The organism is Pseudomonas sp. B16120, assembly GCF_044218845.1.
In the GTDB taxonomy this organism is placed as follows: Bacteria; Pseudomonadota; Gammaproteobacteria; order Pseudomonadales; family Pseudomonadaceae; genus Aquipseudomonas; species Aquipseudomonas paracarnis.
On sequence record NZ_CP162588.1, the window covers coordinates 1,252,572 to 1,310,021 of the forward strand.

Annotated in this window: 49 protein-coding genes and 4 pseudogenes (2 of these 53 running past the window's edge); 31 read left to right on the forward strand and 22 right to left on the reverse strand. The window is 59.5% G+C overall.

Annotation, left to right across the window (positions count from 1 at the left end; genetic code table 11):
* A protein-coding gene (locus tag AB4P90_RS06050) for a Glu/Leu/Phe/Val dehydrogenase dimerization domain-containing protein (protein WP_395605741.1) crosses the window boundary here: on the forward strand, positions 1–492 show its 3' portion. 528 nt of this gene lie to the left of the window's left edge; 492 of the gene's 1,020 nt are visible here — the last part of the coding sequence; the start codon falls outside the window, past its left edge; the stop codon is at positions 490–492.
* Between the two features lie 55 nt (positions 493–547).
* On the opposite strand, the gene AB4P90_RS06055 is transcribed toward AB4P90_RS06050, so the two are convergent.
* Entirely contained in the window at positions 548–808 is a 261-nt protein-coding gene (locus AB4P90_RS06055) for a YebG family protein (RefSeq protein WP_003188807.1), read from the reverse strand.
* 420 nt (positions 809–1,228) lie between these two features.
* Between AB4P90_RS06055 and AB4P90_RS06060 the strand changes: the two genes are divergently transcribed.
* The 4 genes from AB4P90_RS06060 to AB4P90_RS06075 all read left to right on the forward strand — a co-directional run bounded on the left by AB4P90_RS06060 (position 1,229) and on the right by AB4P90_RS06075 (position 2,731).
* Positions 1,229–1,474 carry a DUF6124 family protein gene (locus tag AB4P90_RS06060; RefSeq protein WP_014717049.1) on the forward strand — a complete coding sequence of 82 codons (246 nt, stop codon included), beginning with the start codon at positions 1,229–1,231 and terminating at the stop codon, positions 1,472–1,474.
* Between the two features lie 151 nt (positions 1,475–1,625).
* The gene (locus AB4P90_RS06065) at positions 1,626–1,814 is read left to right on the forward strand and encodes a hypothetical protein (RefSeq protein ID WP_014717050.1); all 189 of its coding nucleotides are present in this window, start codon (positions 1,626–1,628) and stop codon (positions 1,812–1,814) included.
* Positions 1,804–2,073, forward strand: a complete 270-nt coding sequence (locus tag AB4P90_RS06070; protein ID WP_014717051.1) for a type II toxin-antitoxin system RelE/ParE family toxin — start codon at positions 1,804–1,806, stop codon at positions 2,071–2,073. Before AB4P90_RS06065 ends, AB4P90_RS06070 begins: the two co-directional genes overlap by 11 nt.
* A gap of 169 nt (positions 2,074–2,242) precedes the next feature.
* Complete coding sequence (locus tag AB4P90_RS06075; protein WP_014717052.1) at positions 2,243–2,731, forward strand: phosphate-starvation-inducible protein PsiE; 489 nt, start codon at positions 2,243–2,245, stop codon at positions 2,729–2,731.
* Here the strand turns inward: AB4P90_RS06075 and AB4P90_RS06080 are convergent.
* From AB4P90_RS06080 to AB4P90_RS06090, 3 genes are all read right to left on the reverse strand, one after another.
* The gene (locus AB4P90_RS06080; protein ID WP_019817647.1) at positions 2,728–3,045 is read right to left on the reverse strand and encodes a DUF3509 domain-containing protein; all 318 of its coding nucleotides are present in this window, start codon (positions 3,043–3,045) and stop codon (positions 2,728–2,730) included. The genes AB4P90_RS06075 and AB4P90_RS06080 overlap by 4 nt on opposite strands.
* A gap of 265 nt (positions 3,046–3,310) precedes the next feature.
* Complete coding sequence (locus tag AB4P90_RS06085; protein ID WP_014717054.1) at positions 3,311–4,600, reverse strand: serine/threonine transporter; 1,290 nt, start codon at positions 4,598–4,600, stop codon at positions 3,311–3,313.
* Between the two features lie 61 nt (positions 4,601–4,661).
* Positions 4,662–6,038 carry an L-serine ammonia-lyase gene (locus AB4P90_RS06090; protein WP_019817648.1) on the reverse strand — a complete coding sequence of 459 codons (1,377 nt, stop codon included), beginning with the start codon at positions 6,036–6,038 and terminating at the stop codon, positions 4,662–4,664.
* Between the two features lie 137 nt (positions 6,039–6,175).
* Here AB4P90_RS06090 and AB4P90_RS06095 point away from each other — a divergent pair, with 137 nt between their 5' ends.
* Together AB4P90_RS06095 and AB4P90_RS06100 are read left to right on the forward strand one after the other, a co-directional pair.
* Positions 6,176–7,123 (forward strand): LysR substrate-binding domain-containing protein, encoded by a 948-nt coding sequence (locus tag AB4P90_RS06095; protein ID WP_014717056.1) that lies wholly within the window; start codon positions 6,176–6,178, stop codon positions 7,121–7,123.
* A gap of 213 nt (positions 7,124–7,336) precedes the next feature.
* Positions 7,337–7,747: an HPF/RaiA family ribosome-associated protein gene (locus tag AB4P90_RS06100; RefSeq protein ID WP_003188815.1), complete on the forward strand. Its 411-nt coding sequence runs from the start codon at positions 7,337–7,339 to the stop codon at positions 7,745–7,747.
* A gap of 56 nt (positions 7,748–7,803) precedes the next feature.
* Here AB4P90_RS06100 and AB4P90_RS06105 read toward each other — a convergent pair whose 3' ends face one another.
* Positions 7,804–9,315 (reverse strand): MFS transporter, encoded by a 1,512-nt coding sequence (locus AB4P90_RS06105; protein WP_014717057.1) that lies wholly within the window; start codon positions 9,313–9,315, stop codon positions 7,804–7,806.
* A 104-nt stretch (positions 9,316–9,419) separates the two neighbouring features.
* On the opposite strand from AB4P90_RS06105, the gene AB4P90_RS06110 reads away from it, so the two are divergent.
* Positions 9,420–10,292: a LysR family transcriptional regulator gene (locus AB4P90_RS06110; protein ID WP_130174670.1), complete on the forward strand. Its 873-nt coding sequence runs from the start codon at positions 9,420–9,422 to the stop codon at positions 10,290–10,292.
* 64 nt (positions 10,293–10,356) lie between these two features.
* Here the strand turns inward: AB4P90_RS06110 and fecA are convergent, their stop codons facing one another.
* The 3 genes from fecA to AB4P90_RS06125 form a co-directional block, all read right to left on the reverse strand.
* Positions 10,357–12,693 carry a TonB-dependent Fe(3+) dicitrate receptor FecA gene (gene fecA, locus AB4P90_RS06115; RefSeq protein WP_395605742.1) on the reverse strand — a complete coding sequence of 779 codons (2,337 nt, stop codon included), beginning with the start codon at positions 12,691–12,693 and terminating at the stop codon, positions 10,357–10,359.
* A gap of 91 nt (positions 12,694–12,784) precedes the next feature.
* Positions 12,785–13,726, reverse strand: coding sequence for a FecR domain-containing protein (locus AB4P90_RS06120; RefSeq protein WP_032903318.1), 942 nt, complete (start codon positions 13,724–13,726; stop codon positions 12,785–12,787).
* Positions 13,723–14,211 carry a sigma-70 family RNA polymerase sigma factor gene (locus AB4P90_RS06125; protein WP_014717061.1) on the reverse strand — a complete coding sequence of 163 codons (489 nt, stop codon included), beginning with the start codon at positions 14,209–14,211 and terminating at the stop codon, positions 13,723–13,725. Before AB4P90_RS06125 ends, AB4P90_RS06120 begins: the two co-directional genes overlap by 4 nt.
* A gap of 171 nt (positions 14,212–14,382) precedes the next feature.
* Here AB4P90_RS06125 and AB4P90_RS06130 point away from each other — a divergent pair, with 171 nt between their 5' ends.
* From AB4P90_RS06130 to AB4P90_RS06155, 6 genes are all read left to right on the forward strand, one after another.
* Positions 14,383–14,685 (forward strand): DUF3649 domain-containing protein, encoded by a 303-nt coding sequence (locus AB4P90_RS06130; protein WP_395605743.1) that lies wholly within the window; start codon positions 14,383–14,385, stop codon positions 14,683–14,685.
* A complete protein-coding gene (locus AB4P90_RS06135; protein WP_395605744.1) occupies positions 14,682–16,256 on the forward strand; it encodes a PepSY-associated TM helix domain-containing protein in 1,575 nt (524 codons plus the stop codon). The genes AB4P90_RS06130 and AB4P90_RS06135 overlap by 4 nt, the downstream gene beginning before the upstream one ends.
* Positions 16,256–16,582 (forward strand): DUF3325 domain-containing protein, encoded by a 327-nt coding sequence (locus AB4P90_RS06140; RefSeq protein WP_019817655.1) that lies wholly within the window; start codon positions 16,256–16,258, stop codon positions 16,580–16,582. Before AB4P90_RS06135 ends, AB4P90_RS06140 begins: the two co-directional genes overlap by 1 nt.
* 7 nt (positions 16,583–16,589) lie before the next feature.
* Positions 16,590–17,168, forward strand: coding sequence for an RNA polymerase sigma factor (locus tag AB4P90_RS06145; protein WP_014717065.1), 579 nt, complete (start codon positions 16,590–16,592; stop codon positions 17,166–17,168).
* A complete protein-coding gene (locus AB4P90_RS06150; protein ID WP_395605745.1) occupies positions 17,165–18,142 on the forward strand; it encodes a FecR family protein in 978 nt (325 codons plus the stop codon). The genes AB4P90_RS06145 and AB4P90_RS06150 overlap by 4 nt, the downstream gene beginning before the upstream one ends.
* Positions 18,143–18,297: 155 nt before the next feature.
* The gene (locus AB4P90_RS06155) at positions 18,298–20,538 is read left to right on the forward strand and encodes a TonB-dependent receptor (RefSeq protein ID WP_003188833.1); all 2,241 of its coding nucleotides are present in this window, start codon (positions 18,298–18,300) and stop codon (positions 20,536–20,538) included.
* A 136-nt stretch (positions 20,539–20,674) separates the two neighbouring features.
* On the opposite strand, the gene AB4P90_RS06160 is transcribed toward AB4P90_RS06155, so the two are convergent.
* The 4 genes and pseudogenes from AB4P90_RS06160 to AB4P90_RS06175 all read right to left on the reverse strand — a co-directional run.
* Positions 20,675–21,025: a glutaredoxin family protein gene (locus AB4P90_RS06160; protein WP_014717068.1), complete on the reverse strand. Its 351-nt coding sequence runs from the start codon at positions 21,023–21,025 to the stop codon at positions 20,675–20,677.
* Positions 21,025–21,750: pseudogene (yejK, locus tag AB4P90_RS06165) on the reverse strand (nucleoid-associated protein YejK); the annotation flags it as partial. The pseudogene yejK (AB4P90_RS06165) and the gene AB4P90_RS06160, both read right to left, overlap by 1 nt.
* Positions 21,751–21,916: 166 nt before the next feature.
* Positions 21,917–22,858 (reverse strand): IS110 family transposase, encoded by a 942-nt coding sequence (locus AB4P90_RS06170; RefSeq protein ID WP_200645812.1) that lies wholly within the window; start codon positions 22,856–22,858, stop codon positions 21,917–21,919.
* 132 nt (positions 22,859–22,990) lie between these two features.
* A pseudogene (locus AB4P90_RS06175) lies at positions 22,991–23,355 on the reverse strand (IS21 family transposase); the annotation flags it as partial.
* Positions 23,356–23,840: 485 nt separating this feature from the next.
* Here AB4P90_RS06175 and AB4P90_RS06180 point away from each other — a divergent pair.
* The 13 genes and pseudogenes from AB4P90_RS06180 (at position 23,841) to yejK (AB4P90_RS06240) (ending at position 41,530) form a co-directional block, all read left to right on the forward strand.
* Complete coding sequence (locus AB4P90_RS06180) at positions 23,841–25,655, forward strand: ABC transporter ATP-binding protein (RefSeq protein WP_200645813.1); 1,815 nt, start codon at positions 23,841–23,843, stop codon at positions 25,653–25,655.
* 124 nt (positions 25,656–25,779) lie between these two features.
* Positions 25,780–27,213, forward strand: a complete 1,434-nt coding sequence (locus AB4P90_RS06185) for a TldD/PmbA family protein (protein WP_395605746.1) — start codon at positions 25,780–25,782, stop codon at positions 27,211–27,213.
* A complete protein-coding gene (locus AB4P90_RS06190) occupies positions 27,213–28,550 on the forward strand; it encodes a TldD/PmbA family protein (RefSeq protein ID WP_200645814.1) in 1,338 nt (445 codons plus the stop codon). Before AB4P90_RS06185 ends, AB4P90_RS06190 begins: the two co-directional genes overlap by 1 nt.
* A 479-nt stretch (positions 28,551–29,029) precedes the next feature.
* Positions 29,030–29,857: an energy transducer TonB gene (locus tag AB4P90_RS06195; RefSeq protein WP_169885354.1), complete on the forward strand. Its 828-nt coding sequence runs from the start codon at positions 29,030–29,032 to the stop codon at positions 29,855–29,857.
* Positions 29,858–29,918: 61 nt separating this feature from the next.
* Positions 29,919–30,623, forward strand: coding sequence for a MotA/TolQ/ExbB proton channel family protein (locus AB4P90_RS06200; RefSeq protein ID WP_169885356.1), 705 nt, complete (start codon positions 29,919–29,921; stop codon positions 30,621–30,623).
* The gene (locus AB4P90_RS06205; protein ID WP_058412753.1) at positions 30,623–31,024 is read left to right on the forward strand and encodes a biopolymer transporter ExbD; all 402 of its coding nucleotides are present in this window, start codon (positions 30,623–30,625) and stop codon (positions 31,022–31,024) included. Before AB4P90_RS06200 ends, AB4P90_RS06205 begins: the two co-directional genes overlap by 1 nt.
* A 212-nt stretch (positions 31,025–31,236) precedes the next feature.
* On the forward strand, positions 31,237–33,966 hold the full coding sequence (locus AB4P90_RS06210; RefSeq protein ID WP_169885358.1) for a TonB-dependent receptor: 2,730 nt from the start codon (positions 31,237–31,239) through the stop codon (positions 33,964–33,966).
* 139 nt (positions 33,967–34,105) lie between these two features.
* The gene (locus AB4P90_RS06215; RefSeq protein WP_200645816.1) at positions 34,106–35,980 is read left to right on the forward strand and encodes an extracellular solute-binding protein; all 1,875 of its coding nucleotides are present in this window, start codon (positions 34,106–34,108) and stop codon (positions 35,978–35,980) included.
* Between the two features lies 1 nt (position 35,981).
* Complete coding sequence (locus tag AB4P90_RS06220) at positions 35,982–37,052, forward strand: microcin C ABC transporter permease YejB (protein ID WP_169885362.1); 1,071 nt, start codon at positions 35,982–35,984, stop codon at positions 37,050–37,052.
* Positions 37,052–38,074: an ABC transporter permease gene (locus tag AB4P90_RS06225; RefSeq protein WP_200645817.1), complete on the forward strand. Its 1,023-nt coding sequence runs from the start codon at positions 37,052–37,054 to the stop codon at positions 38,072–38,074. Before AB4P90_RS06220 ends, AB4P90_RS06225 begins: the two co-directional genes overlap by 1 nt.
* Before the next feature lies 1 nt (position 38,075).
* The gene (locus tag AB4P90_RS06230; protein WP_200645818.1) at positions 38,076–39,668 is read left to right on the forward strand and encodes an ABC transporter ATP-binding protein; all 1,593 of its coding nucleotides are present in this window, start codon (positions 38,076–38,078) and stop codon (positions 39,666–39,668) included.
* A gap of 76 nt (positions 39,669–39,744) precedes the next feature.
* A pseudogene (locus tag AB4P90_RS06235) lies at positions 39,745–40,395 on the forward strand (IS5 family transposase); the annotation flags it as partial.
* A 133-nt stretch (positions 40,396–40,528) separates the two neighbouring features.
* On the forward strand, positions 40,529–41,530 hold the full coding sequence (gene yejK / locus AB4P90_RS06240) for a nucleoid-associated protein YejK (protein WP_169885369.1): 1,002 nt from the start codon (positions 40,529–40,531) through the stop codon (positions 41,528–41,530).
* 17 nt (positions 41,531–41,547) lie between these two features.
* Here yejK (AB4P90_RS06240) and AB4P90_RS06245 read toward each other — a convergent pair whose 3' ends face one another.
* The 5 genes and pseudogenes from AB4P90_RS06245 to AB4P90_RS06265 all read right to left on the reverse strand — a co-directional run.
* The gene (locus AB4P90_RS06245; protein ID WP_169885370.1) at positions 41,548–41,970 is read right to left on the reverse strand and encodes a TetR family transcriptional regulator; all 423 of its coding nucleotides are present in this window, start codon (positions 41,968–41,970) and stop codon (positions 41,548–41,550) included.
* Positions 41,967–43,847, reverse strand: a complete 1,881-nt coding sequence (locus tag AB4P90_RS06250; RefSeq protein ID WP_169885372.1) for an integrase — start codon at positions 43,845–43,847, stop codon at positions 41,967–41,969. The genes AB4P90_RS06245 and AB4P90_RS06250 overlap by 4 nt, the downstream gene beginning before the upstream one ends.
* On the reverse strand, positions 43,844–45,523 hold the full coding sequence (locus AB4P90_RS06255; RefSeq protein ID WP_169885374.1) for a hypothetical protein: 1,680 nt from the start codon (positions 45,521–45,523) through the stop codon (positions 43,844–43,846). The genes AB4P90_RS06250 and AB4P90_RS06255 overlap by 4 nt, the downstream gene beginning before the upstream one ends.
* On the reverse strand, positions 45,523–46,671 hold the full coding sequence (locus AB4P90_RS06260; protein ID WP_169885376.1) for a site-specific integrase: 1,149 nt from the start codon (positions 46,669–46,671) through the stop codon (positions 45,523–45,525). Before AB4P90_RS06260 ends, AB4P90_RS06255 begins: the two co-directional genes overlap by 1 nt.
* A gap of 130 nt (positions 46,672–46,801) precedes the next feature.
* A pseudogene (locus tag AB4P90_RS06265) lies at positions 46,802–47,086 on the reverse strand (nucleoid-associated protein); the annotation flags it as partial.
* A 397-nt stretch (positions 47,087–47,483) separates the two neighbouring features.
* On the opposite strand from AB4P90_RS06265, the gene AB4P90_RS06270 reads away from it, so the two are divergent.
* A complete protein-coding gene (locus AB4P90_RS06270; RefSeq protein ID WP_003188840.1) occupies positions 47,484–47,765 on the forward strand; it encodes an HU family DNA-binding protein in 282 nt (93 codons plus the stop codon).
* Between the two features lie 77 nt (positions 47,766–47,842).
* On the opposite strand, the gene rlmF is transcribed toward AB4P90_RS06270, so the two are convergent.
* From rlmF to AB4P90_RS06295, 5 genes are all read right to left on the reverse strand, one after another.
* Positions 47,843–48,859, reverse strand: a complete 1,017-nt coding sequence (gene rlmF / locus AB4P90_RS06275) for a 23S rRNA (adenine(1618)-N(6))-methyltransferase RlmF (RefSeq protein ID WP_395605747.1) — start codon at positions 48,857–48,859, stop codon at positions 47,843–47,845.
* 239 nt (positions 48,860–49,098) lie between these two features.
* A complete protein-coding gene (locus tag AB4P90_RS06280; protein WP_395605748.1) occupies positions 49,099–51,945 on the reverse strand; it encodes a valine--tRNA ligase in 2,847 nt (948 codons plus the stop codon).
* Between the two features lie 209 nt (positions 51,946–52,154).
* Positions 52,155–52,529 (reverse strand): hypothetical protein, encoded by a 375-nt coding sequence (locus AB4P90_RS06285; protein ID WP_003188844.1) that lies wholly within the window; start codon positions 52,527–52,529, stop codon positions 52,155–52,157.
* Positions 52,530–52,536: 7 nt separating this feature from the next.
* Positions 52,537–52,965, reverse strand: a complete 429-nt coding sequence (locus AB4P90_RS06290) for a DNA polymerase III subunit chi (protein ID WP_014717072.1) — start codon at positions 52,963–52,965, stop codon at positions 52,537–52,539.
* 74 nt (positions 52,966–53,039) lie between these two features.
* A complete protein-coding gene (locus AB4P90_RS06295) occupies positions 53,040–54,530 on the reverse strand; it encodes a leucyl aminopeptidase (protein ID WP_014717073.1) in 1,491 nt (496 codons plus the stop codon).
* Positions 54,531–54,814: 284 nt separating this feature from the next.
* Between AB4P90_RS06295 and lptF the strand changes: the two genes are divergently transcribed.
* The 3 genes from lptF to lepA all read left to right on the forward strand — a co-directional run.
* On the forward strand, positions 54,815–55,933 hold the full coding sequence (lptF, locus tag AB4P90_RS06300) for an LPS export ABC transporter permease LptF (RefSeq protein ID WP_003188848.1): 1,119 nt from the start codon (positions 54,815–54,817) through the stop codon (positions 55,931–55,933).
* A complete protein-coding gene (gene lptG / locus AB4P90_RS06305) occupies positions 55,926–57,005 on the forward strand; it encodes an LPS export ABC transporter permease LptG (RefSeq protein ID WP_003188851.1) in 1,080 nt (359 codons plus the stop codon). The genes lptF and lptG overlap by 8 nt, the downstream gene beginning before the upstream one ends.
* A gap of 222 nt (positions 57,006–57,227) precedes the next feature.
* Positions 57,228–57,450: the beginning of a translation elongation factor 4 gene (gene lepA / locus AB4P90_RS06310; RefSeq protein WP_003188853.1), read on the forward strand. It continues 1,577 nt past the right edge of the window; the window shows 223 of its 1,800 coding nt (coding positions 1–223); it begins with the start codon at positions 57,228–57,230; its stop codon lies beyond the right edge, outside the window.

Here is a 57,450-nt window from a genome sequence, read left to right on the forward strand (position 1 = left end):
AATGTCGGTTATGCCCTGGCCGAACAATTGCACGCCGCCGGTGCCGAACTGCTGGTCAGCGATATCGACCACGGCAAGGTGCAACTGGCCATGGAGCAACTGGGCGCCCACCCGATTGCCAACGACGCCTTGCTCAGCACCCCCTGCGATATCCTCGCACCGTGCGGCGTCGGCGCCGTGTTCAACCGTAACAGCGTCGGCCAGTTGCGTTGCGCCGCCGTGGCGGGTGCGGCCAGCGCACAACTGACCAACCTGGACATCGCCGACCAATTGGAAGGCCGCGGCATCCTCTACGCGCCAGACTACGTGATCAACTCTGGCGGGCTGATCTACGTCGCCCTCAAACACGCCGGCACCGACCTGCCTGGCATCACCGCACACCTGTCGAACATCGGCAGCCGCCTGACCGAAATCTTTGCCCACGCCCAAGCCGAAAAACGCTCCCCCGCGCGGGTGGCCGATGAACTGGCCGAACGCTTGCTGTACAAATAGGCCAGGCATTAAAAAGGCCCTGAATCCATGATTCAGGGCCTGTTCAATTCGGGCTTTACTCTGCTGCCGGGTTCAGCAACTCGGACAGCGCGTCCGGTTGGCTCTTGAACGCCTTGGCAAATACATCACGGTTCTTCGCCATGTAAATCCCGGCTTCCTCCACCTGCTGCTCGCTCAACGACGGCACGGCTTTTTGCAACACCTCTGCCAGCAACTCAGCGAGTTCAAGCATCTTGTCATGACGGTCAGCTTCGGCTTTATCCATGAACAAACGCTCCAGATCTCGGCTGCTGCGGTATACCACTTCGACGGCCATTCACCACCTCACATGCCTTCACGATAGTTGTCTTTTGCGACTACTGTATTTATATACAGCGAAAAGGATAAGCCAAACGCTGGGGTTTGGGTAGTAGGTTTTTAATGTAGTTGGGAAATTGGGGTTTGCTACACCGGAAATTTCTGACAACTTGCCGGGGTTGCGCTGGAATTGTCCGGTGGCTTACCTTCTTCGGGCGCTGCATTTGCAGCGAGCGGGCTTGGCGGCCCACCAAGGAAGCGCAACGACCCCCTATGAGATTGCTGGGTTTTTACACGGCACTCTTGTTTTTATGGCGGGTTGCGCATGGACCCTTCGGGGTGCCGGGTTGTTCCTTACCGGTCCGCCAACCTTGTGCAATCCGTCACCCAATCTGCTTGGCGGCAGACGGTGATGGTTTCTTAACTAAGGAACTAGTCGATGAAGAAACACACACCCACCCCCCCGTCTACCGAGTCAGTGCTTTTCAGTGTCACTCCTGAAGCTGATACAGAAACCTTGCTGGCAAACGCCAGCGAAACCTTGAACAGCGCCCGTGAGATGGCCAGTACCCTGGCATTCGACCTTGATGGTCCACAGCGAAGCTTGGTCCTGGCGATTCATCAACTGATTGAAATGGGCGGTCTGCTAGTCGATCGAGCGCTGGAGCAAATTGCACCAGCTTGATGCCATGATCTGATCGTTCCCACGCCTGTGGGGACGGTCTAAAAAGTGATTGGTGAACACGGATTTTTTCTGTTACTCACTTCATCGCCGGGAGCACGACAGCGAAAACGCTAGCGACTAGACTCCTTTTACATCAACAACGGAGGCTTTTATGGACACTTCCTTTTCCTCAGGTATCCAAGCAGATATCGAAGAGCAGGCTGACAGCTACGACCGCTGGTTTCGCGCGAGAGTGCAGGCCGCTCTTGATGACCCAAGCCCTGGCATTCCTCACGACGAGGTGATGGCCGAGATGCAAGCGCTGATCGAATCTAAACTCAAGAAAGGCGATGCTGATTGAATGGCTGCCCGCAGCGCGGGTAGAACTCCGGCAAATTATTGAGTACCTCAGTCATCGTAATCCTGTAGCAGCGCTTGAGCTTAAGCGATCAATCGAAGCTTCAGTGCTTGCCCTCTCGCGCAGACCCCATCTTTACCGCCCCGGCAGAATCGGCGGAACACGAGAGATGGTGGTACATCCGAATTATCTGGTTGTATACAAAGTGACAGACAATATTCGGATTCTCTCGGTTTTACACGCACGCCAGCGATATCCTTGAAGTTTTCGTTTTTCGGATGAGCAAAAGATCTACTCTGCTCATCCTCCTGCGTGCCTCATGCTAGCCAGTCATCATCTCATGCCTGCCCTCTGGCCTTGTTTCTGCATACAGAACAACCGTCACGTCCAACCGGCATTATCCGGTCGAATCGACCTAAGGAAGCATCATCGTGAAAATCAACTGGGCCGAAAGGCTGCGCCAGCAAGTGCACGGGCTAGCCGAGTCCCTGGGCAATCTGTTTGTCGAGTCGTTCCATTACCTGGCGCTGTTCGCCATTGGTGCGGTGACCGCATGGGCGGCGGTGATGGAGTTCTTGGGGATGCTGGAGAATGGGCACATCAAGATCGATGACATCTTGCTGCTGTTCATCTACCTGGAATTGGGTGCCATGGTCGGGATTTACTTCAAGACCAACCACATGCCGGTGCGCTTCCTGATCTACGTGGCGATTACCGCGCTCACGCGTTTGCTGATCTCCAACGTGTCTCATCACAACCCGCCGGATCTGGGCATCATCTACCTGTGCGGCGGGATTCTGCTGTTGGCGTTTGCGATCCTGGTGGTGCGCTACGCGTCGTCGGCCTTCCCTTCGGTGAAGGTCGAAAGCCCGCGTCGCAAGGGCGAAGCGAGCCTTGAGACCGAGAAAGGCGAGCTTTAAAGCCCCACGCTGAAGGGCATGGTGCGGGCGGGCGGTCGCTGCAGGAGTTTGTGGCTGTCGCCGTCCGTCATCAGCTCCAGGATTTCTACAGCGCTATGGCCTTGTTCGATGGCGATGCCGAACTGGATGCTTTGCACCAGGCGCTTGAGGCGTTGCGGGTCGTTGCGTTGTTCGGCGCTGATCATGCGCTTGGCCACTACGCCGGTCTCGTTCGAGAGGGTGAGCATGATGCTGCCGTCCAGCCGTTGAATGCTCAGGTTGACGCGGTATTGGGGGCTGAACGTGTCGGTGATGATCTGAAAAGGATTGTCCATGGTGCGTTACCGCCTGATAAGAACATGCAGTCATTGACGGCCGGTGTCGGGATTAGTTCGCATTGCCTGACCACTGGCCAAATTCCGTTTTCCTCAAAAGCTCTACAGCAAAGGCCGTGCCGTACAGCGATTTACCCGGCACAGAAATCCAAATGTGGGAGCGGGCTTGCCTGCGATTGCGGTGTATCAGCCAATCAATAGTTGGCTGAATGATCGCTATCGCGGGCAAGCCCGCTCCCACATTGGATGTATGTCGTGAGCTAATTCAGGGCATTACGGAAAAAACGATCGCAGACAGCGCAATCAGGCCGATGACCACCACAAACACATTCGATACCTGACCTGAATACTGGCGCAAAGATGGCACGCGGCGAATCGCGTACATCGGCATCAGGAACAGCAGGCACGCGATGATCGGTCCGCCCATGGTTTCGATCATGCCCAGGATGCTCGGGTTGAAGGTGGCCACGGCCCAGCACGTCAGCACCATGAACAACGCGGTGCAGCGTTCCAGCCATTTCGCCGACATCGAACGGTTGCGCCCGCGCAGGGATTTGACGATCAAGCCTTGGAAGCCTTCGCTGGCACCAATGTAGTGGCCCAGGAAGGATTTGGTGATCGCCACCAGCGCGATCAACGGTGCGGCGTAGGCAATCACCGGCGTCTGGAAGTGGTTGGCCAGGTACGACAGGATCGAGATGTTCTGCGCCTTGGCAGCGGCCAGGTCAGCCGGTGACAGCGCCAGCACGCAGCTGAAGCAGAAGAACATCACGGTCAGCACCATCATGCCGTGGGCGGTGGCCAGGATGCCGCTGCTTTTGCGCTCGGCCTGGGCGCCGTAGACGCGCTTCTGGTCCACGGCAAAGGCGGAGATGATCGGCGAATGGTTGAACGAGAACACCATTACCGGGATCGCCAGCCACAACGTCTTGAAGAACAGCGGCAACGGCATGCCTTCGCTGGCCGAGGCGAAGAACGCGCCGTTCCAGTTGGGAATCAGGCTGAACGCCAGCAGCAGCAAGGCGGCCACGAAGGGGTACACCAGCACGCTCATGGCCTTGACGATCACGCCCTGGCCGCAACGCACGATGGCCATCAGGCCGAGGATCAGCACCAGCGACAGAATCGCCCGGGGCGGGGGCGCCATGTGCAATTGGTGCTCCATGAAACTGCCGAGGGTGTTGGTCAGCGCCACGCTGTACACCAGCAGGATCGGGAAGATCGCAAAGAAATACAGCAGGGTGATCAGCTTGCCGGCGCCGACACCAAAGTGTTCCTCGACCACTTCGGTGATGTCGCCGGATTTGCCCGACAGCACAAAGCGCGTCAGCCCACGGTGGGCGAAGAAGGTCATCGGAAATGCCAGCAATGCCAGCACGATCAGCGGCCAGAAGCCGCCGACGCCGGCATTGATTGGCAGGAACAGGGTGCCCGCGCCGATGGCGGTGCCATAGAGGCCGAGCATCCAGGTGGTATCGTGTTTGGTCCAGCCGGTGGTTACTGTGCTTTCTCTGACATCGGGATTTTCGGCAGCAGGTGTACGTACATCAGTCATCGGTATTGCCTCGTTATTATTTTTGCGCGGGCTCACGTTGGGGCGGGTAGCAGTGCTCCGATCAGCACTCCACCCAGCTGACCGCCAGGCCGCCCCGTGAAGTTTCTTTGTATTTGTCATGCATATCGGCGCCGGTATCGCGCATGGTGCGGATGACCCGGTCGAGGGAGATGAAGTGTTTGCCGTCGCCGCGCAGGGCCATCTGCGTGGCGTTGATCGCCTTGACCGCCGCAATGGCATTGCGCTCGATGCAGGGCACCTGTACCAGGCCACCGACCGGGTCGCAGGTCAGGCCGAGGTTGTGTTCCAGGCCGATTTCGGCGGCGTTTTCCAGTTGCTCCGGGGTGGCACCGAGGATATCGGCCAGGCCGGCAGCCGCCATGGCACAGGCCGAACCCACTTCGCCCTGGCAGCCGACTTCGGCGCCGGAGATGGAAGCGTTTTTCTTGCAGAGGATGCCGACGGCAGCGGCGGCCAGGAAGAAATTGACCACGTCGTCGTCAGACGCGTCGGCGTTGAATTTCATGTAGTAATGCAGCACTGCCGGGATAATTCCGGCCGCGCCGTTGGTCGGGGCGGTGACCATGCGTCCGCCGGCGGCGTTTTCTTCGTTGACGGCGAGGGCGAACAGGTTGACCCATTCCATCGCCGACAAGGTCGAGGTGATCACGTTGGGCTTGCCGATTTCCAACAGGCTGCGGTGCAGCTTCGCGGCGCGACGGGGTACATCCAGGCCACCGGGCAGGATGCCTTCATCGCGCAGGCCCTGTTCCACGCACTCGCGCATCACCGACCAGATATGCAGCAGGCCGCTGCGGATTTCTTCGTCGCTGCGCCACGCCCGTTCGTTGGCCATCATCAGTTCGGATACCCGCAGGCCGTGCTTGTTGCACAAGGCCAGCAGTTCCACCGCACTGGAAAAATCATAGGGCAATTGCACATCGCTGGTGGGCGCAATGCCTGATGCAGCTTCGGCGGCTTCGATGATGAAACCACCGCCCACCGAGTAATAGGTTTGTTCGCTCAGCAGGCCGCTGTCGCCATAGGCGTGCAAGGACATGGCGTTGGGGTGGTACGGCAGGCTTTCGTCCAGCAGCAGCAAGTCGGTGTGCCAGTTGAAAGCAATTGCCTGAGAGCCCGCCAGCAGCAATTGGCCGGACTCGCGCAGTTGCTGGATACGCGCATTGATCGAGGTGGGGTCGACGCGGTCTGGCCATTCACCCATCAAGCCCATGACACAGGCGCGGTCGGTGGCATGGCCGACACCGGTAGCGGACAGCGAGCCATACAGGCGCACTTCGACGCGACGGGTTTGGCTGAGCACATGCTGGTCGGTCAGGGCTTGGGCGAACGTCGCGGCAGCGCGCATCGGGCCGACGGTGTGGGAACTGGATGGGCCGATGCCCACCTTGAATAGATCGAAAACACTGATAGCCATGCTAAAGCCTTACAAGCAATGGAGTAGAAATCGCTGCCATGTTTTGTAGAGCAGGCGGAATTGGCGCGATACTGAGCCTCTGGCTCGGCACTGACCAACGAATTATCCTAAGACACCCTTTAGCAGGACTAAACACTATGACTCGCCCCCTCCACGGCCAGACCTATGTCTGGTTGCATGTGTTTTCCTGCGCCGCACGGCATCTGTCGTTCACCCGCTGCGCCGAAGAACTGCACATCACGCCCGGAGCGGTGAGCCAGCAAATTCGCCAACTGGAGGAGCGCCTGGGCTTTCGACTGTTTCATCGGCGTGCGCGAGGCGTTGAACTCAGCGCCGAGGGGCAGCGCCTGGCGGCCGTGGTGGGGGAGGCTTATGGCAGCATTGATGCCGAACTGCAGCGCCTGGACGCCGGGATGATCAGCGGCACCTTGCGCCTGCGTTCGATCCCCTCGTTTCTGGGCAAGTGGCTGACCCCGCGTCTGCCACGTTTTCAGCAGCGTTTTCCGGACATTCAACTGCGCATGGTCGCCGAAGACAGCAGCATCGCCCTGCATGAAGGCGACTTCGACCTGGCCATCGACCTGAACGACGGCAGCTACCCTGGCTTGTTATCCACAGCCCTGTTGGATGAACAGATATTCCCGGTGTGCGCCCCCAGCCTGTTGCGTGGCCGCCCGCCCTTGCATGGCCCGGCGGATCTGGCGCATTTCCCGCTGCTGCACGACATCACGGCCTGGCGTGGGAGTTATGAATATGCCGAGTGGGAGTTTTACCTCAATGCCATCGGCTACCACGGTGCCGACGTACGGCGCGGGCACACCTTCAACCGCAACCACCTGACCATCGAAGCCGCCATTGCCGGCATGGGCGTAGCGATTGCGCGGCGCACCTTGCTGAACGATGAGCTGGAGCGCGGCACCCTGATCGTGCCGTTCGGCCTGGCGGTGCCCAACCATAAACGCTATGTACTGCTGTATGCGCCGGGCGCGTTGAACCATCCGGGCGTGCGTGCGGTGCATGATTGGCTGGTGGAGGAAGCGGGGATTTTTCGCAGCTTGCACCCGTTGGGAGAGGAGCAATTGTGAGGAAAACAGGACGTAAGAAGTTGTAACTAACTCCCCACCCTACCAGCGTTTTTGCTCGTCGTCAGGGTTAATTTGTAATGTAGGATTTATCTTTGCAAAGGGGTTGAAATGTTTCAGCAGGTGCTCAATTGTGTAATCAAGAGGTCATGGTTTCACCACCCCGGTGTTGCAGTTTGTGACCTCTGGCGAGCTAGCTGAAATAAGGGAAGAACTATGCAAATCCAAGTCAATAGCGATAACCATATTGAAAGCAGCATCCGACTGGAGGAGTGGGTACGTACTACCATTGAGAGCACGCTCGAACGCTACGAAGAAGACCTGACCCGTGTAGAGGTCTACCTGCGAGACGAGAACGGCGACAAGCCCGGCCCTCACGATTTGAGTTGCCGTCTGGAAGCACGGCCAAAGGGCCATCAACCAGTTTCCGTGTGCCATAAAGCCGATACGCTGGAGCAAGCGATCGATGGCGCCGCAGTCAAGCTCGACCACGCACTGGAACATCTGTTTGGCAAACTGCAAGGCAAGCCGCGCGCTGCCGGTAAAAACCAGCCAATCAACAAAGTGAACGAAGACGCTTTGGAAGAGGAATTCCTGGAAAACGAAAACGCTGCTATTAACGGCTGATTGTTTTTTTATTCCCCCACTGAAAACGGGCCTGCACATGCAGGCCCGTTTTTCGTTCAGCGCTCACGCCGGAAGAAATGCCGGCTCAGCATCGCCAGCCCGCAGGCGCCCAACCCCGCAAACAACATGGCCCAGCCGGCGCCGCTGCGCAGCGCTGTTTGCGCATCCTGAACGGTCAGCCCCGGCGCATCCAGCTTGCCGGCGGCAATATGCTGGCTGAGTCTTGTCCACTCCAGTGTTGTGCTGTCAGGCAGCACGTGGGCCAGGTTGTGGCTGATCCCCAACAACAGCACCAGGCCCATCAGCGCGATATTGAGCGCGAGGGTGATCAGCCGTGCGCTGAAGTCGATGCCCGAGGCCATGCCTGCGCGGTCATTCGAGACGGAGCCGGTGGTGGTGTTGGTGGTCGGCGAATTGGTCAACGCCAGCCCGATACCGGCGATCACGCAACTGAGCAGCACCAGCGCGGTGCTGGGTTGTCCGGCGTAATTAACGGCGGCCATCCCCATGAACCCTGCGCCCATTGTCCCCAGGCCCAAGGGAATGATGCGTTCGGCGCCAAAGCGCAGGGCCAGGCGTTCGGCCAGCGGCGGCACCAGCAAAGTGGGCAAGGTGTAGGCGAGCAAGGCGGCGCCGGTGGTCAGCGTGTCGTAACCCAGGCCTGCCTGGAAGTACAACGGCAGGTAAATCATGAACGGCCAGAAGCTGAAGTTCATGCCGATCGAGCCCATCAACGCGCCATTGAAGCGTTGGATGCGGAACACCGAGAAGTCGAACATCGGATGGGCGCTGCGCCGCTCAATCAAGATAAACAGCAGCAGCCCGAAGACCGCCAGGCCGGCCCAGCCGAGCATCGCCGGCGCGCCAAAGCCGATTTCGCTGCCCTGGGTGATGAAATAAACCAGCGCAAACACCGTGAGTGTCATGGTCAGCATGCCGGCGATGTCGAGGCGATGGTTGGCCGGGTCGCGGGATTCCTGCACGCTGATGTGCAACAACGCCAAGGTGAACAGGGTCAGCGGTACATGCACCAGGAACACCCAGCGCCAGTCCGCCACGGCCAGGATCAAGGCTCCCACCATCGGTCCGAAACCCAGGCCCACGCCAGCGATCACGCCCCATATCGCAAAGGCCCGCGCACGCGTTGCCGGTTCGCGGAACTGATGGGACAAGATCGCGAACTGGCAAATCATCATGGCCCCGGCCCCAATGCCCTGGACGAACCGCGCCGCGATCAGTGTCGGCGCATCGTTGGCCAAGCCACAGGCCAGTGAGGCCAGGGCGAATACCCACAGACACACCACCAGCACACGCCGACGACCGAAGCGATCCGCCAGGGTCCCCGCCGCCATCAGCACGCTGGTGCAGGCCAGGGTGTAGGCATTCATGATCCATTGGGCGTCTTGAAAGCCCGTGCCCAGTTCCTGTTCCAGCGTCGGCAGGATGACCGGCACGCTGGAGATTTCCAGGCCGAACATCAGGGCCACCAGGCAGACGGCGGTGAGGGCCAGGCCGTTCCTGGCGGTGCGCGGGGGAGTGAGGGCCGAGAGTGCGGCGGCGCGGGACATACGACATTCCTTTCGAAAGCGGGAGGGGCTATTCTCTCGGGAATCAGGTTCTTTATTGGCGATAACTTTTCCTTGGACAAGGGAATACAAGGCGACAATTAAGCATGGCTACCCCACGTTTTGATGGTGTCGAACTCTTTCTGCAGATTGTTGAAAGCGGCAACCTCACCGAAGCCGCCGAGCGCCTGAACCTCACGCGTTCAGCGGTGGGCAAGGGCCTGGCGCGTCTGGAAGCGCGTTTGGGTACTTGCCTGTTACAGCGTTCCACCCGGCGCCAGCGGTTGACTGAGGATGGCCAGGCGTACTACGAGCATTGCTTGCGCGCATTGGCGGAGCTGGAAGCGGCAGAGTCCGTGCTGGAAAGCGGCCGTCAGCAACCCCGCGGGCGTTTGCGAGTGAGCGTGCCCCTGGCGTTTGGTCATCACTATGCCGCGCCGGCGTTATGGGCTTTGCTGGATCGTTATCCGGAACTGGAAATCGACATTTGTTTTTCCGACCGCATGATCGACTTGGTGCAGGAAGGCTTCGATATGGCCGTGCGCATCGGCCCGTTGCCGGACACCGACCGCCTGAGTGCCCGCCGCTTGGGTCAGCAGGCCATGGGGCTGGCGGCGTCACCGGGGTATTTGCAGCGCAAGGGTGCTATTGGCAGTATCGAAGACCTGGCCGCTCATCGTGGCATTGCCTACCGCAGCAACACCGCGCAGCGCTCGCGCCTGGCTTCGCCCTTGATCGTGGACGACCTCCAGGCGGTAGCCGATGCCGCTATCGCGGGCGTAGGTCTGGCCTGGTTGCCGAGTTGGTTGATTGCCCACTATGCGCTGCGCGGGCAGTTGCAGGCCGTGCTGCCCAGCTACCGTGAGCAACCTGCGCCGATCCATGTGATCTGGCCGACGGCGGCGCATATGCCGGCCAAGACGCGGTGTGCCATTGACGCGTTGGTGGCCGCCACCCCGAGTTGCCTGGCGGGTAGCTAGCCCCATTCAATCCTAAACACACCGACAATCAACTGTGGGAGGTGTTGCAGTCTGCAGGTTGCAGTCAGAACGCGATAGAGGTTTGCACATACACCGTGCGCGGCTCACCCACGTACTTGCCCTTGTTGTTGTCGTCGAACGAGCGGGTGTAGTACTGCTTGTTGAAGATGTTCTTCACCCCCACCGCCACATTCAGATCCGACAACTGCGGGCCGAAGTCATAGGCTGCGCGGCTGCTGAACAGCATGTAGCCGGGGATGCGGCCATTGGCACCGTCGGCGCTTTCGGCCTGGGTGTTGGCGTTGTCGGCGAACTGGCTGCTCTGGTAGCTGCTGTCCACATTCAGCTTCCACGGGCCTTCGGTGTAACCCACGCCCAGGGTGCCTTTGTGCTTGGACGAGAAGGGCACGCGGTTGCCTTTGTTCGGGCCGTCTTCGCGGATGGTCGCGTCCACATAGGCGTAAGTGGCGTACACATCGAAACCGGCCAGCGCCGGGCTAAGGCCGTCGAGCGCATAGTTGAAGCTCGACTCGATGCCCTGGTGACGGGTTTCACCGCGGGCGATCACCGTGTCGTTGGTCTGGTTGCTGTCGTACTGGTTGTCGAAGTTAATCAGGAACGCGCCGATTTCTGCACGCAGATTGCCGTTGTCATAGCGCGTGCCGAGTTCCCACGTGCGGGCTTTTTCCGGTTTCACTTCGCCGCTGTTCACGCGGTTGGGCATCTGGCTGTACTGCACGCTGCCGAACGAGCCTTCGGTGTTGGCGTAGAGATTCCAGTCATCGGTGAGGTGATAGAGCACGTTCAGCGCCGGCAGTGCGGTGTTGTAGTCGCCCTTGTATTTGACGTTGCTCAGGTTGTTGGTCTGCTGGGACTCGATCATCTCGTAGCGTACGCCCGGAGTGATGGTCCACTTGCCGATATCAATGCGGTCGTCGATAAAGAACGCGTTGGCCTCGGTGCCGCCACGGGTGTCGCGGTCGTTGCGACTGTTGGTGGTGGGGATTTGCTGGTTGGCGGCAATCGGCGTGCGGTAGCGCAACTCGTGACCGGCTTCATTGATGTAGCGGTAGCCGACGCCCACTTCGTGGCTGGTGGGGCCAAGGTCGAAGCTTTGGGCGAAACGGGTTTCCAGGCCGCGTACCCAGTATTCGCGTGGCGACAGCGACAGGAAACTGCCCTGGTCCAGGTAACCGCTGCGCAGGGTCTTGGTGAAGAAACTGTTGACCGTGAATTCGCGGCGGTCCTGCTCGTAGCGGTAGCCGACGTTGAACATCGTGCGGCGGCCCCAGAACTTGTCGTAGGGCCGAGTGGACTGATACGGGTCGGCCTTGTAGTCCTTGACGTTCAAACCACCGGGCATGTCGGCCTGGCCTTCGTAGTACTGTGCCATGGCGTTGAAGCTGTTGGCGTCGTCCAGTTGGTATTTGCCCTTGAGGATCAGGTCATCGATGCGCGTGTTGCTGTTTTCGCGCCAGTCGCCGCCGCGGGTGCCGGAGTACAGCAGCGCACCCCCCAAGCCATTGTCGGCAGTGCCGCCGGCCAGCAAGTTGCCGGTGGTCTTGAAGCCGTCGTGGCTGGAGGAGGGGCTGGTCTCGGTCTGCAAGCCGCCCTTGACCGTGGGCGCATCCGGGATGGCACGGGTGACGAAGTTGACGATGCCACCGACGTTTTGCGGGCCATAGCGCACCGCACCGCCGCCGCGTACCACGTCCACCGCGTCCATATTGCCCATGCTGATCGGCGCAAAGGAGAGTTGCGGCTGGCCGTAAGGCGCGAAGGGCACCGGGATGCCATCCATCAGCACGGTGGAGCGCGACGCCAGGCGCGGGTTGAGCCCGCGAATGCCGAAGTTCAGCGCCATGTCGTGGCTACCGGTGCCGTTGTTGTCCGGGGCGTTGACGCCAGGGATACGGTTGAGCACATCGCGAGCCTGAGTGGCGCCCTGGCGTTCGAATTCTTCGCGGCGGATCACATCACGGGCGCCGGGGTGCTCGAACACATTGGTTTGCGCCGCGTCACCGAGCCAGTCGCCGACCACGTTGGAGGTCTGCAGCTCAAGGGTCGCAGGGGCGCCAGCCGGTTGCAGGCTGTAAGCGTTGTCACCCTCGGCGCGGGCTTGCAGGCCGGTGCCTTCCAGTAGTTTTTGCAAGCCCTCGGCAGCGCTGTAGCTGCCCGACAACCCAGGGCTTTGCATCCCGGCCGTCACGGCGGAACCGAAGGACACCAACACGCCGGCTTCGCGACCGAATTGATTCAGGGCCGCTTCCAGGGTAGTAGGTGCGATGTGGTACGCCTTGGCGTCGGCTGCCATCACCGCCGGCAGTGTGGTCAGGCTGAGGCTGGCACCGAGCAGGAGTTGGCGCAGTGTACGGGCGAGAAGCGTCGGGTGCTGGGGCATGAAGGGCGGTCCTGAGAAGGAAGGATCAAGGTGGCTTTCCTTCTCTGTCACGCCAGGTGCGGAAAACGGCTCACACAAAAGTAAAATAAATTCAGACCCGTGCCTGCACGGTCACCCAATAACGCGTAAAGCGCCGCACTTTCACCGGCAGGCTGATTTCCAGTAGGTCGAGGATGCGTTCGCTGTCGTCCAGCGGGTAGCTGCCGGACAGCAGCAGGTTGGCGACGTGTGGATCGCACTGGAGCTGGCCGCGACGGTAGCGTCCCAGTTCATTGAGGAAGTCTTCGAGGCGCATGTGTGCGGCCACCAGCATGCCGTCGGCCCAGGCGCCGCTGTTGGCGTCGGTGGGGCGTGGGGTGTCCCAGCCTTTGCGGGTGAAATTGACCTGGTGCGCGGCATCGACCCTCAGCGCCAAGCCGTTGTAGCGGTTGGGCATCACCTCGACCTGGCCGGCCAGTACCGCCAGTTGGGTGTGGTCGTTGAACTGGCGCACAGTCAAGCGCGCAGCCTGGCTGCTGAGCAGGCCCTGGCCGGTCAGCACGTGCAACGGCGTCTGGCCTGCACGGGCGGTGAGCAGGATTTCACCTTCAAGCAAGCGCACCAGGCGCTGTTGGCCGTCGAAATGCACATCCACCGCGCTGCCGGTGTTGAGCTGCAACTGGCTGCCGTCGGCCAGTTGTACTGTGCGGCGCTGGCCCACCGGGCTGCGATAGTCAGCCGTCAGCGGCGGCAGGATATGTTGCTGGCGCAGGCTCCAGGCGGCGGCCGAACCGGCACCCACAATCAACAGTAATTTAAGCGCCTGACGCCGGCTGCGGGAGGTAGGCGCGTTCAACGCCGCGTGGGCCAGGGGGGAGGGCACGCCGCGCAGGCGTTGGTTGACGCTCTGGATCTGCTCCCACGCGCGTTGGTGTTCGCTGTGGGCATTCAACCATTGCTGCCAGGCCGCCTGCTGGCGTGGGTTGAGCGTGCCTTGCTGCATTTCCAGCAACCAGTGCACGGCTTGTTCGGCGACTTGGCTGGAGACGTTCATAGGGCGAAGTAGCAGCGCATGGCCGCTTTGGTCAGGTGGCGTTTGACGGTGGCGATGGAGATGCCCAGTTGCGCGCCGATTTGCGCGTAGGTCAGGCCGTCGAGTTGGGCCAGCAGGAAAGCGCGTTTGACCTGCTTGGGCAAGCCGTCGAGCAGTTGGTCCAGTTCCAGCAGGGTTTGCAGGATGATTGCGCGGTCTTCTTCCGACGGTGCCACGTGTTCGGGCATCTGCGCCAAGGCCTCGAGGTAGGCGCGCTCCAGGTCCTGGCGGCGGTAGAAGTTGAACAGCACGCGCTTGGCCACGGTGGTGAGGAAGGCGCGCGGCTCGATCAGCGTTGGCGCTTCCCGGGCACTGAGCACGCGGATAAAGGTGTCCTGAGCCAGGTCGGCGGCGTTTTCCGGGCAGCCGAGCTTGCGTCGCAACCAGCCGGTGAGCCAGTGGTGATGGTCGTTGTACAACACTTCGACGGGGTTGGACGGCTGCAACGCGATCACTCCGCAAGCATTCGACATGCTTTAGAGAACAAGAATTGTTCGCATTGTAGGGGGCGTGACAAGGTTCGGCAATCGGCCAAGGCAGGTGATTCATCCGTTCTCTTTTGCTTATGAGAATATTTATCATTAATATTGCGCGCTGATGAACCAGGCGCCTGCCGCATGAAAAGCAAAACCTCATTGCCCGTTTCCTACCGCCTCGCCGTCACCTCGCGCGTGCTGGCGGCGGTGATTGGCGGTTATCTGATGGCCTCCCTGGCCGCCATCTGCCTGGCGCTCTGGCTGCCCACCTCCCGTGCCGATGCGGTGGTCACCGGCATGATGAGTTCCTTTGTGTTCTACCTGCTGGCGGTGCTCTGGTGTTTTGCCTGCCGCACGGCATGGCGCGCCTGGGCAGGGGTGATGGTGCCGAGCGCACTCTTGGCCTCCCTGGCCGGCATCGGTTTCTGGATGGCTCGCACATGAAAGAGGGCTTTCGCCAGGCCATGGCCTGGCTGCACACCTGGGCAGGCTTGATCTTCGGCTGGCTGCTGTTCGCGATTTTCCTGACCGGCACCCTGGCCTATTTCAAAGATGAAATAACCCACTGGATGCAGCCCGAAGTGCAGGCCCATCCCCTGGACGATGGGCGCAGCCTCGCCGTCGCACAAAACTACCTGCAACAGCAGGCGCCTACCGCCGCACGCTGGTTCATTACCTTGCCGAACCGCCGCGACCCCGGTTTGTCGGTGATGTGGCAAGACAAGCTCGAACCCGGCAAGCGCGGTACCTTCATCCAGAAAGTCCTCGACCCCGTCACCGGCCAACCGGTGCAGGTCCGCGACAGCAAGGACGGCGAGTTCTTCTATCGTTTCCACTTCCAACTGCAAATGCCTTACCCGTGGGGCCGCTGGCTGTCGACCATCGCCGCCATGGTGATGTTCGTCGCGCTGATCACCGGCATCATCACCCACAAGAAAATCTTCAAGGACTTCTTCACCTTCCGCCCGCGCAAAGGCCAGCGCTCCTGGCTGGACGGGCACAACGCGGTGGGTGTGTTGGTGCTGCCGTTTCACCTGATGATCACCTACAGCAGCCTGGTGATTTTCATGAGCATGGTCATGCCTGCGCCCATCGTGGCGTCCTACGGCGACGACAGCCGGGCGTTTTTCAGTGAGCTGTTCCCCGCTACCGACAATGCGCCGGCCCTCGGCCAGCCGGGCAAACTGCTGCCGTTGATGCCGATGTACCAGCAGGCGCGGGAACAGTGGGCGGGCGGGCATGTGGGGCGTGTGGCGGTCAACAACCCCGGCGATGTCAACGCGTCGGTCAACGTGTCGCGCGCTGGCTCCGACAGCGTGGTGCATGCCTCCGGCAGTACGTTGTCGTTCAACGGCACCACCGGCGAGCTGTTGCGAGGCAGTGCCGAGCCGTCATTGGCGACGGCCATCGGTGGCAGTTTCTACGGTTTGCACATGGGCCATTTCGCCGGCCCGGTGCTGCGCTGGCTGTACTTTATCTGCGGCTTGGCGGGCACGGCGATGATCGGCACAGGCTTGGTGATCTGGCTGGGCAAGCGCCAGCTCAAGCATGCCAAGGCCTCGGTGATGCCCTTTGAACTGCGGTTGGTAGAAGTGCTGAATATTGCCAGCATGTCTGGCTTGATGATCGCCATCGCGGCGTTTTTCTGGGCTAACCGCCTGCTGCCGGTGAGCTTCACCGCGCGTTCCGACTGGGAAGTGCAGGCGTTCTTTATCGCCTGGGCCCTGAGCCTGTTGCACGCCTTGCTGCGGCGCGGTCGCCAGGGCTGGGTCGAGCAACTGAGCTTCGGCGCGCTGTTGTTTGCCGCCATTCCATTGCTCAACGCCATCACCACCTCGCATCACTTGGGTGTCTCTGTGCCAAGCGGCGACTGGGCGATGGCCGGCTTCGACCTCACCTGCCTGGCCAGTGGCGCGTTCCTCGCCTGGGCAGCCTGGAAGATGCACCACCGCAGCGCGCCGCTACCCAAGGCTGAGCGTGCCCGCGGGTTAACACTCAAGCAGCAGGCCAACTGATGCTTCTAGCGCTATTGATGTGCTACGCCGGGTTCATGGCACTGTGCTTGTCCACCGACCGTCACCACGGCGAATTGCTGCACAGCAAACCCACAGCCATTCGGCGCCTGGGGTTGCGGGTGGGCGGTTGGTTGTTGCTGGGCGTGTCGATCTGGCCCTCGGTGCTGGGCGCCGGTTGGAGTCAGGGCCTGGTGGAGTGGTGCGCGGTGTTGATGCTCAGCGCCTTGCTGCTGGTGTTGCTGTTGCCGTATCGGCCAAGGCTGGCCTTGATCCTGGCGGGGCTCGCCCTGTTGGCCAGCCCTGTTGCGGCGTTCGCTCTCTCTTGAGCCGGCCATGAGGAGCCATCGACCGCAATCTCCTCAGGACACTCCGCACGCGGATGCAGCGGGGGGACGCGCGCATTTCCTGCAGGTGTTTTTGTCCCAGCGCTCGCAAATGGAGGCGTTGGTCAGCCGCCGTGTGGGTTGCCGCGCCACGGCAGCCGACCTGGTGCAGGATTTGTTCCTGCGCTTCTGGCGTCGCCCGCTGGTGCAGGTCGAAGAATTGAGCACCTACCTGCTGCGCTGCGCCGGCAACATCGCCATCGACCACCTGCGCAGCGAAGGCGCGCGAGCACGCAGCAGCGAAGGCTGGCTGCCGGAACAATCTGACCACCAAGGCTGCGAACCCCAGGCAGCGTTGGAGGCGGGCAATGATCTGCGCCATGTGGAAGCCGCCTTGCGCAGCTTGCCCGAGCGCACCCGCCAGATTTTCCTGCTTAACCGCATCCACGGCCGCAAGTACGCCGAAATCGCCAAGGCCATGGGCCTGTCCCAAAGCGCCGTGGAAAAACATATGATGCGCGCCCTCGAAGCCTGCAAGGCCAGCCTTCGCGAACCACCGCCTCCACGCATGCCAGGGAAAGCCCCGTGAACCTCACGCCCACGCCCGCCCAGGAACAGGCCGCACTCGATTGGTTGTGCCTGCTGCATGACCAGCCCAGCAGCGGCGACCAGGCCACGTTCAGCCGCTGGTTACGTGCAGATCCCGCACACGTCGAGGCCTACTCCCAAGCCCAGGTGCTCTGGGAATTAAGCGAAGTACCGGCGCGCCAACTGGCCGATGAGGACGCGCTCGCCTTGCAGCGCTACCTCAATACGATCAACGCCTCCAAACGCTCCCGGGTAGCGCGTTGGTCTGGTGCCTTGGCCGTCGCCGCCTGCCTGCTGCTGATGGTGTCGATGGGCGCCGGTTGGCAGCCGTCACGCTGGGTCGATGAGTGGGGCGCCGATTATGTGACGGCGCCGGGTGAGGTAAAGACCTTCACCCTGGCCGATCAATCCAAGGTCACCCTCGACGCCGACAGCGCCATCTCTGTAGATTTCAGCCAGGGCGAACGGCACATCCAATTGCGCCGTGGTGCAGGTTTTTTCAGTGTGACCCACACCGGCCAACCCTTCGTGGTGGAGGCGAACGGCGGTGAAACGCGAGTACTGGGAACGCAGTTTGAAGTGCGCCTGCAACCTGACGGCGCCGAGGTCACCGTGCTGTCCGGCCGTGTGGGTGTGACGCCCTCGAAACAGGGCCAGCAACAGGTGCTGACAGCGGGCCAGCAAGTGGCCTATGCCGATGGTATTGCCGACCCTTTGCATGGGGTCGACAGCGCCTCACGCCTGGCTTGGCGCGAAGGTTGGCTCAACTACTACAGGGCACCCCTGGCCGATGTGGTCCAGGACCTGAGGCGTTATTACCCCGGCCGAATTCTTCTGCTTAACGAAAACATGGCCGCCAAACGCGTCAGCGGCAGCTTTCCGAGCCAGGACCCCGTAGCGGTCTTGAACGCCTTGCAAGCGGTGTTGGGCTTTGAACAGCACACCTTGTTGGGCCGAATGATTGTGGTGCGCTAGGCCCGCAGCGCCTTCATCGAACCTTCATCGCAATCGCCACAACCTGTCACCAAACGGTTACACGTGCCGTGGATCATCCCTGGGTTCCTGAACAAGTGGTCAGGAAGCTCGCATCTGCCCCATACAACACAACAATGTCAGTAAGGGATCTACACGTGAACCACAACACTCTTTATGCCCTGCTCCTCGCATCGGGCCTGGGCGGCTTTGCGCCGCTGGTTTTGGCCAATGATGCCCAGGATGTAGGCTCGGTGAACATCGCCGGCAAGCAAACCCTTGGCAGCGGTCACATGATTCTCGAAGAAAGTGCCAAGGCACGCTCGACGGTGACCAAGCAAGCCATGGACGAAATGTCGGCCACCGCCAACGCCATCGACAAGCTCAAGTACACGCCGGGCATCAACGTTTCCAGTGATGACGCCAGCGGCACCAGTGGCACCAGTTTTACCATGCGGGGCATGAGTTCCGACCAGGTCGGCGTCTCGGTGGACGGCGTGCCGATCAACGATTCGGGCAACTACAGTGTGTACTCCAACCAGTTGGGCGACCCGGAAAACCTGGCCGAAGTGTTCGCCACCCAAGGTTCCTCCGAGGCGGACGGCCCGCACATCGGCTCCAGCGGCGGCAACATTGGCATGATCACCATTCGCCCGACCAAGGACGCCGGGGTTTTCGCCAAACAGATCGTCGGTGCCAACGCCCTGCGCAAGACCTTCGTGCGAGCGAACACCGGGGATGTGGGGGGCCTGAAAACCTGGGTGTCGGCATCCCACCTGGAAGGTGACAAATGGCGCGGCAAGGGCACTCTGCGCAGCGACAAGATCGAGTGGAGCAGCCTGTTCGAAGGGGATAACGGCAACTCCACATTGGCCACGATCAAGTACAACAAGCAGGAAAACTACAACTACAACAGCCTTAGCAAGGCGCAGTTCGACACCGAAGGACGGCGTAAGGATTACGCGCAAAGCCCGGTGTACAAGGCTGGTTTGCTGTCGGCGTCCTACAAGCTAAACCGCAACCCGTTCGAAAGCGTCAACGCCACGCTGACCCAGCGCTGGCAACTGCAGGACAATTTGTCGCTGACGCTCACGCCGTATTACTACTGGGCCAACGGTGGCAGCTTCAGCGGCCAGACGGCTTCCAACCTGGGGCCAAAGTCCGACAAGGCCGGCAACTACGACCTGAGTAACCTGCAATCGGCCAACTATTACCGCCCTTCGTGGACCGAAACCTGGCGCCCTGGCTTCACGGCGAAAATGAAGTGGGACATCAACGAAGAACACAGCCTGGACTATGGCTACTGGTACGAACGCGCACGCCAGCGCCAGACCCAGCCCTTTATCGGCATTAACAACGAAGGTGCCCCCGACGATGTGTGGGGCGACTACAACAGCGGCGGCCAGGTGGTCGACAAAAACGGCGCTACGGTCCAGGGCCGCCACTACTACACCGTCACTCCCGCGCAGAAGCTCTGGGTACAGGACAACTGGCAAGCCACACCGGACCTGAGTTTTGTTGGCGGCGTGGCCTACCAATATGTCGAGCGTGACGGCAACAACCTCGGCAGCCTGTACGACACACCGGAGAAGCGTAACACCCGCTACCACCAGTTCCTGCCCAACTTCAGCGCCAAGTACCAGGTCGATGAAAGCAACCAGGCGTTCTACAACGTCACCCGCAATATGCGCACGCCGCCCAACTACGTGCTGTACAACAAGGGCGACTCCGTCAGCCTCAAGTCCGAGTTGAGCTGGAACCAGGAACTGGGCTGGCGCTACACCGAAGACGATATGGCCTTGAGTGCGACCCTGTTCTACATCAGCTTCAAGGATCGCCAGGTCTCGACCACCGACGCCAGCGGTGACTACATGGTGCTCAACGTCGGCACTGTCGATAACAAAGGCCTGGAGCTGGAATGGAGCGGCCTGTTGCCGCACAACTTCAATTACTACGCGTCCTATACCTACACCCAGTCTGAGCAGAAGGACGATCTGCTCAGCAAGAACGTGCTGCTACCAACCTCGGGCAAGCAATTGGCCAACGTGCCGGAAAACATGTTCAACCTGGTGTTCGGGTATGACGATTCGCGGTTCTACGGCAACATTGCAGGCAAATATGTCGGCAGTTTCTATGGCGATTTGACCAACAAGGAGAAGATCGAAGGCCGTACGGTGTTTGACCTGAATGCGGGTATTTATTTGCCGGTGGATAAGAAGGTCATCAAGTCGGCGGCACTGCGGTTTTCGATGCTCAACGTGTTCGACAAGGAGTACTTGAGCTCGGCGCGTACGGTGGCGTTCAACTCGGCGCCGGTGAACGGGTTGGGGGCGAGCACGGCGTATTACAACGTGGGTGAGGAGCGCACGGCGATGGTGTCGCTGGAAGCCAACTTCTAAACCCACCCGCAAGCCCAATGTGCAGAGCTGACTTGTGTGGGAGCTGGCTTGCCTGCGATAGCGGTGTGTCAGTCACAGGTATTGAACCTGTTACACCGCCATCGCAGGCAAGCCAGCTCCCACATTTGATTGGGTGTTACTTCAGGGCGGCCATGATCGCTTCAGGGTTGTAGTCGCGAATCAAGGTCCCATTTACGTCCACAAACGGAATCCCGCCACCGCCCAGCGCCTCATACGCCTTGCGCGCCTGGGCGTCCTGCTCGATATCGACGGCCCGGTACGGGATACCCTTCTGGTCGAGAAAACGCCGGATCTGCTTGCAGTACCCACACCACTCGGTGGCATAGAGCACCACCCGCGCCGAGGCGCGTACGTGCTCGGGCGCCACCTGGGACGGGTTGAACAGCCGCTCCACCTTGCCCCAGTTCTGGATCGCAACCACCACCAGCAGCACCAGCAGGACTTTCTTGAGTACCCCGCCCAGCATCAGTTACGGCGCTTGAGCTGGTCGGTCAGTTGGGTCGGCAGGCCCTTGATGATCAAGGTGCCGGCGGCTTCGTCGTACTCGATCTTGTCGCCCAGCAGGTGCGCTTCAAAGCTGATGGACAGGCCCTCGGCGCGCCCGGTGAAGCGGCGGAACTGGTTGAGGGTGCGTTTGTCGGCCGGAATTTCCGGCGACAGGCCGTAATCCTTGTTGCGGATGTGGTCGTAGAAGGCTTTTGGCCGGTCTTCATCGATCAGGCCCGAGAGCTCTTCCAGGCCCATGGGTTCGCCGAGCTTCGCCTGGCTGCTGGCGTAGTCCACCAGGGTTTTGGTTTTCTCGCGGGCGGACTCGTCGGGCAAGTCTTCGCTTTCGACGAAGTCACTGAACGCCTTGAGCAGGGTGCGGGTTTCGCCCGGGCCATCCACGCCTTCCTGGCAGCCGATAAAGTCGCGGAAGTACTCCGAGACCTTCTTGCCGTTCTTGCCTTTGATGAACGAGATGTACTGCTTGGACTGCTTGTTGTTCTGCCACTCAGAGACGTTGATACGCGCCGCCAGGTGCAACTGGCCCAGGTCCAGGTGGCGCGAGGGCGTCACGTCCAGCTCATCGGTCACCGCCACGCCTTCGCTGTGGTGCAGCAGGGCGATGGCCAGGTAGTCGGTCATGCCTTGCTGGTAATGGGCAAACAGCACATGGCCGCCGGTGGAGAGGTTGGATTCCTCCATCAGATCTGGAGCTTTGATAACTGTTATATGTGTTTTATCGTCCATAAATCAGATGCTTACCTAATTTAATTTTTTTTCCTATTTTTATATGCGAAACAACTGAGTAGCTGCCCTCACGAAGAGCCAACCTCGTATCGCCTTGTCCATTAGTGAGCAACCGTGTCGAAATTCAAGCCATTTCAGCGAAATGCTTTTGATCGCGCACCATCGCATTCAGGATCGTCAGCAACTTTCTCATGCATGCCACCAGCGCTACTTTCTTCGTCTTCCCTGCAGCAAGTAGATGGTTGTAAAACCTCTCGATCACCGGGTTATGGCTCTTCGAGGACAAGACAGCCATGTAAAGGACACTTCGCACCTCAGCTCGACCACCCCATATCCGTCTACGTCCTTTGTAGAGGCCGCTATCGCAGTTAAAAGGGGCCACACCAACCAATGCAGCCACTTGTTTGCGATTAACCTTGCCCAGCTCCGGAACCATTGCCAGCAGCGAAAGTGCGAGCACATTGCCAACGCCCGATACCTCGCGCAGCAAATCATAATTGGCCTTCCAAGCCGGCGAAGCTTTGATCGCTTCGTGCAAGTCATCGTCTGTGCTTTTAAGGCGCTTTTGAAGCCAGACGATATGTGCCTTGATGTCCCGTCGAAGTGCCTTGAATACCGCCTGTTTCAGTCGAGACTCTTCCGCCACGATCATATCGATGAGCTGGCGGCGTCGAGTCAGTAGATCCGCCAGTTCACGAGCGTGTTCATCTGGCATCTCCCGAATCTCGGGTTTGACCGCCTGGGCAAACTCCGCAATTACCTGGGCATCCAGAGCGTCGGTTTTCGCCAACCTACCGGTCGCCTTGGCGAAATCACGAACCTGACGGGGATTGACAACAACAACTGGTAATCCAGCAGCACAAAGCTCGGCAGCGGCAAGCCGCTCATATCCACCAGTCGCTTCCAGCACCACCAAAACCGGCTCCTGAGCCTTGAGATGTTTAGCTAAACGCTGGATATCTTCTTGAGTATTGGAAAACTGTTCGACTTGGCCAGTAGTGCTGACGAATGAGTCGAGCTTGTTTTTGGAAACATCAATTCCGACGAACGCAGAGTCATGGTCCATAGCGTTTTCCTCACGTCCAACCTTGCAGAATCGGGCTTTGCGCCCAGGCAACCGTTCGGACTAGTTTAGGAAGAAACCCGCTCCGACCCATGCTCACTCACGATCTCGAAATCAGAGGGCACTACGGTCTGAAGCAGGTGAAAACAATCTTACAAGGGGCGTTCTTGCGGATGACAAGTCCAGACTTCCCGATTCAAGTACCAGCTCCACCGCCACCAGCACCGGTTCGAGACCGGGAATGGGCACAGCAGCCAGTACCTGCATCATGATTCGATCACCGTGGGTGTGACGCATCAGTCCGCGCTTGAGAAGCCGTAGCGGTTTTGGCAGATCGGCACATGACGCGCCATTGCGCAGTGCACCAGTCTTGCGTTCGATAAGCGGAATAAATGCTACCACTCAAAGCTGGCCTGATCTCTATCAAAGAGGCGCTCGTGACTTGCGATCACCATTTCGTCGGCGATGACCACGATCCGCGAAGGATACAGACGCCCTGCTGGGTCAGTTTTCGGTCAGAGACAACGCCGCGAATCGTCGGCCTTTATACGTTTCTTTGTCGGCGCCGACACAACTTGGCACACATTTTTCATATAAATCCGAGCGAGCAGTTCTTTTGCTGGAATTAAGCCTTCCAGAGTGCGCAACCCGCACCAATTGCAAGCAAAGACGTAAACGCCGTCCACCTTCAGTGCAAAGACTGACCAAAAGTCACGTCAATGATTGGCTGTTTTAAAGGAATTAGAACGATGTCTGATGTACGCATGCGCTTAATGAACCTCTGCCTCTTGCCCCTCGCGCTCGGCCTGTATTTGCCCTCCTGCGCTGTGCCTTCCCCCTCAGGCACCGACACATAGCCTCAGCTGCGTCGCCGCGCCCTGTAGGGGGGTCGGACAGACGCATCCGTCCTTTTTGAGTGCCCTCACTCGGCCGCGGCTTCTCGCGCAGCCGACGCGGATAGCTTTGCTTTGAAAAAAGGTCTGTCATGTCAAAATTTGACGCTATCACCGTTCCTCCCAAACGGCCGTGGGCCTTTGTGTGGCATTACATACGGCTGTATCCGCGCTGGCACTGGGCAATCGTGGTGTTGCAAGTGGGCGCGGCCCTGTTCGCAACGCTGATGCCCTATGCGATTGGCCGCATCACTGGCGCGGTCAGCGCTGGGGCGTGGGAGCATGGCGATCTATTCGCCGCCAGCCTGCCCTCGCTGGCTTTATTATGCGGGCTTGCGGTGGCCCAAATGCTCTGCGCACGCGGCGCCACGCTGTGCATGATAATGGTTCGGCCGGATCAGAAAATCCGCATCGTGCGTGACTTGTTCGCCTACTTGCAGTGCCATTCAGCGCGCTATTTCGGCGAGCACTTTGCCGGCAGCCTGGCGCATCGCATCGGTGAAGGCAGTATTGGCCTGCTGGAAATTACCTGGTCGCTGGCAATCGAGATGCTGCCGATTTTAGTCGTGTTGCTCACCAGCCTGGCGCTGCTGACACAGGCGTCACCCTGGCTGGGCCTGGGCCTGGTGGTATGGATAGTGGCCTACACGCTGTTGGCGTTTGTGCTTTCACGCAAGGCTCAGGTGTTGGCGGCCACGCATGCTCAGGCACGCAGTATCACCACCGGCAAGATCGTCGACGCGGTGAGCAACTTGAGCAGCATCCGCCTGTTCGTCCGCCAGGACTTTGAGCTCGGCTACCTGAGCCGTTACCAGATCCGTGAAAAACAGGCGGCGCAACGCTCGTTTTTCTACCAGGAAAAAATCCGCTTGTTGCAGGACAGTCTGTCGGTTGTGCTGCGCGTCGGCCTGGTCGCCTTGGCGCTGTACTTGTGGCATGTGGGCAAAATCGATGTAGGGCAGTTCGTGATGGTGGCGACGCTGGGCTTGATGATCGTGGCCCAATGCAGCTTCCTGAGCATGCAGTTCATGCACTTCTTCGAGTGCACCGGCAATATCGAAAACAGCCTCGATACCTTGTTGCAACCGCACGAAATGCCGGATCAGGCGAGCGCCCTGCCGACCACTGTGCAAAAAGGCTCGATTCAGTTTCGCGACGTTAACTTCGCCTACGGCCCTGGCAAACCGATATTCAAACACTTCAACCTGCATATTCGCCCCGGCCAGCGGGTAGGCCTGGTTGGCCTTTCCGGTTCAGGCAAGTCGACACTGCTCAACCTGCTGCTGCGTTCGTACGACCCGCAAGCCGGCACCGTCGAAATCGACGGCACCAATATTCAGCAGATGACCCAGCAATCGCTGCACAGCCAAATTGGCTTGATTCCACAGGAACCCGGCCTGTTCCACCGCACCCTGCGCGAAAACATTGGCTACGGCGACGTACTCGCCAGCGAAGCGCAAATCGTGCAGGCAGCCCGGCGTGCGCATGCACATGAGTTCATCTTGAATATGCAGGACGGCTACGACGCCTTGATCGGCGAGCGCGGCGTGAAACTCTCGGGCGGCCAACGCCAACGCATTGCGATTGCACGTGCGTTGCTCAAGAACGCGCCGATTCTGGTACTCGATGAAGCCACCGCCAGCCTCGACTCAGAAACCGAGAGCCTGATTCAAAGCAGCCTGGACGACATCATGGCCGGCAAAACTGTGGTGGTCGTAGCGCACCGACTGTCAACTATCGCTCACTTGGACCGCATTATTGTGCTGGACAACGGTTTGATTGTGGAAGACGGCAGCCATCATCAACTACTTGAACTTCGCGGTTTGTATTACCGGCTATGGCAGCATCAAGCGGACGGTTTGTTGAGCCAAACCGATGCGCCAAAACATGACGTGTTAGTCACCTGATAAACACCCTGCAGTCCGGCAGTTCGCGCAGCACCCTTTATAACTTTATGTGAATAGATGTTAACTAACTGATAAGACCCTGGACTAAGTTCAAGGTCTTACGCTGAAGAAGGACCGTCAATTGATGAGTACCGCCCAGTCTGCACTCAGGCGATTTATGCAACAGTGTGAGCATGTGCCTGGCTTTATTTCCCTGCGCCTGGTTGAACAACAATCGCAGTCTTTGGTTGTGATCCGAAATATTATTGAGCCACCCGCCCAACGCAATGAATGTGGGGTAATGGTGTGTGTGCACGTTGACGGTCAACAGGCTTTTGCCGCCACCAGTGACATCAGCCAATCCGGATTGCGCTACGCACTCGATCGCGCCACCCAAACGGCCCAGGCACTGCGCGGTCGCGGCCTGTTGAAATACACCACGGCGTACGTGCAAGGCGTGCACGCCCATTACCGCTCCCCCGAACTGGACACGCCGCTCCCCGACACTGCCGAGTGGCTGGCGCTGTTAATGCAAACCTCGCAGCAAGTGCCGAAGGATGCGCGACTGGTGCAGTGGTCCTGCAGCGTTCGCGTGGTGCGCGAACAACAGCTGTACCTGGATAACCAGGGCAACGACATTCAGCGCACACAACAGCAACTGTTTCCGGCCTTGGCCGTCACTGCATTTGAGGGCCACCAGAGCCAGCACCGCTCGTACCAGTTGGCGCAGCAAGGCAGTGCGCGCCTGGTGACCGAGTCAGGTTTTACGGATCAAGCGCCGCGCGTGGCGGACCAGGCCTTGCAACTGCTGATGGCCCCCAACACCCCGAACGGCGTGCGGGACACGCTGTTGATGCCGGACCAAATGATCCTGCAGATCCACGAATCCATCGGTCACCCGCTGGAGCTGGATCGTATTTTGGGGGATGAGCGCAACTACGCCGGCACCAGCTTTGTCACGCCGCAAATGTTCGGCCATTACCGCTATGGCTCCGATCTGCTGAATGTCAGCTTCGACCCGAATGTGACGGGCGAACTGGTCAGTTACAGCCATGACGACGAGGGCCTTAAGGCCGAAAAACACCTGTTGATCGAGCAGGGAATTTTGCAACGGCCAATGGGCGGCGCGCTGTCGCAGGCCCGCAGTGACTTGCCGGGCGTTGCCAACAGCCGCGCGTGCAATTGGAACCGCGCACCGATTGACCGCATGGCCAACCTCAACATAGAGCCTGGCGATCAAAGCATGCAGCAACTGATTGGCGGTATCGAACACGGCATTCTGATGGCCACCAACCGGTCGTGGTCGATTGACGACGCGCGCAACAAGTTTCAGTTCGGCTGCGAATGGGGCCAGTTGATCGAAAACGGTGAGTTGGGAGCGGTCGTAAAAAACCCCAATTATCGCGGCGTGTCATCACAGTTCTGGCGCAATTTACGCGCCGTGGGCGATGCATCGACCCTTCGGGTAATGGGTACGGCCAACTGCGGCAAGGGCGAACCCAACCAGGCAGTGACCGTAGGCCATGCGTCGCCGGCCTGCGTATTCAGCGCAATTGATGTGTTCGGAGGCCAGGCGTGATGAATAACGATTGCCCATTCGCCGTTGAGTTCAAGGCACTGCAACAATGGCTCACGCGCCAGTTGCGCGCCGATGAACATTTCACCCTGCGGTACGAGGCTGAAGACAGCAAGTTCGTGCGCTTCAACCACGGCAAAGTGCGCCAGGCCTACCCTGTGCTGCAAATCGAATTGACGCTTCGCGTGATCCGCAACGAACGACACAGCAGCACACAAATAAACCTCAGCGGCGCGTTCGAACACGATGTGGCGCAGTTGGGCGAAACCCTGCAGCAGTTGCGCGATGTACTCGACGTGCTGCCCGCCGACCCTTATTTATTGCTCAACACTCAGGACTGGCAATCCGAGCGCCATGTGCCGGGTTGTGTGCCGCCGATGCAACAGGTGATCGACACGATTTACCGGCTCAGCCAAGGCCTCGACATGGTCGGCATTTACGCTGCGGGCACGTTGTACCGCGGGTTCGCCAGCAGTTGGGGCGCGTACGGCTGGCATCAATGCGCCAACGCGTTGTTTGACTGGAGCCTGTTCAATGCCAGCGGTGAAGCGGTCAAAACCACCTACGGTTCGGCGCAGTGGGATACCCAGGCATTAACCGATTTGTTTGGGCACGCTCGCGAGCAGCTGGAACACCTGAACAAGCCGCGAATCAAGCTCCAACCCGGTCAATACCGTGCCTACCTCGCCCCGGCGGCAGTCGATGAAGTACTCGGCATGCTCAGTTACGGCGCGTTTTCGGCCAAGGCGCTCGCCACCCGACAAAGCCCATTGCAACAGTTACAGTTGGGCGCTCAACAGCTCTCGCCACGGGTCAGCCTGCGCCAACAGTCTTCCACCGGCTTTGAACCGGGTTTCAGCCACGACGGCGTACTGGCCGAAGACGTCAATTTGATTGAGGCAGGGAAACTGGTGGGTCAATTGGCCAACTCGCGTTCGGCTGCCGAATATGACCTGCACGGCAACGGTGCGGGCGAAGAAGAAATGCCGCACTCATTGGTGATGGCGCCCGGCGAGCTGGCGACTGCGCAGGTGTTGCGCGAGCTGGGCACCGGCTTGTACATCAGCAATCTGTGGTATTTGAACTACTCGGACAGCGGGGCCGCGAGGCTCACCGGGATGACGCGCTTCGCCACCTTTTGGGTGGAGAACGGGCAAATCGCCGGCCCGGTTGAAACCATGCGGTTTGATGACACGGTGTACAACCTGCTGGGGGCTAATTTATTGGCGCTGACCCGCGAACAGGCCTTGTGCATCGACGCCGCAACTTACGCGCGCAGGCAACTCGGCAGCCGCGTTGTTCCGGGGGCTCTTTTAGAGCACTTGACACTGACTTTATAAGTAACGCGCCGCGCACCGCACTACTAAATGGCAGTGCGTTGTAAGTATGGTGCACTGCCTTGAGCGTTTCCGAGAACATGAGCGGATTGTAGGACAGTCACGTGTTTAATGGCCCTGCCAAGACTGTCAAACATACAATTTCGTTAACCCTGAAACTTGTAATCAGCGCTTGCCTGAAAAAACCACTGGCCGTTTATATAGAAGCACTTACAAAAAACCTGAATCGGAATTTTTGGCATAGCTGTTGCTATAAACAATGTAACAAGCGTAATCCACCCACTATTACTGGATCCAATTCACAACAAGACAGGAGCTGTAATGACTACTCTCTCGCCATAGTGGCCAATGCATTGCACCGGTGAGTTATCACTTGTACAGGCGCCCATTTTTATAACTGTTGAATGAAATGATTAGTTCTCGTCCCTGCGTGCAAGGGCGAACGGAGCCTTATTGCCCTTCTTTTAGTCGAGGGACTCTTAATGAGTGACGAGGTAAAACACAAAGAGCGGCCTGAGCCACTCATCGGCGCCGAGCGGATGCAGCAGTGGATGCGTATCAGGCATGTGCCTAACGCGTCGCAACCGGGCGGGCTGAGCAAGCCGTACTTGTTGCTGTTGATCGCCGTGGTTGCGCTGTTGCACGGCGGTGCCTGGTGGTTTTTTCAGGAGGCCAAGGCAGCCCCATTGGTGACGCCGCCCGAGATCCCGGAGATGACGGTCGAACTCACCAGCCCGGCGCCCCCGGCACCGCCTGTAGAAGAGCCGCCACCCCCTCCACCTCCACCACCGCCGCCCGAACCGGAGACGCCGCAGGAAGATGAAGATGCGGTAAAGGAACCTCCGCCAAAACCGGTGGAGAAACCCAAGCCCATCGAGAAACCCAAGCCTGTGGTCAAGCCGAAGCCGCTGCCAAAACCGCAGCCGGTCAAGCCCGCGCCACCGGCACCAGCCGCTCCGGCAGCGCCCGCAGCTGCGCCGACACCGGCGCCTGCAGCACCGGCGGCAGCGCCCGGGCCGGTCAAGGAAACCGCCGCGGTGTCCGGGTTGGCCAGCCTCGGCAACCCGCCACCGGAATACCCGTCCCTGGCATTACGGCGCAACTGGGAAGGGTCGGTGGGGCTACGCATCAAAGTGCTGCCCAACGGCCGCGCAGGTTCTGTGGAGGTGATCAAGTCCAGCGGCAAACAAGCCCTGGATGACGCCGCCGTTGAGGCTGTACGCAATTGGAAGTTTGTGCCGGCCAAACGCGGGGATACCCCGATAGAAGGGTTTGCGACGCAGACAATCGCTTTCAAGTTACCGGAATAACCCAGTCGAGTGCCGACATTCATTTAAGCCGCGTTATTAAACCGCAGTGCGAGGTATAGCCATGAACGAGTCTCTGTCTTCCATGATTGTCCCGGGGGTACTTTGGGCATTGGTGCTGTTTTCGGTGATCAGTTGGGCGCTGTTGCTCATCAAGTCATCGCAATACTTGCGTCAGAAATCCCAGAACAACCAGTTCACCAAGGTCTTCTGGGCCGCGCCGGATCTGTTGACTGCCGCTGAACACGCCAGCCAATACCCGGGTTCCTTGGCGCGCATCGCCAACAGCGGTTTTGAAGCGATGATTGTCGATGACACGCCGCGCAATACACAGCAGTTGGCCCACACCATCAACCGCGCCGACCGGCTGGAACGCAACCTGCGACAGCAGATTCAGAAAGAACGACGCTCCCTGGAAAGTGGCCAGGCTATTCTCGCCAGTATCGGCAGCACCGCGCCGTTCATCGGGCTGTTCGGCACGGTGTGGGGCATCATGGAAGCCCTGCAAAGCATCGGCGTCAGCGGCTCTGCCAGCCTTGAAACAGTCGCAGGCCCGATCGGTCACGCGCTGATCGCTACGGGCGTGGGCATTGCCGTCGCGGTGCCTGCGGTGCTGATTTACAACTTCTTCCTGCGTCGCCTGAAACTCGCATCGGCCAACATGGACGATTTCGCGCATGACTTTGACGCCCTCGCTCAACGCAGCGACTTTGCCATCGACCGCCAGGCCATCTCGGCCAAACGTTCGCCCGTACGGGAGGCAAGCTGATGTCGTTCTCAACCCAAGACAGCGATGAAGTGCTCAGCGAAATGAACGTCACGCCGTTGGTCGACGTGATGCTGGTGTTGCTGGTGGTGTTCATCGTGACCACGCCGATGATGACCAACGCCATCAAGATCAACTTGCCCAAGACCGATGCGGTCGCCACCGAGAAAAAGAAAGACCCTGTGGTGGTCAGCGTCGACCAGGACGGCAAGTTTTTCCTGGCCAAAAACGAAGTGGCCCCCGAACTGCTGGAAAAAAGCCTGCAGGACGTGAAGGCCCAGGACCCGGAAGTGCGGGTTCAGTTGCAGGCCGACGCTTCGGTCAATTACGGCCAGGTCGCCAAGGCGATGGCCTCGATTGAGCGCTCCGGCATCACCAAGATTTCGGTGATGACCGCAAGGTAACGCTCAACTTCACGCCCCGGCAGGAGCGCGCACGTGCGCTCCCGCAGGAACTGCGTAGCCCGCTGTAACAAGCCATGCAAGGGCACTTTTGCCCCGGCAGGGGAACGGCTTGCTTTAAGAAAGTGTTTTGCGCCGGGTCGACAAAGCCCAAACGGAATCATGAAGGTCCACGAGACCATTCCAACAAACATCCAATAAAGTCGGAATCAACCATGCAGATGAAGAGTTCAGGTTTCACCCTCAAACCGCTCGTTGCAAGTGTTCGGCGGCATCGCTTTGTGCCCTTGTACCTGGTTGCCCTGGGGATGACCGCAGGCCAGTTGCAGGCCGCAGAAGCCACCGCTTCGCAAGACTCGGCGAGTACCGTCAGCGCAGCCGCAGTGAGCACCGATACTGCGCCGCCCGCCCCCACCACCACGCAACTTGATCGCGTGGAAGTGACCGGTTCGGCGATTCGCCGGGTCGATGCTGAAACCGCGGTGCCTATCACGATTCTGCGCACCGAACAGTTACGCAGTGAGGGCGTGACCACCACCGCTGAAATCATGCAGCGGGTCACGGGCAACCAGTCGCTGCGCAACTCGGCCAGCTCCGTGGGCTTGTCCACCGGTGGCTCCAGCTTCGCCGATATGCGCGGCATCGGTTCCAACAAAACCCTGGTACTGCTCAATGGTCGCCGCTTGGGCAACAACGCCATCGACGGCGCTTCGGTTGACCTGAACACCATCCCTTTCGCCGCCATTGACCGTGTTGAAGTGTTGCGCGACGGCGCATCGGCTTTGTACGGCACTGACGCGATTGGCGGCGTGATCAACTTCATCACCAAAAAATCCATGACCGACGGCACGCTTTCGCTGGGCGGCGAAGGCGCCGATGCCAGCGGTGGCGGCAACAGTCACGACTTGAGTGGGAGTTGGGGTTTTGGTGACCTGGAGCAAGACCGTTTCAACCTGATGGCGGTGATGAACTACAACAAGCAGGACAGCCTCAGGGCCAAGGACCGTACTTTTGCCACCTCGTACGCACCGGGCCGTGGCCTGGACCAGACGTCGGGCACCTCTTTTCCCGCCAACTACAGCCAGGGCGGTGTGACCACTAACCCGCTGTCCAGCGGCAACTGCAACGGGCCTAACCTGGTGTCACGCCAGGGTGTGTGCCGCTTCAACACCACCGACTATCTGGATTTGTTGCCCGAGACCGAAAAAACTTCCTTCTTCGGCAAGGCCACCGGCAAGATCACCGATGAAGACAGTGTCAGCCTCGAATACTTCTGGGCGCGCAACAACAACGCGGTAGGCATAGCCCCCGCACCTTTGACCGGCCTGAGTATGGACCCGACCTCGCCGTACTTTCCCGGCAACGGCATCACCCCTGCGTCGACCAACGCCTCGTTCGACGCAACCCAACCGGTCGACCTCAACTGGCGCGAAACCGCAGCCGGCGGGCGCCAATCCAAAGACCAGAACACCAGCCAGCGTCTGGTCCTGAGCTTTGACGGTGTGGCCAAGGGCTGGGATTACAACGTTGGCGCCTCGTACAACCAGAACCAAGTGCTTTCCAGCGTCACCGGCGGGTATGTCAGTGACGCGGCGATGATCAATGGCATCGCGGACGGCATCATCAACCCGTTTGGTCCGCAAAGCGCTGCCGGGCAGGCGCTGATTGACGCCAACCAATACCATGGCCAGTACTCATCCTCTGTGGGCCGCGTGACCGGGCTGGATGGCCGGATGAGCCGTGAAGTGGGTGACTGGTTTGGTGCTGGGCCTGCCGGCCTGGCGATTGGTGGCGAGTTCCGCCAGGAAAAATTCCATCAAAGTTACGAGGCCTTCGCTGCGGACATTTCCAGCTTGGGCGTCGACCCCAACGGCAGCGTCGAGGGCGACCGTACCGTCAAGGCGGTGTACACCGAGCTGAACGTGCCGGTATTCGACAGCCTGGAATTATCGGCCGCCGTGCGTCACGACAAATACAGCGACTTCGGCAGCACCACCAACCCGAAATACTCGTTCCGCTACCAGCCTTTCAAAGAAGTGGTGGTGCGTGGCGCGTACAGCGAAGGCTTCCGCGCCCCGTCGCTGTATGAGCTGTACAACCCGCAATACACCACCTTTACTCAGGGTTATTACAACGACCCGAACCTGTGCACCGGCGGTGTGGTGCAAGCGGGCGGTAACGCCGGTCGCGATTGTGGTCAGCAGTTCCATAATCGCACGGGTGGCAACACCAATCTGTCACCTGAAAAAGCCCGTAACGTGACGGTGGGGTTCGTCTATCAACCGGTACGTAACTTGTCGATGGGCCTGGATTTCTGGTGGATTCACATCGCCAACCAGATCGCCGAGTTCCCTGAATCCACCGTGTTTGACGACCCGAACGCTTACGCCGATCGTTTCATCCGCAACGCCGATGGCACGCTCAACTACGTGCAAACCGGGCTGGCTAACCTGGGTGCAGTCAAAACCAGCGGCGTCGATGTGTCGCTGGACTACAAGTTCCCGAACACTCCCTACGGCCAGTTCGGCCTGGGCCTGCAAGGCACCTACGTGTCGCGTTATGACTACCAGACCACGATTGGAGGCGCCTACACCGACAGCGTCGGCGCGTTTGAAGGTGACGGCATGATCGCGCGCTGGAAACACGTACTGAGCGGCACCTGGAACTTGGGCGCTTACCGCGCCTCGCTGGTCAACCGCTTCACTAGCGGTTACGACGACGCAGACCCTGAAACCCATTCGCGTGTGGCGTCTTACACGCTGTGGGACCTGTCCGGTGGCTACACCTTCAACAAAACAGTGGACCTGGATGTAGGGGTTAAAAACATGTTTGACCGCAACCCGCCGTTCTCCAACCAGGCTTATAACTTCCAGAGCGGCTACGACCCACGTTACAGCGACCCGATGGGCCGTACTTTCTTTGCCCGAGCGACTTACCACTTCTGAGTGAACACCGGTGCGGGTCCACTCCTGCCCGTACCGGTGCAATTGCGAGCTCGCAACCCCCAGCGCTTTTCGACACGCAGCGCTGGGGATTTTTGCCACGCACTCAACGGTTCAACACGCGGTACAAGGAAATTCCATCATGTGTTCGTTCATCCTGCCCCTGCTTCGTTTTTTGCTGGTGCCTGCGTTGTCTTGCGTGTGCATGAGCGTGAATGCGACGCCCAGCCAAGCCATGACGGTGTATGGCGAAGCGCCAAAATACTCGGACAATTTTCAACACTTCGATTACGTCAATCTCAGCGCGCCCAAGGGCGGTTCGTTGAGTCGCGCGTCAATGGAAATTGGCCAGTTCAACTACATCGTCCCGTATATCGACCAAGGCACCGGTGTCGCGCAGGTCGACCAATGGGTGTACTCGCCCTTGGCGTTTCGCTCACTCGACGAGCCCTACACGGTCTATGGCTTGATCGCGCAGAAGATGGAACGCGACCCTGACGGCCTGTGGGTACGTTTCTACCTGAACCCCAAAGCCCGTTTCGCCGACGACACCCCGATCACGGCAAACGATGTAGCGTTCACCTACACCACATTGATGACCAAAGGCAGCCTGAGTTTTCGCATGCTGTATGGCGAGGTCAAAGACATGGTGGTGGAAAACCCGCTGCAAATTCGCTTTGACTTCAAGAATAACCAGAACCGCACGCTGGCCCTGGACCTGGCGAGCATGCGCATCCTGCCGGAACACGACTGGAAGTCGCGCGATTTCGGTACCGGCGGCGGCTTTGAACCGCCGCTGGGCAGTGGCCCGTATTCGGTCAGCCAGGTCGACCCCGGGCGCAGCATCAGTTTTGAGCGCAACAAAAACTGGTGGGCCAAAGACTTACCCGTCAGCAAAGGCCTGTACAACTTCGACCGCTTGACCGTGAATTTCTATGCCGACACCGACATTGCCCGGCAATTGCTCAAGGCCGGTGCGTTTGACTACAACCGCGAGTTTTCGGCCACCGGATTCAGCATCGGCTACGAATGCCCGGCGCTGGCCGACGGGCGCCTGCAACGCGGCGTGTTTGCGAAAGAAAAACCCGGCACGGCCCAAGGCTTTGCGTTCAATTTGCTCAACCCGTTTTTCCAGGACCGCAGGGTGCGCCAGGCGATCAGCCTCTTGTGGGACTTTGAGTGGACCAATAAACAGATGATGCGCAATTTTTATGTGCGCCAGCAAAGTTACTTCCCCAAAAGCGAAATGGCCGCCACCGAGCTGCCCGACGCCCGCGAGCTGGAGATTCTCGAACCGTTGCGCGGCAAGGTGCCGGACGAAGTGTTCAACCAGGTTTACCAGGCACCCAAAACCGATGGCAGCGGTTATATCCGCGACAAACAATTGCAGGCACTGGCGCTGCTCAAGGCCGCCGGCTGGCAGCCCAAAGGCAATAAGCTGGTGAATGACCAGGGCCAACAGTTGAGCTTTACCTTTCTGGACGGTCAAGGCGGTTTTGACCGCATGATCCTGCCGTTCAAACGTACGCTGGCACAGATCGGCATCAACATGGACATCCGCAAGATCGACTCGGCGCAGTACATCAACCGGGTCAACGCCCGCGACTACGACATGATCGTGGTGCAGTTCCCGCGCGGCGGCCAACCCATCGTTTCGCCGGGCCGCGAAATGTATGACATGTACGGCTCAGGCAGCGCCACCCAAGTGGGTGCCTCCAACGCCTTTGTACTGCGCGACCCCGCCGTCGACACGCTGATTGACGGCTTGGTGCAGGCGAATAATCGCGACGACATGGTGCATTACGCCCGCGCACTCGACCGAGTGTTGCAATGGGGCTACTACATGATTCCCAACTACTACTCGGTCGGCACGCCCACCGTGTACCTCAACCGTTTCGGTCGGCCTGCGCGTGAGCCCACGTTTGATGAGGGCCTGGACAGCTGGTGGGAAGTCAGCAAAACCGCGCTGACCACTGCCGACTTCAGCAAGGCAAACGCACCGTCGGAGGGGCATTGAGATGCTGCATTACATCAGTCGACGTTTACTGCTGATCATCCCCACTTTGCTGTGCATTCTGGTGGTCAACTTTTTGATCGTGCAAGCGGCCCCCGGCGGCCCGGTGGATCAGGCCATCGCGCGTTTGCAGGGTTTCAGCGGCGCAGCCGTGGGCGGCGGCGGCAGCGAAATGGCCGCCGCGAATGCCGGCGCGAGCCGCAGCAGCCGAGGCCTTGACCCGGCGCTGATCGAAGAAATCACCAAGCACTACGGCTTCGACAAACCCATGCACGAACGCTTGTGGCTGATGCTCAAGAACTATGCGCAGCTGGATTTCGGCAGCAGTTTCTTTCGCGGTGCAAAGGTCACCGACCTGATCCTGCAAAAGCTGCCGGTGACTATTTCGCTTGGGCTCTGGGCCACCCTGATCACCTATCTGGTATCGATCCCACTGGGCATTCGCAAAGCGATCCACAACGGCAGCACCTTTGATATGTGGACCAGCACCGCCATCATCATTGGCTACGCCATGCCGGCGTTTCTGTTTGCGATCTTGCTGATCGTGGTATTCGCTGGCGGCAGTTATGTCAGTTGGTTCCCGATTCAGGGGCTGGTCTCGGACAACTTCCACAGCCTGAGCTTTTTCGGCAAAATCGGCGATTACCTGTGGCACATGGTGCTGCCGGTCAGCGCCTTGGTGATCGGCGGCTTCGCCACCCTGACCATCCTCACCAAAAACAGCTTCCTCAACGAAATAAGCCGCCAGTACGTGGTGACGGCGCGTGCCAAGGGCTTGACCGAACAGCGCGTGCTCTACGGCCATGTGTTGCGCAACGCCATGTTGCTGGTGGTGGCCGGGATTCCCCAGGCGCTGATCGAGGTGTTTTTTGCCGGCTCGCTGCTGATCGAAACCATCTTCAACCTCGATGGCATTGGCCGCATGAGCTACGAAGCGGCCGTGTCCCGCGACTACCCGGTGGTGTTCGGCACGCTGTTTCTGTTCACCCTGTTCGGGCTGTTGATCAAATTGATTGGCGACCTCTGCTACACCCTGCTCGACCCCCGTATCGACTTTTCGGCGAGGACTGCCTGATGTTCACCCTGTCTCCCTTGGGCCGTCGACGCCTCGCCCACTTCAGGGCCAATCGCCGTGGCTGGTGGTCTTTGTTGCTGTTTGTCGGCCTGTTTGTGCTGTGCCTGGGTGGTGAGCTGATCGCCAACGACAAGCCGCTGGCCATTCACTACAAGGACCATTGGTATTTCCCGATTGTGGCTGAATACATCGAGACCGACTTTGGCGGCGAGCTGCCCTTCGAGCCCGATTACCGCAGCGACTATGTGCGCAACCTTATCGCCGATCAAGGCGGCTGGATGCTGTTCGCACCCATTCCGTTCAGCTACGACACGGTCAACTACGACCTCAGCGAACCCTCGCCCAGCCCACCGACCACGCATAACTGGCTGGGCACCGACGAACAAGCGCGCGACGTCTTGGCGCGGGTGATTTTTGGGGCGCGGATCTCGATTCTGTTTGCGCTGATTCTGACCGCCGTCAGCGCCTTGATAGGCATTACCGCAGGGGCCTTGCAGGGCTTTTATGGCGGGCTGGCCGACTTGATCGGCCAACGCGTGCAGGAGGTCTGGGCCGGGCTGCCGGTGCTGTACCTGCTGATCATTTTGTCCGGGTTCGTGGCACCGAGTTTCTGGTGGCTGCTGGGCATCATGGCGTTATTCAGCTGGCTGGCGCTGGTGGACGTGGTGCGCGCGGAGTTCCTGCGCGGGCGCAACCTGGAATACGTCAAAGCAGCGCGGGCATTAGGCCTGACCGACGGTGCGCTGATGCGCCGACACATTCTGCCGAATGCCATGACCTCGACCCTGACTTACCTGCCGTTCATTTTGACCGGCGCCATTTCGACCCTGACCGCGCTGGATTTTCTGGGCTTCGGCATGCCACCGGGCACCGCCTCATTGGGCGAATTGATCGGCCAGGCCAAGCGCAACCTGCAAGCTCCCTGGCTGGGCCTGACGGCGTTCTGTGCACTGGCATTGATTTTGTCGCTACTCGTGTTTATCGGCGAAGCCTGCCGTGATGCTTTCGACCCCCGGAGTTGAGATGACCAATACATTGATAGAAATACGTGACCTGCGCGTGGCGTTTGGCGGCCGGGAAGTGGTGCACGGGGTCAACCTCGACATCCTCCGTGGCGAGTGCCTGGCGCTGGTCGGCGAGTCCGGCTCGGGCAAATCGGTCACGGCGCACTCGATCCTGCGCTTGCTGCCCGGCAAAGAGGTGCAGACGCAAGGCAGCATCCGCTACGAAGGCATCGACCTGATCAATGCCAGCGACAGCCAATTGCGCAGTTTGCGTGGCAACCGCATAGCGATGATCTTCCAAGAGCCGATGACCTCGCTCAACCCGTTGCACACCGTGCAAAAGCAGATCAGCGAAATACTCATCACGCACAAAGGCCTGAAAAACCGCGCCGCGCGTACGCGCACCCTTGAGCTGCTGGAGCTGGTGGGCATCCGTGAACCGCACAAACGCCTGAACGCCTATCCGCATCAACTCTCCGGTGGTCAGCGGCAACGGGTGATGATCGCCATGGCGCTGGCCAACGAACCTGAACTGCTGATCGCCGATGAACCGACCACGGCGCTGGACGTGACGGTGCAGCAAAAAATCCTCGAACTGCTGATCGAGCTGCAACAGCGCTTGGGCATGTCGCTGCTGCTGATCAGCCACGACCTTAACCTGGTACGCAAAGTTGCCCAGCACGTGTGCGTGATGCGCGGCGGCGAGATCGTCGAGCAAGCAAGTTGCGACGCGCTGTTCAGAAACCCGCAACACCCTTACAGCCGCAAATTGATCGAAGCCGAGCCCGACGGCAGCCCGGTGCCTTGCGACTATCGGCACAACCTGTTGGAAGTCGACAACCTGAAGGTCTGGTTTCCCTTGCCAAAACCGCTGTTCAGCCGTGAGCGGCACTACATCAAAGCCGTGGACGGGGTCAGCTTCGAGCTGAAAAAGGGCAGGACCTTGGGCATTGTCGGCGAGTCCGGTTCGGGCAAGTCGACACTTGGCCAGGCGATTTTGCGCCTGGTCGACTCGGAGGGCGAGATTCGCTTCGGCAACAAACACCTGAGCCTGCTCAACCAAGACCTGCTGCGCCCACTTCGGCGCCAAATGCAGGTGGTTTTTCAGGACCCGTTTGGCAGCCTTAGCCCGCGCATGTCGGTGCAGCAGATTATCGCCGAAGGCCTGTTGGCGCATGGCATCGGAACCGAGCAAGAGCGTGAGGACGCGGTGATTCGTGTGCTGCAAGAAGTCGGGCTGGACCCGCAAAGCCGCCACCGTTACCCGCATGAGTTCTCCGGGGGCCAGCGCCAGCGCATCTCCATCGCGCGCGCGTTGATCATGGAACCGGCGCTGATCCTGCTCGACGAACCCACCTCGGCACTCGACCGCACGGTGCAAAAACAAGTGGTAGATTTGCTGCGCGAGTTGCAGGCTCGACACGGCCTCACTTATCTGTTTATTAGTCACGACCTAGCTGTGGTCCACGCCCTGGCACACGACGTGATTGTGATCAAGGATGGCAAAGTGGTGGAGCAAGGCGCGGCGCGGTCCGTATTCGACAACCCGGAACATCCGTATACCAAAGAGCTGCTGCAGGCCAGCAGTTTAAAGCTGGCGCAAACGCGGTAAGTGGTGTTTTAAAGTTAGCTATCGCGCTAACCGCTCTGCTACCTAGCGTGCTGTTTTCGAAATAATTTTCCCTTCCATGTGCACACCGGTAAGAAAAAAGCAGACTCGACGCTATGGCTTCTTGGCTGACCTTGAACCACCGGTGCCCTGGACGCTACTGGAGGCGCAAGTAGCACCGTTCTACAGCGACGCCACAGGTAAACGTGGGCGCCCTGCAATTGGTTTGTCGCGCATGCTGCGTATGTATGTCGTGTAGTAGTGTTTCGGGTTCTCCGATGAGGGCACCGAATCTGCCGTCTAAGACAGCCAGGCCATTCGTGTTTTTATCGGCATCGACCTGGGCCATGAGTCGGCGCCGGATGCCACCACCTTGCTGCGATTCCGTTGCTTGCTGGAAACCCATCAGCTGACGCGAGTGCTGTTTGAAACGGTCAGCCAGCATCTGGCCAACCAGGGTCCGCTGCTCAAGGAAGGCACCATTGTCGATGCTACCCTCATTGCCGCGTCGCCCTCGATCAAGAACCGAGAAGGCGAGCACGATCCTGAGATGCATCTGTCTAAAAAAGGCAATCAGTGGCACTTCGGGATAAATGTCCACATTGGTGTCCACGCCACGTCGGGGCTGGTACACAGCGTGGTAGTCACTGCCGCCAATGTGGCGGACGTTACCCAAGTGGCGCAGTTGCTGGATGGAGAGGAGAACGCGGTTTATGCGGGGGTGGCAGGTGACTGCTATCACTACCGCGACCGATATTTACATCTTGCACAGCCAGTGAATACCGCGCTAAAAGCAACGCTATCGTCGGCTTACGCCGTGCAGGTTATTCTTAATAACCCCCCCCTTTATAGGAAACGCTCTGATGCCTATTCGTCATTGCATTGTTCATCTGATCGACAAAAAACCCGACGGCACACCCGCAGTCCTCCACGCCCGTGACTCAGAGCTTGCCGAGTCGGTCGCCATCGAAAACATGTTGGCCGACCTCAACGATAGCTATAACGCCAAACAAGGCAAGGCTTGGGGGTTCTTCCATGCTGAGTCCGGCGCGCATCCGTTCAGTGGCTGGTTGAAGGAGTATTTCGACGGTCGCCAGGATTTCACTAGCTTCAGCCGCGTGGCCATAGAGCATTTGCAGGCGCTGATGGAGGAGTCCAACCTCTCCACCGGCGGCCATGTGCTGTTTGCCCACTATCAGCAAGGCATGACCGACTACCTGGCTATCGCACTGCTGCATCACAGCGAAGGCGTGGCGGTGAACGACGAGCTGGATGTAACCCCCTCGCGTCACCTCGATCTCGGCCAATTGCACCTAGCGGCACGCATCAACGTCTCCGAGTGGCAGAACAACAAGCAGTCCAAGCAGTACATCTCGTTTATCAAGGGTAAGAACGGCAAGAAAGTCTCGGAGTATTTCCGCGATTTTATCGGCTGCCAGGAAGGCGTCGACGGCCCGGGAGAAACCCGCACGCTGCTCAAGGCATTCAGCGACTTCGTTGAAAGCGAAGACTTGCCGGACGAGTCCGCCCGCGAGAAAACCAAGACCCTGGTGGATTACGCCAGCAGTCAGGCCAAGCTTGGCGAGCCTATGGGCCTGGAAGAACTCTCCGGCTTGATCGATGAAGATCGGCCCAAAGCGTTCTACGACCATATCCGCAACAAGGACTACGGCCTGTCACCGGAAATCCCGGCGGACAAACGCACCCTCAACCAGTTCCGCCGCTTCACCGGCCGCGCCGAAGGCTTGTCCATCAGCTTTGAAGCGCACCTGTTGGGCGACAAGATCGAATACGACGAAGCCGCTGGCACTTTGATCATCAAGGGTTTGCCAACTCAACTCAGTGATCAGTTAAAGCGTCGCTGAACACAGATTTACAATCTCTAGTCATCAATGCACACCAGATCCGTCACCTTGCGGTCGCTCATCTTGGCTTTGAACACACGGATCTCGTCCAATAGCACCTCGTTGAGGGATGCGAGACTGGCGACTTTGGCTCGCAGTTCCTCTATCTCATGACGGTAGTCTGCGGATCTCGTGCGCTCAGCGACCAAGTCGTGGTGTTTCACGTCACGCATAGCGCGACTGGAGCGCCCCTGAGCCTCGCGGATAGCCTCAGCAACTTTTGGGTAGTAGTTGTGGATTAGCGCCGTTGATACGCCTGCCTCGCGGGCGACGGCGGCGATGGTAATCTTGGTTTCTCCAGAGTGGGTGCGCCCTTTCAGGATGCGATAAAGCGCGAGCCGCAGATCCTTTTCGCGATCCTCAGCCGGCTTGTAGTGGGTTGCCTTGTTCTTGGGCTTCATGCGATTAAAGTCTCCGGCGGCATTCCCAACTGGGTTAGTACGTCGCGGCATCGAATCAGGTCGCGCTCAACGCGCTGGCGACCTCCGTCGCCAATGTCTGGACAATACAGCAGCCCTTTCAGCTCATTGTAGAGCCGCTGATAGATTGCCGTATGTTTGTTCCCGATCACGGCATTGTTGCAGTTACTGCATCGAGTGCGCTCAAGGGTATTGCCGACACAACCATCATTGTCCGCCGTGCACCAAGCGTGGCCGTTGCTGCGAATTGAGGTGCTCTCGGCAATGGACTTCAGCATCGAGGCATGATCCTTGAAAATCAGCAAGTTCTGCGGCTCCCGCTGCCACTGCTTGAGGGCGAGGCCATAGCCTCCGGCCAGGGGGGCGTCACCGAACCAGTTATTGACGACGCCGAGCTTAATATCATCCAGCTCGGTCTGAATGTCGATATACAGATCAAGATCCAAGTGCTGCCCCCAACTGTCGTCCATGCCGTAGCCTAATGTCATGTCCAACGTCCAGTGCGCGTAATGCTCCTTAAGATAGCGCAAGTCACCAAAGCGGCTATGGGCGGCGTAGTTGGCGAACTTGCGGCGAAACTGGTGGCTGGTGAGGTTCCAACTCAACCCGCAATCCTTGGCGAATGCCTTCAGATAAAAGTTCCAAGTCGCGTTGCAAAGCGTGCGTACCTGGTCACCTCCCAGTGCCACTCCGAGAAACAGCGCATGGCGGTGCTTGTACGCCTCGACAATCTGTGGATCATGCGTGTTGGCCTGGCGTCGCTGCAGGAGTTCTACGGTGATCATGGCCTGATAAGGCACAGCCCAGCGCTCCATCAGGCGCAGCGTACGTACAGCAGCTTCGGGGATCATCCAGTGATGGATACCCGCATCGGTCTTGTCCGACCTTGAACGCATCCAGTGGTAGACCGTGCCCTGATTGTCCTGGGTGCGAAAGTGTGGACCTGATTGCACATTGGCCAACTCGTGGTTGCGGCAGCCGGAGGTGCTGGCAAGAACGATGTAACAGGCCGTACGCAGATTGATCAGTGCCTTGTTGAGTGCTTTCAGACCACCCTCCCAACCAAGGGCCCCCAGTTGGTGGTTTTTGGCAACATTGATAGTCGTGTTGGATTGCCCCTTGCGCCGCGCCTTGAGGGCATCCAGTGCATCGCGAAGGTCAAGCAGTTGCTGACCGCGTTCAACCTGCTGGTAGGCTCGCTCGAACAGGGTACAAAACACATCATCGGGGATTAGTGGCGTTTTGCAGCCTTGGGCTCCGCGACCGGTGAGCCCCACCAACGCTTTTGCGGAAGACTCGGGCCAGGGATGCGTCGGCATTCGGTCATCGGTGTATTGACTGAGTTCATAGAGCGCTTCGACAGCCTTGAAACGGGCTTCCATTCCACGTTGCGACAGCGGCTTACCCTTGTATCGGCTGATTTGGCGGTACGCCTTGCAGGTCGTCACGTAGGTCGCGCAGACCATGGGAGTCACCGCGCCAATATGATTGAGCTTAAGTGCTTCCAGGTGACGTAAAAATGGCATTGCATCATGGAAAATAGCTTTCATTGAGCCGCCTTTAGGTCGCGTGGCCCCTCGTCGCCCACGTCGTAGGTAGCGGTACAGCATCGCCTTCATCACCGCTCGAAATGCCAGTGGCACGAGGCCGAAGTCCAGTCGCTTCTGGCAGGCCGGCACGTTGCTGGTGAAGCCGTCGAGCTGCCAGATGTCGTCGCCATAGCGGCTGAGGATAACCCACAGGCCATCGACTTGGGTCGCGCTGATGATCAGGGTGTCGCGTTCGTGGAGTCCACGCACATCGCCTGGCTGGGCTGTAAAGGTGGCCCAGGGTAGTACCGCTAGGGAGTTATCGTTCATGCAAATACCTCCAGGCTGTCGATCAGATCAACCGACCAGAACAGGTGTGGCAGGATGCGGGCGCGCTCACGGGCTGCCTCCACCTCACTGGCCTTGAAAGTGCCGCGCCGCAGCCCCTCGGCAATGATGTAGTGATCGATTAAGCGGGGGATGTGGGCGTATTCCCGCGCCCAGCGCCGTTTATCCATGCGCGAGCGCTCGGCCAGTGCGCGGAAATAGAAACTGAACAGTTTGTACAAATCTTCGGCGGTCACCGCGTAGTGCTTGCAGCGCAGGCAGTTGATGAAGTTCATACAGGTCGCGCCCTCCCGCTTCGGAGCGTACTGGCCGTTCGCCGGGTCGGCGCAGCGGCCCATGGGCGTGTCCCGATAGGTTCTACCGATGGTCCGAGTCAATAACTCCTGCACCAATACCTCGCCCATGAACTGCCAGTTGTGACGGGCCTCTTCACTGGGCGCTAAATAGTGTTGGTCGGTGACCTGAAGGGTGTTTCCCAGTGCTGCCGCTGTGGTTGCGAGATCGCCGCCGGTCAGCTCGAAGATACGGCTGGCGAACGTCTTGCGCAGGCGCGAGATGTTAATGCGCAGCGGCTCTCCATCGCTGTCGGTCAGACTATACTTAGCCACCAGTCGGGTTGCCGCGATTGCCACCGCTGGTGCATTCAACGCAGTGACGTTGCCGACATTTTTCGAGGCGCGAGTACGATACAGCCATACACGCCCCTTGAGGTCGACCGGAGCCTCCGCATCCAGAGGTTCGGTCAGGACCATCACGCGACGAATCAGACGCTCCACGCTGCTTCTCACGCTCGGCGTGGATTCAAGAAGGCGTTCGACGTCCGACTCGGCGCGCAGGGCCACCTTGCTGGTGTTGTATCCCCGCCGCTTCCACAGAACCAGGAACACGGTGTCATCCTTGGGGTGCGGACGTAGGCAGTTACGGTCCATTTCCAAGAGTGGCGTGTTATTACGCCCGGTGTGTAGCGCCACAACCAACAGTGCGAATGCCAGCAGCTCGCCGGTTACAGACACGCCGTCGGTCCATATCGGCTTGATGGCTTGCCGCAATGCCGCAGCGAAGGCTTGCCGTTCACTGTTGGACAACGCCGTCTCGCCCTTGTACTTGTGGTTACTGTTCGGGAAGGGAGTGCTCGGGAAGGTGGCCATATCGCCGGACGCGATCAGAGGAATCAGCCCACGCCGCCCCAAGGCAAGCAGTACCGGCTTAGTATGCGTGTAAAGGGTCTTTTGAGACGGTGTTGCCACGCCCAGCCCTGCCAGATGGCCGAGGTAACCGTCGATCAGGTCCCGGTTTATATCGGTCAAAAGTAAGTCACGGCCAAAAGCGGTCGCCCGCAGCACGCAGCAGTCGAGGAAGTTGCGCAGTCCATTTACGCAGTAGCTCGCCACGGTGGTGGTGGCGATGGCGCCATCCTGCTCGGCGAGGAAGCGTTCGATTTGGCGCTGACAGGCGTAGGTGATGGTATCAATGCCTATGCCGTACCAGCGGGCAAAGTCGAAGCGACGGCTGCTAGACGTATTCCGTCCAAGCTCGACAGTAGTGTTCTTCGGAGGGATAGCCTGGGACAGGATGACCACATTGCCTGCCGCGTCGTGGTGGTGCTCGACCTGGGGAACGCTAAGGTCGGTCCTGACAAATACCTTGCGCTTGCCCATCAGGTTGTTCCCATGAATGCGTTCAACTCATCGTCATAGGCCAGCACTGCCTCGTCGGCCATTTCGTTGACCAGATGCAGGTACACCATGGTCGTCTGAATTGAACTGTGGCCAAGCTGCCGTTGAAGGAACACAAGGGGCTCCAGCCCGCTCGCGGGATTGCGCTTAAGGCTGACCAAGGTATGCGTAGCATAGGTGTGTCGAAGCATATGCGTATGAACCTTAACGCCAGCCCGCATACCGGTTTCGCTGATGATCCGGTTAAGGCTCTTGCCGTCCTCGGCATAGGGTTCCCCGAATTGGTTAAGAAATAGCGCTTTTTGCGGGGGCTTGCTCGGTGAAACGCGCTCGCCACGCACCTTCGTCACGTAGCGATAGAGTTCGGCGATGAACGGGCGACTGAGGTAAATATTTCGCGGCTTGCTGCCCTTGGTCACCATGCCGCTTCCGTCGAAGGGGTCGAGACAAATGCGCAGGTTACGCTCGGTTCGTCCCGCTCTGTCCGGATCAAAGACATAGGCCAATGGGAACGCTGCGATTTCCTCACGGCGCAGGCCCGTATGCAAAGCGAGGCGCATCATCATTCGGTGATGGGGATTTTCCGCTGCGGCCAGGAGCGACTTGATCTCAGCCATGCTCAAAAACTTGGGCGGGGCCTTGTGGCTACGCGGCATCACATCGTTTGCAATGGACTTGCCGCCGCTGGCATCTACATGTTCTAGGAAGGCTTTTTTACTTCGTACGCTGCGTTCTTCGTAGGCGAAGGGGAGGCGTTTCACCCAACCCTCCTTCAGCGCGTATTCGTAGAACTTGCAGATGTAAGTCAGGCGTTGGCGAGTGGTGTTCGGTGCCAGCTTGCATGTTGCCAAGCAGTAGTCCCGATAAGCCGCCACAAGACTTTTGGCCTCGCCACGCTCTACGTCGAGCCAGCCAATATTATGGGCTTCAAGAAAGCTGAAGAAATCGTACAGTGCGCGTCCGGTACTGGGCCAAGACTGCTTAGAACCAATGGCCCCACGAAGCAAGTAGTGACGAAAGAACTGATTGGCGGGCGCACAACTCTCCATCGAATCCCAAAGCAGAATAGGAAACCCTGGATAGGGTTGCCCGGCGATCACCAAATCTTCAGTAGCCCACACAAGTTCCATCTGCGGCCCCAGCATTGACGCTAACTTGGTCTCAGGCAGAGCTAGGGACGTTAAGCGGCCTTAAAACGCCTGAGTTTCTAAATGTCTGTATCTCATAGCACAGATATTTAACGTTCGCCAGGTACCGGATCATCAGCTTCTGCAGGTGCTCTACCGCCGTGCGGCTGAAGCTGGTGAAGTCCTGGCCACCGTCAAAGTACTCCTTCAACCAACCGCTGAACGGGTGCGCGCCGGACTCGGCATGGAAGAAACCCCAGGCCTTGCCTTGTTTGGCGTTGTAGCTCTCGTTGAGGTCGGCAAGCATGTTCTCGATGGCGGCGGACTCGGCCAGTTCCGTGTCGCGGGCGTGAAGAACTGCGGGTGTGCCGTCGGGTTTTTTGTCGATCAGGTGGACGATGCAATGACGGATCGGCATAGGCTTCTCGGCTGGTTGAAGGGGGAGCGGTTGGCCTCCCCAAAAAGTCGCCCAGTGTACCGCACCCATTGGTCAAGACGTGCCCCGAACGGCATTTTGCACGCCCTGTGACTGGCCATATGCCTTTTTTTCACGGTTTAGAGCGATAAAGCTGACCAAATGGGTATGTTGAGGCGGATATTTCCCCGTCGCTGTGCTAGTTTTGCCCCGTCTTACGCCAAGTCTCGGCGTTAAGCGTGCATTCAGCATTTGTCAGGTCGAACCAATCCCCGTTTCAAGCATCTATAACCCCGATCTCCGTGGTTATGGCCGGGGATGCCAGGCCATGACGGTCGGGCTCGACGGCTGACACTGCACTCTGCAATCCATATGAATTTGATAGGGAAGGAACACCACAATGGCTATTACTAAAGACCAACTGATCGCTGACCTGGCTGAAGCAGTAGACGCACCGAAAACTACCGTGCGTGCTCTGCTGGACCAACTGAGCCAAGTTGTTGCTGATCAGCTGGAAAATGGCGGCGAAATCACTCTGCCAGGCGTTGGCAAACTGAAAGTGACCGAGCGTCCTGCCCGTACTGGCCGTAACCCTTCGACTGGCGCTGCCATCGAAATCGCTGCCAAGAAAGTTATCAAGCTGGTTGTGGCTAAAGGCCTGACCGACGCTGTTAACAAGTAAGACGCAGCAAAAAAACCGTGCTTCGGAGTGATCCGGGCACGGTTTTTTATTGCCTGCGTTTTTATTGTGTGGCGGGCTTATCGAACCCAGCGCTGGCGCCAGATCTGCTGCTCGTTCTTGGTCTGGAACGTCCAGGCCACAAAGCGGCTCTGCTTCTGCCCCTGGGACATCTCTACTACCTGGCTTTCCAGCACGCCGGCTTTTTTCAGCGCGGTTTCGATCACCGGCAAGTTGGAGGCTTTGGACACCAAGGTGCTGAACCACAGCACTTTATGCGCAAAATGCGCGCTTTCGGCGATCAACTGCGTCACAAATCGCGCTTCGCCACCTTCACACCACAGTTCGGCCGATTGACCACCGAAGTTGAGCACCGGCAACTTGCGTTTCGGGTCGGCCTTGCCCAAGGCGCGCCATTTACGCTCGCTGCCTTTGGTGGCTTCGTCCATGGATGCATGGAAGGGCGGATTGCACATCGTAAGGTCAAAGCGCTCACCCGGCTCCAGCAGGCCCAACAGGATCTGCTTGGGGTTGGGTTGCTGGCGCAGCTGGATGACCTTGCTCAGGTCGTTGGACTGCACGATGGCCTTGGCGGCGGACACGGCGATCGGGTCGACCTCCGAGCCCAGGAAGTTCCAGCGGTACTCCATATAGCCAATCAGCGGGTACACGCAGTTGGCGCCCATACCGATGTCCAGCACCTTGACGATCGAGCCCCGCGGGATCTTGCCGTCGTTGACGCTGGCCAGCAGGTCGGCGAGGAAGTGCACATAGTCAGCACGCCCCGGCACCGGCGGGCACAGGTAGTCCGCCGGGATATCCCAATGCTGGATGCCATAGAACGACTTGAGCAGCGCCCGGTTGAACACCCGCACTGCATCCGGGCTGGCGAAGTCGATGCTCTCTTTGCCGTAGGGGTTGATGATCACGAACTGCGCCAGTTCCGGCGTGGTCTTGATCAGCGCCGGGAAGTCGTAACGGCCCGTGTGGCGGTTGCGCGGGTGCAGGGTGGCCTCTTTGCGTGGCGCGACGGGTTTGGCCGTGGCGGCGGTTTTAGGCTTCTTGCGCGGAGGTTTGGGCGTAGTGGGGGCGGTCATGATGATTCTGGGTTTGGCTCAAAGTGGCGGTCATTGTCACACATTCCCGGGGACAACTCGGTCAAATGTGGGAGCTGGCTTGCCTGCGATGCAGGCGACTGGGTGTATCAGGCAGACTGAGGTGATGCTATCGCTGGCAAGCCAGCTCCCACAGGGATAGGGTTTTGATTGGGAAATGGTGTCGTTTGCCTGGACAAAAAAAGAGACCCGAAGGCCTCTTTTTTTACACGGCGCAAGCCTTACAGGCTGGAAATCCGCGCGTGTTGCTCCGCCAGCTTGCCCAAGGCCTGTTCAGCCTCGGCCAACTTGGCGCGTTCTTTCTCGATCACTTCAGCTGGCGCTTTGTCGACGAACGCCGCGTTGGACAGCTTGCCGCCCACTCGCTGCACTTCGCCTTGCAGGCGCACAATTTCCTTGTCGAGGCGGGCAAGTTCCGCGCCCTTGTCGATCAGGCCGGCCATCGGCACCAGCACTTCCATATCACCGACCAACGCGGTGGCAGACAACGGTGCTTCGGCATCGGCAGCCAATACGGTGATCGACTCCAGCTTGGCCAGTTTCTTGAGCAGCGCATCGTTCTCGCTGAGGCGACGCTGGTCTTCGGCACTGGCGTTCTTGACGAACACGGCCAGCGGCTTGCCCGGCCCGATGTTCATCTCGGCGCGGATGTTGCGTGTGCCGAGCATCAGGGTCTTGAGCCATTCGATATCGCTTTCGGCGGCCTCATCGATGCGCGCTTCGTTGGCCACCGGCCAAGGTTGCAGCATGATGGTCTTGCCTTCGATACCGGCCAGCGGCGCCAGGCGCTGCCAGATTTCTTCGGTGATGAACGGCATGAACGGATGCGCCAGGCGCAGCGCCACTTCGAGCACGCGCACCAGGGTGCGACGGGTGCCGCGCTGGCGTTCGACCGGGGCGTTCTCGTCCCACAGTACCGGCTTGGACAGTTCCAGGTACCAGTCGCAATACTGGTTCCAGATGAACTCGTACAGGGCCTGTGCGGCCAGGTCGAAACGGAACTGGTCGAGCTGGCGGGTCACTTCGGCTTCGGTGCGCTGCAGCTGCGAGATGATCCAGCGATCCGCCAGGCTCAGCTCATAGGCTTCGCCGTTCTGGCCGCAGTCTTCGCCTTTGTCCAGCACGTAGCGCGCCGCGTTCCAGATCTTGTTGCAGAAGTTGCGATAGCCTTCGACGCGGCCCATGTCGAACTTGATGTCGCGACCGGTGGAGGCCAGCGAGCAGAAGGTGAAGCGCAGAGCGTCGGTGCCGTAGCTGGCGATGCCGTCGGCGAATTCGTCGCGGGTCTGCTTCTCGATCTTTTTCGCCAGTTTCGGCTGCATCAGGCCCGAGGTGCGTTTCTGCACCAGGGTTTCCAGGTCGATGCCGTCGATGATGTCCAGCGGGTCCAGGACGTTACCCTTGGACTTGGACATCTTCTGGCCCTGGCCGTCGCGTACCAGGCCGTGTACGTACACGGTCTTGAACGGTACCTGCGGGGTGCCGTCTTCGTTCTTCACCAGGTGCATGGTGAGCATGATCATCCGGGCAACCCAGAAGAAAATGATGTCGAAGCCGGTGACCAGCACGTCGGTGGAGTGGAATTTCTTCAGGAACTCGGTCTGCTGCGGCCAGCCCAGGGTAGAGAAGGTCCACAGGCCCGAACTGAACCAGGTGTCCAGTACGTCGTTGTCCTGTTGCAGCGCGATGTCGGCGCCGAGGTTGTGCTTGGCACGCACTTCGGCTTCGTCGCGGCCTACATAAACCTTGCCCGATTCGTCATACCAGGCCGGAATACGGTGGCCCCACCACAGCTGACGGCTGATGCACCAGTCCTGGATGTCGCGCATCCACGAGAAGTACATGTTTTCGTACTGTTTGGGCACGAACTGGATGCGGCCATCTTCCACGGCGGCAATCGCAGGTTCTGCCAGCGGCTTGGTGGACACGTACCACTGGTCGGTCAGCCACGGCTCGATCACGGTGCCGGAGCGGTCGCCCTTCGGCACTTTCAGGCCGTGGTCGTCGACGCTGACCAGCAAACCGGCGGCGTCGAAGGCAGCTACGATCTGCTTGCGCGCTTCAAAACGGTCCAGACCTGCGTATTCGGCGGGGATCTTGCCGTCGATGCTGTCGTTCAGCGAGCCGTCCAGGTTGAACACCTGGCAGGCCGGCAATACGGCGGCATTTTTGTCGAAGATGTTCAGCAGCGGCAGGTTGTGGCGCTTGCCGACTTCGTAGTCGTTGAAATCGTGGGCCGGGGTGATTTTCACGCAGCCGGTGCCGAACTCAGGGTCGCAATAGTCATCCGCGATGATCGGGATGCGGCGGCCAACCAGCGGCAGTTCGACAAACTTGCCGATCAGCGCCTGGTAGCGCTCGTCGTTCGGGTTAACAGCGACGGCGGCATCGCCGAGCATGGTTTCCGGACGGGTAGTGGCGACGATCAGGTAATCGTTGCCTTCAGCGGTCTTGGCGCCGTCGGCCAGCGGGTACTTGAGGTTCCACAGGAAGCCTTTCTCGTCGTGGTTTTCCACTTCAAGGTCGGAAATGGCCGTGTGCAACTTGGTGTCCCAGTTGACCAGGCGCTTGCCGCGGTAGATCAGGCCGTCTTCGTGCAGGCGCACGAAGGCTTCCTTTACGGCTTCGGACAGGCCGTCGTCCATGGTGAAGCGCTCGCGGCTCCAGTCTACGGACGAACCCAGGCGACGGATCTGACGGCTGATATTGCCGCCGGACTGGTCTTTCCATTCCCAGACTTTCTCCAGGAATTTCTCGCGACCCAGGTCGTGACGGTTCTGGCCGGTGGCTTCCAGTTGGCGTTCCACCAGCATCTGGGTGGCGATGCCGGCGTGGTCGGTGCCCGGTTGCCACAGGGTGTCGCGACCCTGCATGCGGCGGAAGCGGATCAACGCATCCATGATCGCATTGTTGAAGCCATGGCCCATGTGCAGGCTGCCAGTGACGTTCGGTGGCGGAATCATGATGGTGTACGAGTCGCCCGCACCTTGTGGGGCGAAATAGTTCTCGGACTCCCAGGTGTTGTACCAGGAAGTTTCGATAGCGTGGGGCTGGTAGGTCTTATCCATGCGCGGCGGGACCCTAGTTGGCATTTATTCAGGAAAGCCGGCAAGTATAACGGGGGATAGGGGCGAGGGCGAGGCGAAGACGGTTAAGACCGATGCAGAATTAATGTGGGAGCTGGCTTGCCTGCGATGGCGGTGTTTCAGTCAGCATCGTCGGCGACTGATGCGCCGCCATCGCAGGCAAGCCAGCTCCCACAAGGATGGGGGGACTTTCAGTTCTGGTATTGGCTGAGCAACCGCTCCATCCGCGCATCCATCCGACGCTTGATCTCGGCTTCGATATGCGGCGCAAAGTCGTCGATCACATCCTGCATGATCAATTGCGCGGCGGCGCGCAGTTCGTTGTCCAGGTGCAGCAGCAGGGCATCGGGGGCTTTTTCGGCGGCTGGGGCGGGTTCAGCAACCACAGGTGCCGGCGCGGCAGGCTTGCCGCCGACCATGTCGAACAGCAGCGGGATCTGTACCTCGCCATCGGCCGTCTCGGTCAGCAGCGGCGGTTGCAGGTTGTCATCACCCAGTAACTGACGGATCGACTCCAGGTCATCCAGCAGGTGGTCGTCTTTTTTCAGCGGGTTTGGAGTGTCCATCATGTACTCAAAGTCGTTGTAGCCGGTGATCTTGCAGAGGATAGCCCTGTTCGCGGTAGAAACGGAAACTCTCCCGCGCGGCCTGACGAATAGCCGGGTCTTCCACCACCACTTCCGCCACACGGGCGAACGCTTGGGCAAAGGCCGGTACTTTCAGGTCGAGGTTGACCAGCAAGTCATGGTGATCGCCGCAGTTGTCTCCCAAGCCCAGCACAACCAGGCTTTCAGGTTCGGATTCGGCGTGGCCGTGGGGCACGAAGCTTTCGCCCTTGAAGCGCCACAGACGGGCATCAAGTTCGTCACGTTGGGCGGCATCGCTGCAGTGCAGGTAGATGCGATGGCCCATACGCCAGGCTTTTTCGGTGAGTTTGCAGGCAAAGTCCAGGCGCGCGAGGGGATCGGCGCTGGGCAATATATAGAAGTCGACTTGGGGCATTGAAAATCCTGGGGTTGGCCTGATGGCCCCTCTGTAGGAGCAAGCTCGCTCCTACAAAGAGGCGCAGGGGCCGCTTAAGCCTTGGCGCGATCCAGCAGGTATTGGGTCAACAGGGGCACCGGACGGCCAGTGGCGCCCTTGTCCTTGCCGCCGCTGGTCCAGGCCGTGCCGGCGATGTCCAGGTGAGCCCAGTTGAAGTTCTTGGCAAAGCGCGACAGGAAGCAGGCCGCCGTGATGGTGCCGGCTTTCGGGCCACCGATGTTGGCGATGTCGGCGAACGGGCTGTCGAGCTGTTCCTGGTACTCATCGAACAGCGGCAGTTGCCAGGCGCGGTCGTCGGCGGCCTTGCCGGCGCTGAGCAGTTGCTCGATCAGTTCGTCGTTGTTGCCCAGCAGGCCCGAAGTGTGGGCGCCCAGGGCAACTACGCAGGCACCGGTCAAGGTAGCGATGTCGATCACGGCCTGGGGCTTGAAGCGCTCGGCGTAGGTCAGGGCGTCGCACAGCACCAGACGGCCTTCGGCGTCGGTGTTGAGGATCTCTACGGTCTGGCCGCTCATGGTGGTGACGATATCGCCCGGGCGAGCCGCGCCGCCGCTCGGCATGTTCTCGGCGCAGGCCAGGATGCACACCAGGTTGATCGGCAGCTTGAGTTCCAGCACGGCACGCAGGGTGCCGAACACGCTGGCGGCGCCGCCCATGTCGTACTTCATCTCGTCCATGCCGGCGCCCGGCTTGAGGCTGATGCCGCCGGTATCGAAGGTGATGCCTTTACCTACCAGGGCGTAAGGCTTCTCGGACTTCTTGCCGCCGTTGTATTGCATCACGATCAGGCGTGGCGGCTGGTCGCTGCCCTGGCCCACGGCATAGAACGAGCCCATGCCCAGGTCCTTGATCTTCTTCTCGTCCAGCACTTCAACCTTCAAGCCCTTGAACTCTTTGCCCAGTGCCTTGGCCTGTTCGCCCAGGAACGTCGGGTGGCAGATGTTCGGCGGCAGGTTGCCCAGGTCGCGAGTGAACGACATGCCGTTGGCGATGGCCTGGGCGTGGGTGACGGCGCGCTGGACTTCAGCCTGGGCAGCCTTGATGGTCAGCAGGGTGATTTTCTTCAGGGCGCGGGGTTCGGCTTTCTGGCTCTTGAACTGGTCGAAAATATAGCCGCCGTCCACCAGCGACTCAGCCAGCAGTCGGGTCTTGCCGTAGCTGTCGCGGCCCTTGACCACGATTTCATCGAGTGCCAGCACCGCATCGCTGCCGCCCAGGCCCTTGAGGGTGGTGAGGAGACCGCTGACGATCTTGCGAAACGGACGGTCGCCCAGTTCGGCATCCTTGCCCACGCCCACCAGCAAAACGCGCTCGGCTTTAAGGTTGGGCAGGCTCTGCAGCAGCAGGCTCTGGCCGACCTTGCCGGCCAGGTCACCGCGCTTGAGCACTGCGCTGATAGCGCCGCCGCTCAGTTCGTCCAGTTGCTTGGCGGCGACGCCGAGTGTGCGGCCTTCGCCGACAGCGACCACGAGGGTGGCGGTTTTCAACGTTTCGGGGCTAACGCTTTTTACAACCAATTCCATTTTCGGGTCCCTTATCAAGGTCTGTGAGCCGGGAGCTTGTACTCCGGCTTTAAAGCTCGGCAGCGTTGTAAACCGCCAGCGACAAAGGCCGCAGTTTGAACCTCGCCAGCGGAGCCTGACAACCCTTGGCGCACGCTTTGTGCGTGCGCATGAGTAAGCTCCGTGACAGGCGCGGTCAATCACAGGATAATGCGCCATCTTTTTAGCCGGCCCGTGGTAAACGGGTCGACTCGGTATGCTTGCTTGTTTGGCCGCCTTAGCCTGACAACCCTGGAGTGTCTGGTTTGATTGTCTTCCGTTATCTGTCCCGCGAAGTCCTGTTGACCCTGAGTGCCGTGAGTGCGGTGTTGCTGGTCATCATCATGAGTGGTCGTTTCGTCAAGTTCCTGGCCCAAGCCGCCGCCGGCGCCCTGGATCCGGGCTCACTGTTCCTGATCATGGGCTACCGGATGCCCGGCATGCTGCAGTTGATCCTGCCGCTTGGCCTGTTTCTCGGCATATTGCTGGCCTATGGCCGGCTGTACCTGGAAAGCGAGATGACCGTGCTGTCGGCCACCGGCATGAGTCAGCAGCGCCTGCTGGCCATGACCATGGTGCCTGCCGCCGGTGTTGCTCTGGTGGTGGCCTGGTTGAGCATGAGCCTGGCGCCCCAGGGGGCCATGCAATTCCAGCTGCTGCTGAACAAGCAGGATGCGATGACGGAGTTCGACACCCTCGAGCCCGGTCGCTTCCAGGCGCTCAGCGACGGCTCGCGGGTGACCTACACCGAAACCATGACCGACGACCGTTCCAACCTCGGCGGCGTGTTCATTTCCCAGAAGAACCTCGGCCAGAACCAGAAAGACCGTGGCATTACCATCCTGGTGGCCGACAGCGGTCGCCAGGAAATCCGCCCCGATGGCAACCGCTACCTGATCCTGGAAAACGGCTACCGCTACGACGGCAGCCCTGGCCTGGCGGATTATCGGGCGATCAAGTACGACACCTACGGCGTCATGCTGCCCAAGGCCGAGATCAGTGACGAGGTCACCGACCGCGACGCACTGCCCACCTCATCGCTGTTCGGCAGCCCGGAGTTGCGCTCCATCGCCGAGTTGCAATGGCGCCTGTCCCTGCCGCTGTTGGTGTTTATCGTGACCTTGATGGCCGTGCCGCTGTCGCGCGTCAACCCGCGCCAAGGGCGTTTCCTCAAGTTGCTGCCGGCGATCCTGCTGTACATGGCCTACCTGACCATCCTGATTTCTGCCCGTGGTTCCCTGGAAAAGGGCAAGTTGCCGCCAGCGCTGGGCCTGTGGTGGGTGCACGGGGTTTTCCTGATGATCGGCCTGGGGCTGCTCTACTGGGAACCTATCCGTTTGAAAATGAAGAGCCGTCGTGGCCTGAAGGAGTTGGCCCGTGGCTAAGCTTGATCGCTACATCGGCATTAGCGTACTGATCGCCATCCTCGCGGTACTGGGCATCATCCTCGGCCTGGCCTTGTTGTTCGCCTTCATTGATGAAGTGGGCAACGTTACTGACACTTACACAGTCACGGACGTGCTGAGCTACGTCGCACTGACCGCGCCGCGTCGTCTCTACGACATGATGCCAATGGCCGCGCTGATTGGTTGCCTGATCGGCCTGGGTACCCTGGCCAGCAACAGCGAGCTGACCATCATGCGCGCCGCCGGGGTGTCTATCGGCCGTATCGTCTGGGCGGTGATGAAGCCGATGCTGCTGCTGATGGCGTGCAGCGTGCTGATCGGTGAGTACGTCGCGCCACCGGCCGAAGCCACCGCCCAGGCCAATCGCGCCCTGGCCCAGGGTTCGGGCGATGCGCAAAGCGCCAAGCATGGCCTGTGGCACCGCCAAGGTGACGAGTTCATTCACATCAACGCCGTGCAGCCGGGTGGCCTGTTGATCGGGGTGACCCGCTACACCTTCGACAAAGAACGGCACATGCTGTCGTCCAGCTTCGCCAAGCGCGCGCAGTACAGTGGCGAGCAATGGCAACTGAGCGACGTCACCACCACCCACTTCCGTAACGTGGGCCAGGGCACCCAGTCCAGCACCGAAGTGGTCAACGTGCCGACCGAACAGTGGGATATCGCCCTCAAGCCGGAATTGCTCAACACCGTGGTCATGGTGCCGGAAGCCCTGCCGATCTCCGGTTTGTGGAGCTATATCCACTACCTCAAGGAACAGGGTTTGAACAATGGCCGCTACTGGCTGGCGTTCTGGGTGAAAGTCTTGCAGCCGGTGGTTACCGCCGCCTTGGTGTTGATGGCGATTTCCTTCATTTTCGGGCCATTACGCTCCGTGACCCTGGGCCAACGGGTATTTACCGGCGTGCTGGTGGGCTTCACCTTCCGCATCGCCCAGGATTTGCTTGGGCCGTCGAGCCTGGTATTCGGCTTCTCGCCGCTGTTTGCGGTGCTGGTGCCTACGGCCATCTGCGCCGTGGCTGGGTTCTGGCTGCTGCGCCGGGCGGGTTGAAGCCGCGCTCGCGAACGTCTGCGAAACGCCGCGTTTATCCAGAATAAGCGCGTTATCGTTGGCGATTTTCGCGAGCAAGCTCGCTCCTACAGTTTTAAGCCCCATTAAAGTGGGGCTTTTTTGTATTGGTCAGCAAAGATGACGTCTGGCCTGAGCATCAGGTACAATTCCCGGCTATTTTTCAGCGGGCAATCTGCCTGCAGCCTTTTTGAGTGTTGATCCGTGAGTGATTTGAGTCATATCCGCAATTTCTCCATCATCGCCCACATTGACCATGGCAAGTCGACGCTGGCCGATCGATTTATCCAGATGTGCGGCGGCCTTGCCGAGCGTGAAATGGAAGCCCAGGTACTGGACTCCATGGACCTCGAACGCGAGCGCGGGATCACCATCAAGGCCCACAGCGTCACGCTGTACTACAAGGCCAAAGACGGCATCACTTACC

Excerpts from the sequence above, each read along its gene's own strand:
- AB4P90_RS06215 (WP_200645816.1), top strand. The coding sequence starts at position 34,106 with ATGTGTTCGTTCATCCTGCCCCTGCTTCGTTTTTTGCTGGTGCCTGCG.
- AB4P90_RS06245 (WP_169885370.1), bottom strand. The coding sequence starts at position 41,970 with ATGAAGCCCAAGAACAAGGCAACCCACTACAAGCCGGCTGAGGATCGC.
- AB4P90_RS06060 (WP_014717049.1), top strand. The coding sequence starts at position 1,229 with ATGAAGAAACACACACCCACCCCCCCGTCTACCGAGTCAGTGCTTTTC.
- AB4P90_RS06135 (WP_395605744.1), top strand. The coding sequence starts at position 14,682 with ATGAAAGAGGGCTTTCGCCAGGCCATGGCCTGGCTGCACACCTGGGCA.
- AB4P90_RS06195 (WP_169885354.1), top strand. The coding sequence starts at position 29,030 with ATGAGTGACGAGGTAAAACACAAAGAGCGGCCTGAGCCACTCATCGGC.
- AB4P90_RS06260 (WP_169885376.1), bottom strand. The coding sequence starts at position 46,671 with ATGGAACTTGTGTGGGCTACTGAAGATTTGGTGATCGCCGGGCAACCC.
- AB4P90_RS06145 (WP_014717065.1), top strand. The coding sequence starts at position 16,590 with ATGAGGAGCCATCGACCGCAATCTCCTCAGGACACTCCGCACGCGGAT.
- AB4P90_RS06225 (WP_200645817.1), top strand. The coding sequence starts at position 37,052 with ATGTTCACCCTGTCTCCCTTGGGCCGTCGACGCCTCGCCCACTTCAGG.
- AB4P90_RS06285 (WP_003188844.1), bottom strand. The coding sequence starts at position 52,529 with ATGGACACTCCAAACCCGCTGAAAAAAGACGACCACCTGCTGGATGAC.
- AB4P90_RS06210 (WP_169885358.1), top strand. The coding sequence starts at position 31,237 with ATGCAGATGAAGAGTTCAGGTTTCACCCTCAAACCGCTCGTTGCAAGT.
- AB4P90_RS06250 (WP_169885372.1), bottom strand. The coding sequence starts at position 43,847 with ATGAACGATAACTCCCTAGCGGTACTACCCTGGGCCACCTTTACAGCC.
- AB4P90_RS06200 (WP_169885356.1), top strand. The coding sequence starts at position 29,919 with ATGAACGAGTCTCTGTCTTCCATGATTGTCCCGGGGGTACTTTGGGCA.
- AB4P90_RS06295 (WP_014717073.1), bottom strand. The coding sequence starts at position 54,530 with ATGGAATTGGTTGTAAAAAGCGTTAGCCCCGAAACGTTGAAAACCGCC.
- AB4P90_RS06140 (WP_019817655.1), top strand. The coding sequence starts at position 16,256 with ATGCTTCTAGCGCTATTGATGTGCTACGCCGGGTTCATGGCACTGTGC.
- AB4P90_RS06255 (WP_169885374.1), bottom strand. The coding sequence starts at position 45,523 with ATGGGCAAGCGCAAGGTATTTGTCAGGACCGACCTTAGCGTTCCCCAG.
- AB4P90_RS06090 (WP_019817648.1), bottom strand. The coding sequence starts at position 6,038 with ATGGCTATCAGTGTTTTCGATCTATTCAAGGTGGGCATCGGCCCATCC.
- AB4P90_RS06110 (WP_130174670.1), top strand. The coding sequence starts at position 9,420 with ATGGCTACCCCACGTTTTGATGGTGTCGAACTCTTTCTGCAGATTGTT.
- AB4P90_RS06290 (WP_014717072.1), bottom strand. The coding sequence starts at position 52,965 with ATGCCCCAAGTCGACTTCTATATATTGCCCAGCGCCGATCCCCTCGCG.
- AB4P90_RS06070 (WP_014717051.1), top strand. The coding sequence starts at position 1,804 with ATGCTGATTGAATGGCTGCCCGCAGCGCGGGTAGAACTCCGGCAAATT.
- AB4P90_RS06170 (WP_200645812.1), bottom strand. The coding sequence starts at position 22,858 with ATGGACCATGACTCTGCGTTCGTCGGAATTGATGTTTCCAAAAACAAG.
- AB4P90_RS06280 (WP_395605748.1), bottom strand. The coding sequence starts at position 51,945 with ATGGATAAGACCTACCAGCCCCACGCTATCGAAACTTCCTGGTACAAC.
- AB4P90_RS06105 (WP_014717057.1), bottom strand. The coding sequence starts at position 9,315 with ATGTCCCGCGCCGCCGCACTCTCGGCCCTCACTCCCCCGCGCACCGCC.
- AB4P90_RS06190 (WP_200645814.1), top strand. The coding sequence starts at position 27,213 with ATGAATAACGATTGCCCATTCGCCGTTGAGTTCAAGGCACTGCAACAA.
- AB4P90_RS06055 (WP_003188807.1), bottom strand. The coding sequence starts at position 808 with ATGGCCGTCGAAGTGGTATACCGCAGCAGCCGAGATCTGGAGCGTTTG.
- yejK (WP_169885369.1), top strand. The coding sequence starts at position 40,529 with ATGCCTATTCGTCATTGCATTGTTCATCTGATCGACAAAAAACCCGAC.
- AB4P90_RS06230 (WP_200645818.1), top strand. The coding sequence starts at position 38,076 with ATGACCAATACATTGATAGAAATACGTGACCTGCGCGTGGCGTTTGGC.
- AB4P90_RS06065 (WP_014717050.1), top strand. The coding sequence starts at position 1,626 with ATGGACACTTCCTTTTCCTCAGGTATCCAAGCAGATATCGAAGAGCAG.
- rlmF (WP_395605747.1), bottom strand. The coding sequence starts at position 48,859 with ATGACCGCCCCCACTACGCCCAAACCTCCGCGCAAGAAGCCTAAAACC.
- AB4P90_RS06130 (WP_395605743.1), top strand. The coding sequence starts at position 14,383 with ATGAAAAGCAAAACCTCATTGCCCGTTTCCTACCGCCTCGCCGTCACC.
- AB4P90_RS06085 (WP_014717054.1), bottom strand. The coding sequence starts at position 4,600 with ATGACTGATGTACGTACACCTGCTGCCGAAAATCCCGATGTCAGAGAA.
- AB4P90_RS06080 (WP_019817647.1), bottom strand. The coding sequence starts at position 3,045 with ATGGACAATCCTTTTCAGATCATCACCGACACGTTCAGCCCCCAATAC.
- AB4P90_RS06270 (WP_003188840.1), top strand. The coding sequence starts at position 47,484 with ATGGCTATTACTAAAGACCAACTGATCGCTGACCTGGCTGAAGCAGTA.
- AB4P90_RS06095 (WP_014717056.1), top strand. The coding sequence starts at position 6,176 with ATGACTCGCCCCCTCCACGGCCAGACCTATGTCTGGTTGCATGTGTTT.
- AB4P90_RS06220 (WP_169885362.1), top strand. The coding sequence starts at position 35,982 with ATGCTGCATTACATCAGTCGACGTTTACTGCTGATCATCCCCACTTTG.
- AB4P90_RS06180 (WP_200645813.1), top strand. The coding sequence starts at position 23,841 with ATGTCAAAATTTGACGCTATCACCGTTCCTCCCAAACGGCCGTGGGCC.
- AB4P90_RS06120 (WP_032903318.1), bottom strand. The coding sequence starts at position 13,726 with ATGAACGTCTCCAGCCAAGTCGCCGAACAAGCCGTGCACTGGTTGCTG.
- AB4P90_RS06160 (WP_014717068.1), bottom strand. The coding sequence starts at position 21,025 with ATGCTGGGCGGGGTACTCAAGAAAGTCCTGCTGGTGCTGCTGGTGGTG.
- AB4P90_RS06205 (WP_058412753.1), top strand. The coding sequence starts at position 30,623 with ATGTCGTTCTCAACCCAAGACAGCGATGAAGTGCTCAGCGAAATGAAC.
- AB4P90_RS06185 (WP_395605746.1), top strand. The coding sequence starts at position 25,780 with ATGAGTACCGCCCAGTCTGCACTCAGGCGATTTATGCAACAGTGTGAG.
- fecA (WP_395605742.1), bottom strand. The coding sequence starts at position 12,693 with ATGCCCCAGCACCCGACGCTTCTCGCCCGTACACTGCGCCAACTCCTG.
- AB4P90_RS06100 (WP_003188815.1), top strand. The coding sequence starts at position 7,337 with ATGCAAATCCAAGTCAATAGCGATAACCATATTGAAAGCAGCATCCGA.